General features: G+C 65.0%; 48 protein-coding genes and 2 tRNA genes (1 of these 50 only partly in view). 35 read left to right on the top strand and 15 right to left on the bottom strand.

Annotation, left to right across the window (positions count from 1 at the left end; all coding sequences use genetic code 11):
* Window positions 1-21: 21 nt before the first annotated feature.
* Window positions 22-1314 carry an aminotransferase class III-fold pyridoxal phosphate-dependent enzyme gene (locus tag RDV64_RS20185; RefSeq protein ID WP_309196754.1) on the top strand — a complete coding sequence of 431 codons (1293 nt, stop codon included), beginning with the start codon at window positions 22-24 and terminating at the stop codon, window positions 1312-1314.
* Between the two features lie 8 nt (window positions 1315-1322).
* On the top strand, window positions 1323-1709 hold the full coding sequence (locus RDV64_RS20180; protein ID WP_309196753.1) for a VOC family protein: 387 nt from the start codon (window positions 1323-1325) through the stop codon (window positions 1707-1709).
* Window positions 1710-1725: 16 nt separating this feature from the next.
* Here the strand turns inward: RDV64_RS20180 and fghA are convergent, their stop codons facing one another.
* Together fghA and RDV64_RS20170 are read right to left on the bottom strand one after the other, a co-directional pair.
* Window positions 1726-2562, bottom strand: coding sequence for an S-formylglutathione hydrolase (gene fghA, locus RDV64_RS20175; RefSeq protein ID WP_309196752.1), 837 nt, complete (start codon window positions 2560-2562; stop codon window positions 1726-1728).
* Window positions 2563-2617: 55 nt separating this feature from the next.
* The gene (locus tag RDV64_RS20170) at window positions 2618-3730 is read right to left on the bottom strand and encodes an S-(hydroxymethyl)glutathione dehydrogenase/class III alcohol dehydrogenase (protein ID WP_309196751.1); all 1113 of its coding nucleotides are present in this window, start codon (window positions 3728-3730) and stop codon (window positions 2618-2620) included.
* Between the two features lie 237 nt (window positions 3731-3967).
* Between RDV64_RS20170 and RDV64_RS20165 the strand changes: the two genes are divergently transcribed.
* A complete protein-coding gene (locus RDV64_RS20165; protein ID WP_309196750.1) occupies window positions 3968-5662 on the top strand; it encodes an NADH-ubiquinone oxidoreductase-F iron-sulfur binding region domain-containing protein in 1695 nt (564 codons plus the stop codon).
* Window positions 5659-8463 carry a formate dehydrogenase subunit alpha gene (gene fdhF / locus RDV64_RS20160; protein ID WP_309196749.1) on the top strand — a complete coding sequence of 935 codons (2805 nt, stop codon included), beginning with the start codon at window positions 5659-5661 and terminating at the stop codon, window positions 8461-8463. Before RDV64_RS20165 ends, fdhF begins: the two co-directional genes overlap by 4 nt.
* 52 nt (window positions 8464-8515) lie before the next feature.
* Here the strand turns inward: fdhF and RDV64_RS20155 are convergent.
* Window positions 8516-8592, bottom strand: a tRNA-Val gene (locus RDV64_RS20155).
* Between the two features lie 234 nt (window positions 8593-8826).
* Between RDV64_RS20155 and RDV64_RS20150 the strand changes: the two genes are divergently transcribed.
* Window positions 8827-8903 (top strand) — tRNA-Asp (locus tag RDV64_RS20150).
* Window positions 8904-9001: 98 nt separating this feature from the next.
* Here RDV64_RS20150 and RDV64_RS20145 read toward each other — a convergent pair.
* Window positions 9002-10513, bottom strand: a complete 1512-nt coding sequence (locus tag RDV64_RS20145; RefSeq protein ID WP_309196748.1) for an oligosaccharide flippase family protein — start codon at window positions 10511-10513, stop codon at window positions 9002-9004.
* A gap of 306 nt (window positions 10514-10819) precedes the next feature.
* On the opposite strand from RDV64_RS20145, the gene RDV64_RS20140 reads away from it, so the two are divergent.
* The 12 genes from RDV64_RS20140 (at window position 10820) to nuoI (ending at window position 23548) form a co-directional block, all read left to right on the top strand.
* On the top strand, window positions 10820-11185 hold the full coding sequence (locus RDV64_RS20140) for an NADH-quinone oxidoreductase subunit A (RefSeq protein WP_309196747.1): 366 nt from the start codon (window positions 10820-10822) through the stop codon (window positions 11183-11185).
* Window positions 11176-11748 (top strand): NADH-quinone oxidoreductase subunit B family protein, encoded by a 573-nt coding sequence (locus RDV64_RS20135; protein WP_309196746.1) that lies wholly within the window; start codon window positions 11176-11178, stop codon window positions 11746-11748. The genes RDV64_RS20140 and RDV64_RS20135 overlap by 10 nt, the downstream gene beginning before the upstream one ends.
* Before the next feature lie 2 nt (window positions 11749-11750).
* Window positions 11751-12377, top strand: a complete 627-nt coding sequence (locus RDV64_RS20130) for an NADH-quinone oxidoreductase subunit C (RefSeq protein ID WP_309196745.1) — start codon at window positions 11751-11753, stop codon at window positions 12375-12377.
* Complete coding sequence (locus RDV64_RS20125) at window positions 12377-12790, top strand: GFA family protein (protein ID WP_309196744.1); 414 nt, start codon at window positions 12377-12379, stop codon at window positions 12788-12790. Before RDV64_RS20130 ends, RDV64_RS20125 begins: the two co-directional genes overlap by 1 nt.
* Window positions 12791-12808: 18 nt before the next feature.
* The gene (locus tag RDV64_RS20120; protein ID WP_309199556.1) at window positions 12809-14008 is read left to right on the top strand and encodes an NADH-quinone oxidoreductase subunit D; all 1200 of its coding nucleotides are present in this window, start codon (window positions 12809-12811) and stop codon (window positions 14006-14008) included.
* Between the two features lie 108 nt (window positions 14009-14116).
* The gene (nuoE, locus tag RDV64_RS20115) at window positions 14117-15454 is read left to right on the top strand and encodes an NADH-quinone oxidoreductase subunit NuoE (protein WP_309196743.1); all 1338 of its coding nucleotides are present in this window, start codon (window positions 14117-14119) and stop codon (window positions 15452-15454) included.
* Window positions 15455-15521: 67 nt separating this feature from the next.
* Window positions 15522-16805 carry an NADH-quinone oxidoreductase subunit NuoF gene (gene nuoF, locus RDV64_RS20110; RefSeq protein WP_309196742.1) on the top strand — a complete coding sequence of 428 codons (1284 nt, stop codon included), beginning with the start codon at window positions 15522-15524 and terminating at the stop codon, window positions 16803-16805.
* Window positions 16806-16979: 174 nt separating this feature from the next.
* The gene (locus tag RDV64_RS20105) at window positions 16980-19070 is read left to right on the top strand and encodes a PAS domain-containing protein (protein WP_309196741.1); all 2091 of its coding nucleotides are present in this window, start codon (window positions 16980-16982) and stop codon (window positions 19068-19070) included.
* Between the two features lie 234 nt (window positions 19071-19304).
* Entirely contained in the window at window positions 19305-21395 is a 2091-nt protein-coding gene (gene nuoG, locus RDV64_RS20100) for an NADH-quinone oxidoreductase subunit NuoG (RefSeq protein ID WP_309196740.1), read from the top strand.
* Window positions 21392-21772, top strand: coding sequence for an SH3 domain-containing protein (locus RDV64_RS20095; RefSeq protein ID WP_309196739.1), 381 nt, complete (start codon window positions 21392-21394; stop codon window positions 21770-21772). Before nuoG ends, RDV64_RS20095 begins: the two co-directional genes overlap by 4 nt.
* A 131-nt stretch (window positions 21773-21903) precedes the next feature.
* The gene (gene nuoH, locus RDV64_RS20090; protein ID WP_309196738.1) at window positions 21904-22980 is read left to right on the top strand and encodes an NADH-quinone oxidoreductase subunit NuoH; all 1077 of its coding nucleotides are present in this window, start codon (window positions 21904-21906) and stop codon (window positions 22978-22980) included.
* Between the two features lie 76 nt (window positions 22981-23056).
* A complete protein-coding gene (gene nuoI, locus RDV64_RS20085; protein ID WP_309196737.1) occupies window positions 23057-23548 on the top strand; it encodes an NADH-quinone oxidoreductase subunit NuoI in 492 nt (163 codons plus the stop codon).
* A 97-nt stretch (window positions 23549-23645) separates the two neighbouring features.
* On the opposite strand, the gene RDV64_RS20080 is transcribed toward nuoI, so the two are convergent.
* From RDV64_RS20080 to RDV64_RS20065, 4 genes are all read right to left on the bottom strand, one after another.
* Window positions 23646-24206, bottom strand: a complete 561-nt coding sequence (locus RDV64_RS20080) for a fasciclin domain-containing protein (RefSeq protein WP_309196736.1) — start codon at window positions 24204-24206, stop codon at window positions 23646-23648.
* A gap of 130 nt (window positions 24207-24336) precedes the next feature.
* Window positions 24337-25962 (bottom strand): AMP-binding protein, encoded by a 1626-nt coding sequence (locus RDV64_RS20075; RefSeq protein WP_309196735.1) that lies wholly within the window; start codon window positions 25960-25962, stop codon window positions 24337-24339.
* Between the two features lie 5 nt (window positions 25963-25967).
* Window positions 25968-26792 carry a phytanoyl-CoA dioxygenase family protein gene (locus RDV64_RS20070; protein WP_309196734.1) on the bottom strand — a complete coding sequence of 275 codons (825 nt, stop codon included), beginning with the start codon at window positions 26790-26792 and terminating at the stop codon, window positions 25968-25970.
* A 145-nt stretch (window positions 26793-26937) separates the two neighbouring features.
* Window positions 26938-27258 (bottom strand): helix-turn-helix domain-containing protein, encoded by a 321-nt coding sequence (locus RDV64_RS20065; RefSeq protein WP_309196733.1) that lies wholly within the window; start codon window positions 27256-27258, stop codon window positions 26938-26940.
* A gap of 513 nt (window positions 27259-27771) precedes the next feature.
* Between RDV64_RS20065 and purB the strand changes: the two genes are divergently transcribed.
* Window positions 27772-29085, top strand: a complete 1314-nt coding sequence (gene purB, locus RDV64_RS20060) for an adenylosuccinate lyase (protein WP_309196732.1) — start codon at window positions 27772-27774, stop codon at window positions 29083-29085.
* A gap of 95 nt (window positions 29086-29180) precedes the next feature.
* Here purB and RDV64_RS20055 read toward each other — a convergent pair whose 3' ends face one another.
* Window positions 29181-30164 (bottom strand): TIM44-like domain-containing protein, encoded by a 984-nt coding sequence (locus tag RDV64_RS20055; protein WP_309196731.1) that lies wholly within the window; start codon window positions 30162-30164, stop codon window positions 29181-29183.
* 175 nt (window positions 30165-30339) lie between these two features.
* Here RDV64_RS20055 and RDV64_RS20050 point away from each other — a divergent pair, with 175 nt between their 5' ends.
* The 10 genes from RDV64_RS20050 to RDV64_RS20005 all read left to right on the top strand — a co-directional run bounded on the left by RDV64_RS20050 (window position 30340) and on the right by RDV64_RS20005 (window position 40869).
* Window positions 30340-31173, top strand: a complete 834-nt coding sequence (locus RDV64_RS20050) for a glycosyltransferase family 2 protein (protein ID WP_309196730.1) — start codon at window positions 30340-30342, stop codon at window positions 31171-31173.
* A gap of 187 nt (window positions 31174-31360) precedes the next feature.
* Entirely contained in the window at window positions 31361-31981 is a 621-nt protein-coding gene (locus RDV64_RS20045; RefSeq protein WP_309196729.1) for an NADH-quinone oxidoreductase subunit J, read from the top strand.
* On the top strand, window positions 31978-32283 hold the full coding sequence (gene nuoK / locus RDV64_RS20040; protein WP_309196728.1) for an NADH-quinone oxidoreductase subunit NuoK: 306 nt from the start codon (window positions 31978-31980) through the stop codon (window positions 32281-32283). The genes RDV64_RS20045 and nuoK overlap by 4 nt, the downstream gene beginning before the upstream one ends.
* A 311-nt stretch (window positions 32284-32594) precedes the next feature.
* Window positions 32595-34532, top strand: coding sequence for an NADH-quinone oxidoreductase subunit L (gene nuoL / locus RDV64_RS20035; RefSeq protein ID WP_309196727.1), 1938 nt, complete (start codon window positions 32595-32597; stop codon window positions 34530-34532).
* A 40-nt stretch (window positions 34533-34572) separates the two neighbouring features.
* A complete protein-coding gene (locus RDV64_RS20030) occupies window positions 34573-36297 on the top strand; it encodes an NADH-quinone oxidoreductase subunit M (protein ID WP_309196726.1) in 1725 nt (574 codons plus the stop codon).
* A 3-nt stretch (window positions 36298-36300) separates the two neighbouring features.
* The gene (gene nuoN, locus RDV64_RS20025) at window positions 36301-37737 is read left to right on the top strand and encodes an NADH-quinone oxidoreductase subunit NuoN (protein WP_309196725.1); all 1437 of its coding nucleotides are present in this window, start codon (window positions 36301-36303) and stop codon (window positions 37735-37737) included.
* A complete protein-coding gene (locus RDV64_RS20020) occupies window positions 37734-38459 on the top strand; it encodes a biotin--[acetyl-CoA-carboxylase] ligase (protein ID WP_309196724.1) in 726 nt (241 codons plus the stop codon). Before nuoN ends, RDV64_RS20020 begins: the two co-directional genes overlap by 4 nt.
* Window positions 38460-38512: 53 nt before the next feature.
* On the top strand, window positions 38513-40129 hold the full coding sequence (locus RDV64_RS20015) for a ribonuclease J (RefSeq protein WP_309196723.1): 1617 nt from the start codon (window positions 38513-38515) through the stop codon (window positions 40127-40129).
* Between the two features lie 9 nt (window positions 40130-40138).
* Window positions 40139-40543, top strand: a complete 405-nt coding sequence (mce, locus tag RDV64_RS20010) for a methylmalonyl-CoA epimerase (protein ID WP_309196722.1) — start codon at window positions 40139-40141, stop codon at window positions 40541-40543.
* Between the two features lie 44 nt (window positions 40544-40587).
* Window positions 40588-40869: a DUF1467 family protein gene (locus RDV64_RS20005; RefSeq protein WP_309196721.1), complete on the top strand. Its 282-nt coding sequence runs from the start codon at window positions 40588-40590 to the stop codon at window positions 40867-40869.
* A 27-nt stretch (window positions 40870-40896) separates the two neighbouring features.
* Here the strand turns inward: RDV64_RS20005 and RDV64_RS20000 are convergent, their stop codons facing one another.
* From RDV64_RS20000 to RDV64_RS19985, 4 genes are all read right to left on the bottom strand, one after another.
* Complete coding sequence (locus RDV64_RS20000; RefSeq protein WP_309196720.1) at window positions 40897-42801, bottom strand: ABC transporter ATP-binding protein/permease; 1905 nt, start codon at window positions 42799-42801, stop codon at window positions 40897-40899.
* A 149-nt stretch (window positions 42802-42950) separates the two neighbouring features.
* Window positions 42951-46499, bottom strand: coding sequence for an efflux RND transporter permease subunit (locus tag RDV64_RS19995; RefSeq protein ID WP_309196719.1), 3549 nt, complete (start codon window positions 46497-46499; stop codon window positions 42951-42953).
* Window positions 46496-47593 (bottom strand): efflux RND transporter periplasmic adaptor subunit, encoded by a 1098-nt coding sequence (locus RDV64_RS19990; protein ID WP_309196718.1) that lies wholly within the window; start codon window positions 47591-47593, stop codon window positions 46496-46498. Before RDV64_RS19990 ends, RDV64_RS19995 begins: the two co-directional genes overlap by 4 nt.
* 8 nt (window positions 47594-47601) lie before the next feature.
* On the bottom strand, window positions 47602-48165 hold the full coding sequence (locus RDV64_RS19985; protein WP_309196717.1) for a PadR family transcriptional regulator: 564 nt from the start codon (window positions 48163-48165) through the stop codon (window positions 47602-47604).
* 207 nt (window positions 48166-48372) lie between these two features.
* Here RDV64_RS19985 and speD point away from each other — a divergent pair, with 207 nt between their 5' ends.
* Window positions 48373-48834 carry an adenosylmethionine decarboxylase gene (speD, locus tag RDV64_RS19980; protein ID WP_309196716.1) on the top strand — a complete coding sequence of 154 codons (462 nt, stop codon included), beginning with the start codon at window positions 48373-48375 and terminating at the stop codon, window positions 48832-48834.
* 36 nt (window positions 48835-48870) lie between these two features.
* Here the strand turns inward: speD and tyrS are convergent, their stop codons facing one another.
* Entirely contained in the window at window positions 48871-50115 is a 1245-nt protein-coding gene (gene tyrS / locus RDV64_RS19975) for a tyrosine--tRNA ligase (RefSeq protein ID WP_309196715.1), read from the bottom strand.
* Here tyrS and RDV64_RS19970 point away from each other — a divergent pair.
* Window positions 50114-51259 (top strand): anhydro-N-acetylmuramic acid kinase, encoded by a 1146-nt coding sequence (locus RDV64_RS19970; protein ID WP_309196714.1) that lies wholly within the window; start codon window positions 50114-50116, stop codon window positions 51257-51259. The two genes, tyrS and RDV64_RS19970, sit on opposite strands and share 2 nt — an antisense overlap.
* A 33-nt stretch (window positions 51260-51292) precedes the next feature.
* Here RDV64_RS19970 and RDV64_RS19965 read toward each other — a convergent pair whose 3' ends face one another.
* On the bottom strand, window positions 51293-51946 hold the full coding sequence (locus tag RDV64_RS19965; RefSeq protein WP_375143775.1) for an alpha/beta hydrolase: 654 nt from the start codon (window positions 51944-51946) through the stop codon (window positions 51293-51295).
* A 198-nt stretch (window positions 51947-52144) separates the two neighbouring features.
* Between RDV64_RS19965 and RDV64_RS19960 the strand changes: the two genes are divergently transcribed.
* The 5 genes from RDV64_RS19960 to RDV64_RS19940 form a co-directional block, all read left to right on the top strand.
* Window positions 52145-53314, top strand: a complete 1170-nt coding sequence (locus tag RDV64_RS19960) for a cysteine desulfurase family protein (RefSeq protein ID WP_309196713.1) — start codon at window positions 52145-52147, stop codon at window positions 53312-53314.
* Between the two features lie 21 nt (window positions 53315-53335).
* Entirely contained in the window at window positions 53336-54859 is a 1524-nt protein-coding gene (gene sufB, locus RDV64_RS19955; protein ID WP_309196712.1) for a Fe-S cluster assembly protein SufB, read from the top strand.
* A gap of 91 nt (window positions 54860-54950) precedes the next feature.
* Window positions 54951-55709, top strand: coding sequence for a Fe-S cluster assembly ATPase SufC (sufC, locus tag RDV64_RS19950; protein WP_309196711.1), 759 nt, complete (start codon window positions 54951-54953; stop codon window positions 55707-55709).
* A complete protein-coding gene (locus RDV64_RS19945) occupies window positions 55709-57019 on the top strand; it encodes a SufD family Fe-S cluster assembly protein (protein WP_309196710.1) in 1311 nt (436 codons plus the stop codon). The genes sufC and RDV64_RS19945 overlap by 1 nt, the downstream gene beginning before the upstream one ends.
* Window positions 57020-57204, top strand: partial view of a cysteine desulfurase gene (locus RDV64_RS19940; RefSeq protein WP_309196709.1) — the beginning only. 1051 nt of this gene lie beyond the right edge of the window; only the first 185 of its 1236 coding nucleotides appear in the window; it begins with the start codon at window positions 57020-57022; the stop codon falls past the right edge of the window.

Genomic DNA, 57204 nt, shown 5'->3' with positions numbered 1-57204 from the left:
AAACCGCGACAGATCCTGGACATGAACGCGTTCGACCGCCGGGAGGCCGGGGCGCACGCGGACGGGCTGCTGGCCCGGCGCCTGGCCAATGTGGGCGCCGCATCGGTGCTGTTCTACCGCCAGCCGATCGAGATGGTGGGCGGCCGCGGTGCCTGGCTGGAAGCTGCCGACGGCACGCAATACCTGGACTTCTACAACAACGTTCCGTCGGTCGGTCACGGCCATCCGCGGGTGGTCAAGGCGCTGCAGAAGCAGATCGCAGCGCTCAACATCAACTCGCGCTATCTCCACCGCACCACCGAAACCTACCTGGAGCGGCTGACCGCAACCCTGCCGGACCACCTCTCCAACGTGGCAATGACCTGCACGGGCAGCGAAGCCAACGACCTTGCGATCCGCGTTGCCACCGCCAACACCGGCGGCACCGGCTTCATCGTCACCGAGACGGCGTATCACGGCAACACGTCGGCGGTGATCGAGATCTCGCCGTCGTCGCTGAAGCGTGGCAAGCCGCCGGCCCATGTGAAAACCGTGCCGGCGCCATCGGCACGCAACTATGGCGACGACATCGAGGGCGGCTTTGCGCGCCATGTGAAGCGGGCCATCAACACGCTGAAGCGCCGCGGCTATCCGCTGGCGGGGTTCGTGGCCGACTCGATCTTTTCCAGCGATGGCGTCTACCCCGGTCCGCCCGGCTTTCTGGCACCGGCGGTGGCGGCAGTGCACGCCGCCGGCGGGCTTTATGTTGCCGACGAGGTGCAGCCGGGCTTTGGCCGCACCGGCAACATGTGGGGCTTTGAGCGGCACGGGGTTTCGCCGGATATCGTGACCATGGGAAAGCCGATGGGCAACGGCTACCCGATGGCCGCGATGGTGACCACGCCCGCGCTGCTGGACCGCTTTTGCGAGGATATCGGCTACTTCAACACCTTCGCCGCAACGCCGCCTGCGGCCGCGGCCGGTCTTGCGGTGCTGGAGGTGATCGAGAAGGAGAAGCGCGTTGCCCATGCCGGTACGGTGGGCGCGTATCTGCTGGAGCGGCTGAAGGCCGTGCAGGCCGGTGATGCGCGGCTGGCCGATGTGCGCGGTGCGGGGCTCTTCCTCGGCGCGGACCTTTGCCGCGATGGCGACCCGGCCTTGCCCGATGGCGACCTTGCCACGAGGGTCACCAACGGCCTGCGCGAACGCCGCGTTCTGATCGGCGCCGCCGGACCCGCCGGGCACACCCTCAAGATCCGCCCGCCGCTCTGCCTCACGACCGACGAGGCCGACTTCTTTGCCGACGCACTGGCCGCGACCCTCGCGGCGGTCTGAGAGCGCCCATGGCCATCAACCGCCTCGACCTCGTTGCCGTGGTGGTGCCGGATTATGATGCCGGCATCGCCTTTTACTGCGGCGTTCTGGGCCTCGCGCTGGTGCGCGACGAGAAGGTAGATGAAATGAAGCGCTGGGTGGTCGTGTCCCCCGGCGGAGGCGGTGGGATCCTCCTGGCCCGCGCGGCGGATCAGCGCCAGCAAGGCCGCATCGGCGACCAGACCGGCGGCCGCTGCTTCCTGTTTTTCCACGCGGACGATTTTGCCGCCGACCACGCGTGGCTTCTCGCCGCCGGCGTCGAATTTCTGGAAACGCCGCGCAGCGAGCCCTACGGCATGGTCGCCAAGTTTCGCGACCCGTTCGGCAACGTGATGGACCTGATCGGCCCGGCCTGACGGGCCGCAGGCGCCATCAGCGGCGCTTCAGCCGCTCGGCATGCCAGTCGATGTGGTCTGCCATGAAGCTGGAGATGAAGTAGTAGGAGTGATCGTAGCCGGGCTGCATCCGCAGCTTGAGCGGGATGCTGGCATCGGCGCAGGCCTTTTTCAAAAGCTCCGGCTTGAGCTGCTCGGCCAGAAAATTGTCCGCGTCGCCCTGGTCGACCAGAATGTCCGCGACGCGGGCGCCGTCCTCGATGAGGGCGACCGCATCGTGCCGCCGCCACTGGGCCTTGTCGTTGCCCAGATAGGCCGGAAATGCCTTCTGTCCCCACGGCACCTGCGAGGGCGCCACAATGGGCGCAAATGCGGACACCGAGCGGAAGCGGCGGGGGTGGCGCAGCGCAATGGTGAGCGCGCCGTGCCCGCCCATGGAATGGCCGAAAATGCCCTGGCGCGCCATGTCCACCGGGAAATTGTCGGCAATCGCCTCGGGCAGCTCGTCCTGCACGTAGGTCTTCATGTTGTAATTCTGCGAGAAGGGCTCCTCGGTCGCATCCACGTAAAAGCCGGCGCCCTTGCCAAGGTCGTAGCCGTCCGCATCGGCGACCCCTTCACCGCGGGGGCTGGTGTCGGGGCAGACCACGATGATGCCATGCCTGGCGGCAGCCTTCCGGTACTCGCCCTTTTCCATCACGTTGGCGTGGGTGCAGGTGAGGCCGGACAGGTACCACAGCACGGGACACGGCGAGCGATCGGCCTGCGGCGGCAGGAAGACGGCGAAGGTCATGTCCGTGTCCGTCGCGCGTGACGCGTGCTTGACGACGAGTTGCCGTCCGCCGTGCGCGGCGACTTTCGAGATGATTTCCATGAGCGCTTTCAGTCTGTCGAAGGGGAGCGCCGGCGGCTGGCGCCGGCGCGGCCGGTCAGTAGAGGACGACCGAACGGATCGATTCGCCGGCGTGCATCAGGTCGAAGCCCTTGTTGATGTCGTCGAGCGGCATGGTGTGGGTGATGAGATCGTCGATGTTGATCTTCCCCTCCATGTACCAGTCGACGATCCTGGGCACATCGGTCCGTCCGCGGGCGCCGCCGAATGCTGAGCCGCGCCAGACGCGGCCGGTGACGAGCTGGAACGGCCGGGTGGCAATTTCGGCGCCTGCCGGGGCAACGCCGATGATGACCGATTCGCCCCACCCCTTGTGGCAGCACTCCAGCGCCTGGCGCATGGTGTGGACGTTGCCGATGCACTCGAACGAGTAGTCCACGCCGCCGTTGGTGAGGTCGGTGATGGCCTGGACCACCTTGTCGCGGCCCACCTTGTCCGGGTTGATGAAGTCGGTCATGCCGAACTTCCGGGCCAGCGCCACCTTGTCCTCGTTGAGGTCGATGCCGATGATCCTGTCGCAGCCGGCCATCTTCGCGCCCTGGATGACGTTGAGGCCGATGCCGCCAAGGCCGAACACGGCCACGTTGGATCCGATCTCGCATTTGGCGGTGTAGATCACCGCGCCAATGCCGGTGGTCACGCCGCAGCCGATGTAGCAGACCTTGTCGAACGGCGCGTCTTCGCGAATCTTCGCGAGGCTGATTTCGGGCAGCACCGAGTAGTTGGAGAAGGTGGAGCAGCCCATGTAGTGGTAAAGCGGCTTGCCGTTGATGGAAAAGCGGCTGGTGCCGTCCGGCATCAGGCCTTGGCCCTGCGTGGAGCGGACCTTCTGGCAAAGGTTGGTCTTGGGGTTGAGGCAGTATTCGCACTCGCGGCATTCGGCCGTATAGAGCGGAATGACGTGGTCGCCCTTTTTCAGATGCTTCACACCGGGGCCGACGTCGACCACAACGCCCGCGCCTTCGTGGCCCAGAATGGCCGGGAAAATGCCTTCAGGGTCGGCGCCGGAGCGGGTGAACTCGTCGGTGTGGCAGATGCCTGTGGCCTTCATCTCGACCAGCACCTCGCCCTCCCTCGGCCCTTCGAGCTGTACGGTTGTCACCTCGAGCGGCTTGTTCGCCTCGAAGGCGACGGCGGCGCGGCAATCCATAGCAATAATCCCTGATCGTGCGGTGTTAAGGCGGTTCCGGGCGGAGGCTTACAACTTCACCGATCTGATGCAAGCGAGCAGCAGAATGGAGGGCGGACGAAGTGTCGGATCGTGCTGCCTCCGCAAGGCTGTTCGGGCCGCATTTGCGCAGAGCGCCGCCTGCTGCGAATGCACTCTCGACGCGGACCGCGCAAATGGGCAGTCTTCGAATTATTCCAGCTGGGGAAAGCGGTTCTGATGTCTGAAGTCATCGTCGAGGGACGTCGCGGAGAGCGGCACGCCCGGCGCAATCCGGCAACGCCGAAGGGGCGGCAGGTGGACGAGACCGCGCTGGCCGACGTGCACGCGCTGCTCGGCCCGTTGCCGATCCGGCGTGACCTTCTGATCGAGGCGCTGCATCTGATCCAGGACGGCACCGGATGCCTTCGCGCCCGCCATCTGGCGGCCCTTGCCGAGATCTTTCGGCTGTCGCAGGCCGACGTTCATGCGGTGGCAAGCTTCTACCACCATTTCGAAATCGTGGCCGACGATGACGTCCCGCCGCCCGTCACCATCCGGATCTGCGACGGGCTGCCCTGTCAGATGGCGGGCGCCGCGGCGCTGACGGAAGCGGTCACGGCGCGCGCCGACCCTGCGCGGCTTCGCGTCGTCACCGTGCCCTGCATCGGCCGCTGCGACACGGCGCCCGCGGCCCATGTGGGCCACCGCGCGGTCGACCGTGCCAGCGCCGAATGGCTGTTCAACGTGGCGTCCGGCCCGCTCGCCGCCCGCGTGCCGGACTACGAAAGCCTGTCCGCCTACCGCGATGCCGGCGGCTATCAGACGCTGGCGCGCGTCCTGTCCGGCGAAATCAGCCGTGAAGACGCCATCGCCGCCATGTCGGACTCAAAGCTGCGGGGCCTTGGCGGCGCGGGGTTCCCGGCTGGCAAGAAGTGGGGTTTCGTGCGCGGCTATCCAGGTCCGCGTCTGATGACCATCAACGGCGACGAGGGCGAGCCCGGCACCTTCAAGGACCGCTACTGGCTGGAGCGGCACCCGCACCGGATGCTGGAGGGCGCGCTCATTGCCGCGCATGTGGTGGAGGCGGAGCGCATCTATCTTTACATGCGCGACGAGTATCAGGCGGTGCTCCAGATCCTGCGCAGCGAAATTGCGGCGTTGCAGTCCGCCGGGCTTTCCCGCCATGCGCCCATCGAGTTGCGGCGGGGCGCGGGCGCCTACATCTGCGGCGAAGAATCCGCGATGATCGAGAGCATCGAGGGCAAGCGCGGTCTGCCCCGCCACCGGCCGCCCTACATTGCCGAAGTCGGCCTGTTCGGCAGGCCGACGCTCAATCACAATATCGAAACGCTGCTTTGGGTGCCGACCATCCTGTCAGACGGGGCGGAGGCCTTTGCCGCCAAGGGATGGGACGAGAACCACGCCGGCCTGCGTTCCTATTCCGTCTCCGGCCGTGTCGCCGAGCCGGGGGTGAAGCTCGCCCCTGCCGGCATTCCGGTGATCCGGCTGATCGAGGATTATTGCGGCGGCATGGCACCGGGGCAAAGGCTGAAGGCCTTCCTGCCGGGCGGTGCATCGGGCGGCATTCTGCCGGCGTCCATGGCCGATCTTCCGCTCGATTTCGGCACGTTTGAAAGGCATGGCGGCTTCGTCGGCAGCCATGCGCTCATCGTGCTGTCCGACCAGGACTCCATCCACGACGCGGCGGTGAACCTGATGCGCTTTTTCCGGCACGAAAGCTGCGGCCAGTGCACCCCGTGCCGCTCCGGCACCGACAAGATGGTGCGCATGCTGGAGGCAGGCGATCTCGACCGCGACCTTGCCGAGGAGCTGATGGTGGTGATGCGCGACAGTTCCATCTGCGGCCTGGGGCAGGCAGCGTCCAACTCCGTTGCCCACCTTCTGCGTCATTTTCCGGAGGACGTGCTTTGAACGCGCCTGTCCCTGCGCTGAAGACCATCGCATTCACGCTCGACGGCGAAGCGGTGGAGGCACTCCCCGGCGAAACGCTGTTTGCGGTCGCCGCGCGCCACGGCAAGGAAATCCCGCACCTTTGCCACCGACCGGAACCCGGCTACGTGCCGGACGGCAACTGCCGCGCCTGCATGGTGGAGGTGGAGGGCGAACGGGTGCTGACCGCCTCCTGCGTCCGAACGCCGACCGAGGGCATGAATGTCCACACCGCCAATGCGCGAGTGGAAAAGAACCGCGCGCTGGTGTTCGAGCTTCTGGCGGCCGACATGCCGGCAAAGGCCGAGGGGCCTGACCCGGAGGCGCCGTTCTGGCAGCAGGCCGCGCTTGCCGGCATGAGCGAGACGGCGCGCTTTCCCTCCGGCCGTCCGGGCGCGGGGCAGGGCATTCCGGTGGAAAGCATCTTTCACGATGCCTCGCACCCGTCCATCGCCGTCAACCTCGATGCCTGCATCGCCTGCAATCTGTGCGAACGGGCCTGCCAGGACGTGCAGTCCAACGATGTGATCGCAATGGCAAGCCGCGGCATGGCGGCGATGCCCGCGTTCGACCTGTCGGACCCGATGGGCGTTTCCACGTGCGTCGCGTGCGGGGAGTGCGTGCAGGCGTGCCCCACCGGCGCCCTGATGGAACGCACCCTGATGGACGAAACCGCCACCAGACGCACCGTCTACCCGGACCAGATTGCCCACTCGGTCTGTCCGTTCTGCGGCGTCGGCTGCCAGACCGAGATTTCGGTGGCGGATGGCCGCATCGCCAAGGTGGACGGGCGCGACGGGCCTGCCAACCGCAACCGCCTGTGCGTCAAGGGGCGGTTCGGCTTCGACTACGTGATGAGCCCGGAACGGCTCACCCGCCCGCTGATCCGGCGCGACGATGCACCCAAGGCCGGCGATATGCGCCTTGCCTACGCCGACCGGCTCAGCGTCTTCCGTGAGGCGAGCTGGGAAGAGGCGATCGAGCGCGCAGCCGCCGGCTTCCGGACCATTCTGGCCGCGCAAGGCGGGCACGCGCTCGCCGGCTTCGGTTCGGCCAAAGGCACCAACGAGGAGGCCTATCTCTTCCAGAAGCTGATCCGGCAGGGGTTCGGCACGAACAATGTCGACCATTGCACGCGGCTTTGCCACGCGTCGTCGGTGGCGGCGCTGATGGAGGGGGTGGGCTCCGGCGCGGTGTCGGCGCCCTTCACCGCAGCCGACGAGTCCGACTGCATTGTGGTGATCGGCGCGCGGCCGGAGCAGAACCACCCCGTGGCCGCAACCTTCCTCAAGGCCGCGGCCAAGCGCGGCGCCAAGCTCATCGTCATCGACCCCCGGCGGCAGGGGCTGATGCGCCATGCCACCCACGCCGTCACCTTCACGCCGGGGCGGGACGTGGCGCTCCTCAACGCGATGCTCCACACCATCATCGCCGAGAACCTGACGGACCGGCAGTACATTCAGGCCAATGTGGACGGCTACGAGGCGCTGGCGGCCAAGGTGCAGGAATTTTCGCCCGAAGCGATGGCGCCCGTGTGCGGCGTGCCGGCCGCCGAGATCCGCGCAATCGCGCGCACCTACGCGCAGGCCGAGCGGGCAATCATCTTCTGGGGCATGGGGATCAGCCAGCATGTCCACGGGACGGACAATTCCCGCGCGCTGATCGCGCTGGCACTGGTCACCGGGCACATCGGCCGGCCGGGCACCGGGCTCCACCCGCTGCGCGGCCAGAACAACGTTCAGGGCGCATCCGACGCCGGGCTCGTTCCGATGCTCTACCCCGACTACAAGTCGGCCAGCGACGCCGATGTGCGCGCCCGCTACGAGGACGCCTGGGGCCGCGCCCTCGATCCGCGCTCCGGGCTGACCGTGGTGGAGATCATGGACGCGATCCACGAGGGCGACATCCGCGGCATGTACGTCATGGGCGAAAACCCCGCGATGTCGGATCCGGACCAGACGCGGGCGCGCGCCGCGCTCGCCATGCTCGACCATCTGGTGGTGCAGGACATCTTCCTCACCGAAACGGCCTTTCATGCCGACGTGATCTTCCCTGCTTCGGCGCAGGCGGAGAAGTGGGGCACCACCACCAACACCAACCGCCAGGTGCAGATGAACCGCGCGGCGCTGGAGCCGCCCGGCGAGGCGCGCCAGGACCTCGACCTCATCATTGCGCTCGCCAACGCGCTGGGCCTTGGCTGGCAATACGGCCATGTGTCCGACGTCTACACCGAGATGGCGAGCCACATGCCATCGCTGAACCACATTTCGTGGGCGCGGGTGGAGGCGGAGGGGTCGGTGACCTATCCCGCCGCAGCGGACGATGCGCCGGGCGCCGAAATCATCTTCCGCGATGGTTTCCCGACGGCGGACGGGCGGGGCCGGCTCGTCCCCACCGATCTCGTGCCGCCCGACGAGCTGCCTGACGATGCCTATCCCATGATCCTCACCACGGGGCGCCTTCTGGAGCACTGGCACACCGGGGCGATGACCCGGCGCGCCACCGCGCTGGAGGCGCAGGAGCCGGTGGCGACGGTGTCGATGCATCCGCGCGATATCGGCATCCAGCATCTTTCGGCCGGTGCGCGGGTGCGGGTGGAAACCCGGCGGGGCGCTGTCTCGCTGGTTCTGCGCGCGGACCGGGACGTGACGCCGGGAATGCTGTTCATCCCGTTCTGCTTCGGCGAGGCGCCGGCGAACGTGCTGACCAACCCGCAGCTGGACCCCGTGGGAAAGATTCCGGAGTTCAAGTTCTGCGCGGCGCGGGTGTCTTCTGCACCGTGAGACGGGGCGGGCGGCGCCTTCGCCATGGTGCGAAGCTGGCGTTGCCGGCGCGTGGTGGGCGGTGAGAGATTCGAACTCCCGACCTACTGGGTGTAAACCAGCCGCTCTAACCAGCTGAGCTAACCGCCCGGCGCCCGCCGTGCAGCGCGCGGCCGATCCCTATGCCGTTTGCGGCCCCGGCTGCAAGCCTTCTTCTCGTTTCGCCGCCGATCAGCGTTTCAATTTCTGTCAGGCGGCTTGCTGCGCCGCGTCTGTGGATAAGTTTGCCGGCTGAAAAGAATGGCGTTATCCGCGCCAAACCCGCTTGACAGAAAAGGGGGCTGGGCTTAGTCAGCGGCCATCGGAGCGGCGACGCTCCGTTGCGGGGGTGTAGCTCAGTTGGTTAGAGTGCCGGCCTGTCACGCCGGAGGTCGCGGGTTCGAGCCCCGTCACTCCCGCCACCGCAAACAAGACTGCTCAGCCCGAAAAAAACTGATCGTCCTGTCGGTGCCCGAGGCACAAGCCTTCCTTCAATCAAATCGTTCAGCGGCCCGTCCGCTCATTTGCGCAAGCGGCCGGCAAGCGCCTGCCGCGCCCAGCCTCGGGCCCGCGACGAGAGTGCCGCCACCAGCGCGCCATAGATGATCGCCCCCACGCCGACGCCGACGCCAAGCACCACAATTTTGGGCGCGCTTCCCAGCATCGCTGCGACCAGCACATTCACGGCCACTGCCATCACCACGGCGGCAAGGAGTTGCGGTGCCATGGCCCGCAGCGGCGCCAGCGGGCGAACGCCGAGGCTGCGTGACAGCGCCCGCATCGCGTAGCTTGCCTCCGCAACGTCGCCCACGGCCCGCGCCAGCCCGGCGCCGAGGCCGGAAAGGCCAGCAGCGACGGTTGCCGCCAGCGTGACCAGCATGGCACCAAGTCCCATCAGGCGCTGCGTGAAAAGGTGCGCGGGGCTGCCTCTGGCATTGAGCGCGGTCGCCACCAGATCGAGCGGGATGATGAGCGCCGAACCTATGGCGAGCACCCGCACGATGGGGACCGATTCGTCCCACCCGGTGCCCACCACCACCTCGATGAAGAGACCGGCCACCGCCGCAATTCCCAGGAAGGCCGGAAAGGCGAGCATCGACACGACGGCAAGGGTGTTGAGAAAGACCCTGGCAAAGTCTGCCTGCTCCACACGGGCGCGAAAGAAGCTGAAGGCGATGTTGTGGGAGACCGAGCGGGCCACGCCGCGCATCGGGTCGGTCAGGCGCAGCGCCATCGAAAAATAGCCCACCGCCGCGACGCTGAAAAACGTCGCCACCGCGTAGTTGAGCACCATGTAGGAGCCGTCGGTCGCAAGGCGCTGCCCGAGCGAGAACGACGAGAAGTGCGCCAGTTCCCGGATTGGCGCCAGCCGCAGCCGCGGGAGAAGCAGCACGCCGCTGGCGAGCGCAAGGTTGACCGCAACCGCGCTCACCATGATCACCCGCAGCGCCACCACCGCCCAGGGCCCGGCACCAAGCGCTGCAAGGCCGATGGCACCCGCCGCCCCCAGTGCCGCCCCGATCAGCTCGCCGCGCGCGATCACCTGGAATCGCTTGCGCCGGCGCACCAGTGCCGTGGCCGTGGTGGTGATGCTGTTGGCGTAGATGGAGACGCAGCCGAAGGCAAAGAGGGGCCAGAAGGCCGGTTCGTCGAACAGCGGTCCGGCAACGACGGCCAGAATGGCCGCAACCGCAATGATTGCGGTGGTGAAGAGCCACGACGCGCCGATCACGGCCTCAAGGTGGATCTTGCGCAAGACCTTGCGCTGCGCGAGCGCTTCCTCGAACGCATCGCCGCCGGCAAATACGGTGAGCAGGACCACAATGCTGGTGATCAGGCTGGCAAGGCCGAATTCGGCTGGCGTCAGGAAACGCGCCAGGACGATTGTGGCACCAAGGAGAATGACGATTCGCGCCATGGCCCCGGCCAGAAGCGCACCGACCCAGCCGGCGACGCGGCGCATCGGCCCGCCGGCATCTGCGGTCGGCGGGGCAGGGGCGTCGCCGCCGGGGCTTTTTTCGGAATCGTACACGGCTTTGCCTTCGTCGGGGGCAGGTGGCGCCCAGCATTCCCCCTCCGGCGCCGGTCGCACAACATGGGGCGCGGCGAATCGCTGCCCTTTTGGCGCGCGTGTGTCCTGCCTGCCCGGTGCCCGCAAGGCCGCCAGCATGACCGAAAAGAGCGTTTCAGGCTGTCCCCGCCGTTGCATCCGGCGTGGCACAGAGGCATCGTTTGGGTGCAGCGCACTGAACGTGCCTTGCGACGCCGCGCCCTTTGAGTCATTCCAACTCCAGCGCTACATGCGATACAGGTCGCGCCAACAGACTTTGGGGACGTCATGGAACAGCTTCTGGCGAGCTATCTGCCGGTCATCATTTTTATCGGGGTGGCGACCGTGCTGTGCGCGGTGCTGCTGGCGGTGCCCTTCGTGGTCGCCTACAAGAGCCCGGATGCGGAGAAGCTGTCGGCCTACGAGTGCGGCTTCAACGCATTTGACGACGCGCGCATGAAGTTCGATGTCCGGTTCTATCTGGTCGCGATCCTGTTCATCATCTTCGACCTTGAGGTTGCGTTCCTGTTCCCGTGGATCCTGTCGTTCGACGCGATCGGCTGGTTCGGGTTCGGCTCGGTGATGATGTTCCTGTCGATCCTGACGATCGGTTTTGTGTACGAGTGGAAGAAAGGGGCGCTTGAATGGAATTGACGTCTGACAAGCCGCTGCTGGACGAGCGCGGCGCCAAACGCCCTCTGGACACCGTCGGCAACAAGCCGGACGACGCGTTCTTCGCCTCCGTCAACGACGAACTTCAGGACAAGGGCTTCCTCGTCACCTCGTCCGAGGCGCTGATCCAGTGGGCGCGCACCGGCTCGCTCATGTGGATGACGTTCGGCCTTGCATGCTGCGCGGTCGAGATGATGCAGATGTCGATGCCGCGCTATGATGCGGAGCGGTTCGGCTTTGCGCCGCGCGCATCCCCGCGCCAGTCCGACGTGATGATCGTCGCCGGCACGCTCACCAACAAGATGGCCCCCGCGCTGCGCAAGGTCTACGACCAGATGCCCGAGCCGCGCTACGTCATCTCCATGGGGTCGTGCGCCAACGGCGGCGGCTACTACCATTATTCCTATTCGGTGGTGCGCGGCTGTGACCGTGTCGTCCCCGTCGACATTTATGTGCCCGGGTGCCCGCCCACGGCAGAGGCGCTGCTTTACGGCGTGCTTCTGTTGCAGCGGAAGATCCGCCGCACCGGCACGATCGAGCGCTGATCATGAGCAGCTACGTTGAAGACAGGGACACGCTGACCGAGCTGGCCGACATGGTGAAGACGGCAAAGGACGAGGTTGTCCTTGGCCACGAGATCAAGTTCGATCAGCTGACCCTGCACATCACGCGCGACGGCCTTGCCGACGTTGTGCGCTTTTTGCGCGACGATCCGCGGGCCGGCTTCGTCAACCTGGTCGACATCTGCGCGGTGGACTGGCCGGCGCGGCCCGAGCGGTTCGACGTGGTGTACCACTTCCTGTCGCCGGTCCAGAATTTGCGGATCCGCCTCAAGCTCACCACCGACGAGCGCACGCCCGTCCCGTCGCTGACGCGCCTGTTCCCGGCGGCCGACTGGTACGAACGCGAGGCCTACGATCTCTACGGCGTGATATTCTCCGAGCACCCGGACCTTCGCCGCATCCTCACCGACTACGGCTTCGACGGGCACCCCTTGCGCAAGGACTTCCCGCTGACCGGCTTTGTGGAAGTGCGCTACGACGACGAAGCCAAGCGCGTGGTCTACGAGCCGGTGAAGCTCGCCCAGCAGTTCCGCGACTTCGACTTCCTGTCCCCCTGGGAAGGCACCGACTATGTGCTGCCGGGCGACGAGAAAGCGGAGAATAAAAGCTGATGGCGGACGCAAAAACCGGCCGCTGCCAGTGCGGCGCCGTCACCTTCACCACAACGCTGAAGAAAGACGACATCGGCGCGTGCCATTGCTCGATGTGCCGCCGCATCTCCGCCGGGCCGTTCATCGCAGTCGACGCGGCGAGCCTCGATTTTGCGGACGGCGCGCCTGTGACTGTCTATGATTCCTCCGAGTGGGCGACACGCTCCTTCTGCGCCCGATGCGGCACGACTCTCGCATGGCGCTCCAGGGACGGCGCGATGATCGAACTCAACGTCTTCACGCTGGACGAGCCGCCGGCCGTTCCGCTTTCGACCGAGATCTTCATCGACCAGAAGCCGGACACCTATGCCTTCGCCGGCGACACCCACAAGATGACCGGTGCCGAAGTGATGGCGCTGGCTGGGGGACAATAGACCATGCAGCAGCGCACCATGCCGGAGACCGCGCCGACCGAGCGCGAGGTCCGCAACTTCAACATCAATTTCGGTCCCCAGCACCCTGCCGCCCACGGCGTGCTGCGCCTGGTGCTGGAGCTGGACGGCGAGATCGTCACCCGGGTAGATCCGCACATCGGCCTTCTTCACCGCGGCACCGAAAAGCTGATCGAGCACAAGACCTACACCCAGGCCGTGCCCTATTTTGACCGGCTCGACTACGTGGCGCCGATGAACCAGGAGCACGCCTTTGCGCTGGCGGTCGAAAAGCTCCTCGGCATTGATATTCCGCGCCGCGCCCAGCTGATCCGCGTCCTTTACTCCGAGATCGGCCGGCTGTTGTCGCACCTTCTCAACGTCACCACGCAGGCGCTCGACGTTGGCGCGCTCACCCCGCCGCTGTGGGGCTTTGAAGAGCGCGAGAAGCTGATGATGTTCTACGAGCGCGCCTGCGGTGCGCGGCTTCACGCCAATTATTTCCGCCCCGGCGGCGTTCATCAGGACCTGCCGGACGACCTCGTCGACGACATCGAGGCTTTCTGCGATCCGTTCCTGAAAGTGGTCGACGACCTCGACGACCTGATCACCGAAAACCGCATCTTCAAGCAGCGCAACGTCGACATCGGCGTCGTGACGCTGGACGAATGCTGGGCTTGGGGCTTTTCGGGCGTGATGGTGCGCGGCTCGGGCGCCGCCTGGGACCTTCGCCGTTCGCAGCCCTACGAGTGCTACGACGAGTTCAAGTTCCAGATCCCCATCGGCAAGAACGGTGATTGTTACGACCGCTATCTCATCCGTATGGAAGAGATGCGCCAGTCGGTCTCCATCATGCGCCAGGCGATTGCCAAGTTGCGCACGACCGGCGGGCCCGTCCACACGCTGGATGGCAAGATTGCACCGCCCAAGCGCGCCGAGATGAAGCGCTCCATGGAAGCGCTGATCCACCACTTCAAGCTCTACACCGAAGGCTATCATGTGCCCGAGGGTGAGGTGTATGTTGCGGTGGAGGCGCCCAAGGGCGAGTTCGGCGTCTATCTGGTCTCAGATGGCACGAACAAGCCGTACCGCTGCAAGATCAAGGCGCCCGGCTTTGCCCACCTGCAGGCCATGGACACCATGTGCGAAGGCCACATGCTGGCCGATGTCGCTGCGATCCTCGGTTCGCTCGACATCGTGTTCGGTGAAGTTGACCGCTGATTTGCGAGCCGCCCCGATGCACCGCGGCGGCCGCATTGTTAGCGGCTGTCATTTCGTCCCGAGAGTGCTAATGAAAAGCGCGATCAAAGAGAATTCCGGAGCCGACCCATGGCCGTAAGGCGCCTCGCCGACGATCAACCCAAATCGTTTGAGTTCACGCCCGACAACCTGACCTGGGCGCACGGGAAAGTCGCCGACTATCCCGAAGGACGACAGGCGAGCGCGGTGATCCCGATCCTGTGGCGTGCCCAGGAGCAGAACAATGGCTGGCTGCCCGAGCCTGCCATCCGCCTCGTGGCGGACATGCTGGACATGCCCTACATTCGCGTCTTCGAGATCGCGACGTTCTACACCATGTTCCAGCTGAAGCCGGTGGGCACGGTCGCCCACATCGGCGTTTGCGGCACCACGCCGTGCATGCTGCGCGGCTCCGAAGACATCATCTCCATCTGCAAGAACCGCATTGCCGCCCACGCATTCGACGTGTCGGAAGATGGCAAGTTCTCGTGGGAGGAGGTGGAGTGTGCGGGCGCCTGCGTGAACGCGCCCATGGTGCAGATTGGTGCAGAGACCTACGAGGACCTCAGCCCCGAGACCTTCAACGCCCTGCTGGACACGCTGGATTCCGGCGGAACGCCGACGCCGGGGCCGCAATCGGCCCGCAAATCTTCCGAACCGCTGTCCGGTGCCACCACGCTGAAAGAGCCGGTGGACCGCGCGCCGGCACAAGGCAGCGAGGTCGATGATCCGGACAGCTTGCCCGAAGCCAATGTCGATCCCACCGTGCCGGAAGCGCGCGGCGAGGCGGCAGGCCGGCCGAGCGGCGAAGGCCGGGCCGAAACGGAGGTCGCCCGCTCGGGTGCCCCGTCCGGAGACGACACGGCGGCCACCGAGACCAAGACGGGCACCCCGGCCGAAGACATGACCGACCGCCCGCCCGAGCATGCGGGCCTCAAGACCTCCGACGCCGTGGATGTGACGGCGGCAACCGGTGACGAAGGCCGCGCCTCCGCAGCGGTCGACGCGCAGGCGCCCGCCAGCCCGTCCGTTGCCGAATCCGAAGGCGCCTCCAGCGAGACGCCGGAGCTGGCCGAGAAGGTCGATGCGGACGTTGCGGACGAAACGGCCGACGCCGCAGAAGACCCGATGGCACCGCCCAACACCGACGCCGCGGCCCGCGCCGACGGGGAGGGCACGCGCCCGCCCGCCATGTCGCGCACCGAAGCCGAGCCGGTGGACGACCTGATGCGCATTTCCGGCGTGGGCAAGGTCATCCGCAAGACGCTGCACGATCTTGGCATCTTCAAGTTCGAGCAGATTGCCGCGTGGGACCAGTCCAACAAGGACTGGGTGAACGCCTATCTTGCATTCAAGGGTCGGATCGACCGCGAGAACTGGGTCGAGCAGGCCAAACTGATCATCGAGGAAAACCGGGACAAGTCGTGACGCGCGACGCGCGCCTCCTGGCGCCGACCGACCGTGACACCAATGGCTGCCGCTGGGGAATGAGACAATGCTGAGCGACAAGGACCGTATCTTCACCAACATCTACGGCTTTGAGGACTGGCGTCTCGAAGGCGCCAGGAAGCGCGGGCAGTGGTCTCAGACCAAGACGTTCATCGACAACGGGCGTGACTGGATCATCGAGCAGCTCAAGGGCTCGGGTCTGCGCGGGCGCGGCGGTGCGGGCTTCCCCACCGGCCTCAAGATGAGCTTCATGCCGAAGGGTGACGGAGAGCGGCCGCACTACCTCGTCGTCAATGCCGACGAGTCCGAGCCCGGCACCTGCAAGGACCGCGAGATCCTGCGCCACGATCCGCAGCACCTCATCGAGGGTTGCCTGATTGCCGGCAAGGCGATGGGCGCGCACTATTGCTACATCTACGTGCGCGGCGAGTATATCACCGAGCGTCTGCACCTCGAAGAGGCGGTGAAGGAGGCTTACAACGCCGGCCTCATCGGCAAGAACAACGTCCACGGCTGGGATTACGACATCTACGTGCACCACGGTGCGGGTGCGTACATCTGCGGCGAGGAAACCGCGCTCCTGGAAAGCCTGGAAGGCAAGAAGGGAATGCCGCGGCTGAAGCCGCCGTTCCCGGCCAATGTCGGCCTCTACGGTGCGCCGACCACCGTCAACAACGTCGAGACCATTGCCGTCATTCCGGAAATTCTGCGCCGCGGCGCCACGTGGTTTGCCGACCTTGGCCGCCCCAACAATGCGGGCACCAAGCTGTTCTGCATCTCCGGCCATGTGGAAGAGCCCTGCACGGTCGAGGAAGAGATGGGCATCCCTTTCCGCGAGCTGGTGGAAAAGCACTGCGGCGGTGTGCGCGGCGGGTGGGACAACCTCCTTGCCGTCATTCCCGGCGGGTCGTCCGTACCGCTGATCCCGCACTGGGAATGCGACGACCTGTTCATGGATTTCGATACGCTGAAGGACAGGAAGTCCGGCCTCGGCACCGCCGCCGTGATCGTGATGGACAAGTCCACCGACGTCGTGAAGGCCATTGCGCGGCTCGCTCACTTCTACAAGCACGAGAGCTGCGGCCAGTGCACCCCGTGCCGCGAGGGCACCGGCTGGATGTGGCGGGTGATGGAGCGCATGGTCGAGGGCCGAGCCGAGCTGCGCGAAATCGACGCGCTCTATCAGGTCACAAAGCAGATCGAGGGCCATACGATCTGCGCACTGGGCGATGCTGCCGCCTGGCCGATCCAGGGCCTGCTGCGCCATTTCCGCCCCGAGCTGGAGCGCCGGATCAACGAACGCGCCGCCGTTCCCATGGCGGCCGAATAACGGGCGCAGCCGACCCCCGCATTGCGTGATGAAAACGCCGCGTCCGAACCTCGGATGCGGCGTTTTTGCATCCGAGAAATGAGGTGGGCGCAGTCTCGCGAACCCCTCACACCAGCCAGACGCCAGCGTGATCCGATAGGCCAGAGATCCCTTCGCGACCATGACCGAGGCTTTATGCGGATACGTCCTGGGCTGCGCAATCACAACAACCGTGCGCTGATCGAGGTTCTGACCCGCACGCACGCGCTGGCGGAATTCTCGCCGGACGGAACGGTGCTGAGCGCCAACGAAAATTACCTGAAACCGCTCGGCTACGCGGAAGCGGACGTGATCGGCCAGCACCACCGCCTCGTGGTGCTGCCGGCAATCCGCGCATCAGCGGCATACGCAAAATTCTGGCAGGATCTTTCGCGCGGCACCGGGCTGACCGACGAGATGCCCCGCCTCGCCAGGGACGGCACCATCGTGTGGTTCAAGGCAAGCTATGCTCCGATCATCGGGCGGGACGGCGCCACCGAAAGCATCGCCTTCATCGGCACCGACATCACGCGCGAGAAGCGGCGCGCGCTGTGCAACGCCGCCAAGGTTCATGCGCTGGAAGATTCGCAGGCCGTGGTGGAGTATCTGGCGGACGGCACCATCGTGTCCGCCAACGAGCGCTTCCTGTCGATCATGGGCTACGCCAGGGAGAGCGTCGCCGGCCGGCACGACAGCATGTTCCTGCAAAAAGGCGACGCGCAGCTGCCGGCCTATCAGGCGCTGTGGGAGGCGCTGGGGGCCGGGGAGACCCAGTCCGGCCTATATAGCCGGAAGGCGCGCGATGGGCGCACCATCTATCTGGATGCAACCTTTCACCCGGTCACCAACGAGGCCGGGAAGGTTTACGCCGTGGTCGCCTACGCTGCGGACGCCAGCGCCCGTGTGCGCCAGAGCGGGTCCGACCGCGCCAGGATCGAGGCGCTCGAAGCCACCTGCGCCCTTGCGGAATTCTCCCCCAGCGGGACGCTCACGGCTGCCAACGAAGCCTTCGCAGCCCTCCTTGGCAGTGACGACAAGCGCCTGCGCGGAACGCCCCACCGGCAGCTGGTTCCGCGGGAAATACGGGCGGAAGAGGCAGCCTTCTGGCGCGAGATCGTTGGCGGTGCGCCGTCCTGCGGCAGGGTCACCCGCCTCACAAAAGACGGACAGACGCGCACGTTCCACGCTGCCTACCTGCCGGTGAGGGCGCCGGACGGGAGCGTTGACAGAGTGCTTGTCCTCGCCATTCCCGCGGGGTCTGGCGCGGTTGCCACCCGCACCGGCGTTCCCGGCGAAACGGAGCCCCACGAAGGCCTCGCCAATATCGTGACTGACGCCGAAGGCCGCATTCAGCACGTCAGCCAGCCCTATCTGGACCGCAGCGGTCACGACCTTGCCCACCTGCGCGGCCGCAAGCTCGGCGATGTCGCCGCTGACCACAAGCACCGCTGCACGAATGGCGACCGGATTGCCTCGCGAATCGCGGCCGGAGAGCCTTTTACCGAAGAAATTCTCGCACGCACCAAAGGCGGGGTGCCCTACTGGGCGTTGCTCATCGGCAATCCGGTGCGCGATGCCGACGGCAAGGTCACGCGTTTCGTCGCCACCGAAATCGACATCACCGAAACCAAGCACCGTGCACTCGCCTACGAGACGAGGGTGAATGCCATCCAGGGCGCCGCGGTGGTGCTGGAGTGGGACCATCAGGGCGCGCTGACGGGGGCCAGTGCCAAGGCGCTTAGCCTCTTTCGCGCCCAGTCCGAGGATGCACTCCGCGCCGATTCGCGAATCGCGCTGGGCAAGATCGCGGACAAGGCGGAACGCAAGCGCCTCTCGGCCGGAGAGACCATCGAAAAATCCGTCGGCTTTGAATTGTCCGCAACCGAAAGAGTGAACCTTTCGGCCAGCATCCAGCCGGTGCGCGATGCCGATGGCGCGGTGACCGGTACGATCCTGTTCGGCGTCAACACGTCGGCCCGGTCCAACGCTGTCTCCGAGCTGATCGCGAGGGTCCTCGACGACATCGACAAGACCGCGAGCGACATTTCGGCCGTTTCCCACCAGACCAACATGCTGGCGCTCAACGCCACAATCGAATCGGCACGGGCCGGGCCGGCAGGGAAGGGTTTTTCGGTCGTGGCGTCCGAGATCAAATCACTGGCCGATCGTTCCTCGCAGCTGACCACGGAGATCGGCGCCATGGTGGTCGCAACGCAGGACAAGATCCGCGAACTGCGCGACGCGTAAGCCCATGAATGTGGCCGGATCGCGAAAAAGGCGTGTGTGCGGTGCAACCAAGCGACGCGTTCGGCGCGACGGCGTTGCCGAACGCGCCAATTTCGTATTGAAAGACCGGAGTGTTTAGAGCACGTCCAACTACAAGGCCGGCGTTGTCGGCGGAACGCGCTCGGGAGTCCGATCTTGGGCCCGCTGCAGCGACGCTCCATTTGCGCTGCAGACGGCCCTAGTGCTGGGGAAACTATGACGAAGCTCATCATCGACGACGCCGAGATCGAGGTGCCCGACCACTACACGCTGTTGCAGGCGTGTGAGGCGGCCGGTGCCGAAATTCCGCGATTCTGTTTTCACGAGCGTCTGTCGATTGCCGGCAACTGCCGCATGTGCCTCGTGCAGGTGGTGGGCGGCCCCCCCAAGCCCGTCGCCAGCTGTGCGATGAGCGTGAAGGACATGCGCCCCGGTCGCGACGGAACGCCGCCGACCATTCACACCAAGACCGACTTTGTGAAGAAGGCGCGCGAGGGGGTGATGGAGTTCCTCCTCATCAACCACCCGCTGGATTGCCCGATCTGCGACCAGGGCGGCGAGTGCGACCTGCAGGACCAGGCGATGGCCTACGGCGTCTCCGGCTCGCGCTTTGCGGAAAACAAGCGCGCTGTCGAGGACAAGCACATCGGCCCGCTGGTCAAGACGATCATGAACCGGTGCATCCAGTGCACCCGCTGCGTGCGCTTTGTCACCGAAGTTGCCGGTGTGCCGGACCTTGGCGCCATCGGCCGCGGCGAGGACATGGAGATCACCACCTACCTCGAGACCGCGATGCAGTCCGAGCTGCAGGGCAACGTGATCGACCTTTGCCCCGTGGGCGCGCTCACCTCCAAGCCCTACGCCTTCCAGGCCCGCCCGTGGGAACTGACAAAGACCGAATCGGTCGACGTGATGGACGCGGTCGGCTCTGCAATTCGCGTGGATGCCCGCGGGCGTGACGTGATGCGCATCATGCCCCGCCTCAACGAGGCGGTGAACGAGGAGTGGATCTCCGACAAGACCCGCTTCATCTGGGACGGCCTGAAGACCCAGCGCCTCGACCAGCCTTATGTGCGCGTGGATGGCAAGCTGCGCCCCGCAAGCTGGCGCGAGGCCTTCGGCGCCATCAAGGATCGGATCGCAAACACCCAGCCGGAGCGCATCGGCGCCATCGGCGGCGACCTTGCCACGGCAGAAGAGCTGTTCGCCTTCAAGGCGCTGATGACCCGCCTCTCGGTCAAGTCCGTGGATTGCCGCCAGGATGGCTGGCCGCTCGACCCCGAAAACGGACGCGCCTCCTACCTCTTCAACCCCACCATTGCCGGGATCGAACAGGCCGACGCCATCCTCATCGTCGGTGCCAACCCGCGCTGGGATGCCGCTGTGCTGAACGCCCGCATCCGCAAGGCGTGGGTGCAGAACGGCACCAAGGTCGGCCTCATCGGCGAGCGGGTCGACCTTACATACCCCTACGCCTATGTCGGCGCCGGAACCCAGTCCCTGTCTGACCTCGGTGCCTTCGGTGAGATTCTGGCGAATGCCGAGCGGCCGATGGTGATTGTCGGCGCTGCGGCCCTCGGTGCGCCCGATGGGGCCGACGTCATGGCCACGGCCGCAAAGATCGCCGTCGATTGCGGCGCGATTGCAGGCGATTGGAACGGCTTCGGCGTCCTCCACACCGCAGCGTCCCGCGTTGGTGGCCTCGATGTGGGCTGCCTGCCGGAAGCGGGCGGCAAGAACACCGGCGAAATTCTCGAGGGCGCGCGCAGCGGTGGCATCGACACGCTGTTCCTGCTCGGGGCCGACGAACTGCCCTACGAAGCGCTCGAAAAGCCCTTCGTCATCTATATCGGCACCCATGGCGATGCTGGTGCCCATGCAGCGGACGTGATCCTGCCGGGTGCCACCTACGCCGAAAAATCGGGCACGATGGTCAACCTCGAAGGGCGGCCGCAGCACCTGTCCCGCGCCGCCTTTGCCCCTGGCGAAGCGCGTGAGGACTGGGCGATCCTGCGTGCCCTTTCGGCGGAGCTGAACCGCAAGCTTCCGTTCGACAGCCTGGCCGCCCTCAATGCCGCGATGGTTGCGGTGGCGCCCTGGCTTGCGCAGACCGACCACGTGGTTCCGGCCGACCCCGAAGCTGTTCGGGCGCTTGCGGGACGCGCGGGCTCGCTGGAAGACCGCGCATTCGTCAACCCCATCAAGAGCTTCCACCTCACCAACCCGATTGCCCGCGCCTCTGCCGTCATGGCCGAATGTGCGCGCACGTTCGCGGAAGGTGACAAGGTCGCGGAAGCGGCTGAATGAAGCGCACCGCCATCATCGCAATCGGCCTCATGGGCGCGATCGGTGCTGCCACGGCACAGCCGCTGGACGTGCCGGTGATGATTGGCGCTGAAGCGGATCTGGACGCGTGCACCGGCGTTGGCCGAATTGCGCGCCTCGACCCCAATGGCGACGGCTTTCTGGCCGTGCGGCGTGGCCCGGAGGCGGGCTACGCCAAGATTGACGAACTCTACAACAACGATGTTGTCACCATCTGCGACGAGAATGGTGGCTGGTACGGCATCGTCTACGGCCAGAATTGCGGCACCAGCTCGCCGGTTCCGCGGCCCATGGCCTATAGCGGCCCGTGCCGCAACGGCTGGGTCTACGGCCGCTATGTGGACTATATCGCCGGCTAGGCCGGATGTGCCGGCGTCAGAGCCGGCAGACCAAGGGGCCGCTTCGGGGACCCCGCGTGACTGGAACGGCCGGCATTGCCGGCGGGAAGATCAAGGCTCGGCCGATGGCCGGAGCCGGTTGAGGATGACGAATGGCTGAATTCTGGAGCGACTACGCCGCGCCCGGCATCATTATCGTGCTGCAGAGCGTGCTGCTGCTCGTGGTGCTGCTCGTCATCATCGCCTACGTGCTCTTGGCGGACCGCAAGATCTGGGCGGCGGTGCAGCTGCGCAAGGGTCCCAACGTGGTGGGCGCCTTCGGCCTCCTGCAATCCTTTGCCGACCTTCTGAAGTTTGCCCTCAAGGAGCCGGTCATCCCGGCCGGCGCCGACAAGACGGTGTTCCTGCTGGCGCCGCTGGTCATGGCCGTTCTGTCCATGACCGCATGGGTGGTGATGCCGGTTGCCCCCGGCTGGGTGATTGCAGACGTCAACCTTGGCGTCCTCTTCATCCTCGCGATCTCGTCGCTTGGCGTCTACGGCGTGATCATGGGCGGCTGGGCTTCCAACTCCAAATACCCGTTCCTGGGCGCGCTCCGCTCCTCGGCGCAGATGATTTCCTACGAGGTCTCAATCGGCCTCGTGATGATCACCGTTCTTCTCTGCGTCGGCTCGCTCAACGTGTCGGACGTGGTGATCTCGCAGTCCACCGGGCTTGCGACCATGCTGGGCGTGCCGTGGCTGACCATTCTCAACTGGTACTGGCTGCCGCTCTTCCCGATCTTCATCATCTTCTTCATCTCGGCGCTGGCTGAAACCAACCGCCCGCCATTCGACCTTCCCGAGGCAGAGTCGGAGCTGGTCGCGGGCTTCATGGTCGAATATGCGTCGATCCCGTACATGATGTTCATGCTGGGCGAGTATGTCGCCATCGGCATGATGTGCGCGCTGACCACCGTGCTGTTCCTGGGCGGTTGGCTCCCGCCGCTGGCCGTCGTGCCCTTCATCTGGGTGCCGGGTGTGATCTGGTTCCTGCTGAAATGCCTCATGGTGTTCTTCATGTTCGCCATGGTGAAATCCATCGTGCCCCGCTACCGCTACGACCAGCTGATGCGCCTTGGCTGGAAGGTGTTCCTGCCGGCCTCGCTGGTTGCGATTGTTGTGGTCGCCGTGGTGCTGAAACTGACTGACTGGCGCTGGGACCCGACCGTGCTCGTCGTCGTCAACTGACGGCGGCGTCAAACGCCAGAGACCAAGACCAACTGCGGACCGGCAAACGGCCGATCCAGAAGAACTGGGGAATTTTATGGCGACGCTTCAGGGCACAGCCAAATCGCTTTTCCTGGCCGAGTTCGTCTCGGCCTTCGGGCTTGGCATGCGCTATTTCTTCAAGCCGAAGGCGACGGTGAACTATCCCTTCGAGAAGAACCCGATCTCGCCCCGGTTCCGCGGCGAGCACGCGCTGCGCCGTTATCCGAACGGCGAAGAGCGCTGCATCGCCTGCAAGCTGTGCGAGGCGATCTGTCCCGCCCAGGCGATCACCATCGAGGCGGGCCCCCGCCGCAATGACGGCACCCGCCGCACCACGCGGTACGACATCGACATGGTGAAGTGCATCTACTGCGGCCTGTGCCAGGAAGCCTGCCCGGTTGATGCCATCGTCGAAGGCCCGAACTTCGAGTTCGCTACCGAAACCCGCGAGGAACTCCTCTACGACAAGGACAAGCTCCTCTCCAACGGCGACCGCTGGGAAGAAGTGATCGCGGCCAACATCGCGGCCGATTCGCCCTACCGTTAAGCCAACAAGGCACGGCCGTCTGGTCATCCTTGTTGGACGCAGCACGAAAAAAGGCCGGCGTTTGAACGCCGCCCTTTCGTGTTTGCGGAGGGTGCAATTATTTCGGCAGGAGCACGCCGTCGATCACGTGAACCACACCGTTCTTCTGGTTCACATCGGTCTGGCTGATCCGGTAGCGGTTGCCGCTCTCGTCATAAATCACCGCGCCACCATTCATGAAGCGAACGCTGAGCGGCCCGCCCTCGACCGTTTTCAGGTTGGCAAGCTTGTCGGGGCTGCTTTGCGCCATCGCCATCAGGTCCGCGGCGCTGAGGTCGCCCGCCACCACATGGTAGGTGAGAACGCCGGCGAGCTGGGCCTTGTTCTGCGGCATCAGCAGCGTGTCGACGGTGCCGGCCGGCAGCGCCTCAAACGCGGCGTTGGTCGGCGCGAACACGGTGAACGGCCCGGGGCTCGCAAGCGTATCGACCAGGTCGGCGGCCTTCACCGCGGCGACCAGCGTGGTGAGGTTGTTCGCCTTGGATGCGTTCACGGGGATCGGCTGGGCCGGATCCATCGGCGCGCCGCCCACCATGGGCATGGTCTGGGCACTGGCGACCGACGAGATGGCGGCAAATGCTGCCGCGGTCAGCAGCATCGTGAATTTTGAAGTCGGCATGAGTCTTCCTCCGTTGTCCGGTTCTCTTTGCGAGAGGCCGGTTCAACAGGAGGTACGGAGCCGGGCCGCCGATGGATTACGGCAAGGGAAATCGACCCTGCGGCAAAATGGTCCGGCGTGAAGCCACGGCCTAGCCTCCGGCGCCGATGAGCTCGTTCGCCATGCGCGTCACGGAGACATAATCCACCTTGCCCGAGCCCAGCAGCGGCAGCGAAGGGACGGTGAACACCTGGCGGGGCAGATAACGCTCCGGCAGGCCCTGTTCGCGCAGCTTTTCGCGCAACCGGTCGGTGTCCGGCGCGGTTTCCTCGGTGATGAGCACGATTGCTTCGCCGCGTGTTGTCCCCGGGACGATGGCCGCGGCATGGAGCGCGTCCGGCCAGGCCGCGCCGGCAAGGTTTTCCACCGCGGCCAGCGAGGTCATTTCGCCGCCGATCTTGGCAAATCGCTTCAGCCGGCCGCGGATGGTCATGTACCCGTCTTCGAAGGATACAATGTCGCCGGTGTCGTGCCAGCCATCCTGCGGCGGGCGCACTGCGCCGGTCTCGGCGTCGATGTAGCCGGCCATGATGTTGGGGCCGCGCACCAGAAGACGCCGCCCTTCGTTCAGACCCGGAACCGCCACAAGGCGCGCCTCTATTCCTGGCATCAGCCGTCCCACCGTGCCATCGCGGATGTCGTCCGGATGGTTGGCGGCCAGCACGGGGCTTGTTTCGGTAACGCCGTAGCCTTCCACCACCACGAACCCGAACTTGGCGCGCACCAGTTCCCGCGTTTCAGGCCGCACGCGCTCGGCGCCGCACACGGCGAAGTGCAGTGAGGAGAGGCTGCCGTCGCCGGCGGCCTTGGCGTACTGGCGCAGGAACGTGTCGGTGGCGAGGAGGATGTTCGCTTTGGTTTCTGCAATGCGCTGCGCCACCTCCTTGGCACGCAGCGGCGAGGGGTGGAGGACCAGCTTGCGTCCCAGGACCAGCGGCAGGATCATCCCCGGCCCCAGCCCGTAACTGTGGAAGACGGGCAGGGGGTTGAAGAAGATCTTCGCCCGCTCCAGCGGCAAAGAGGCCACCACCTGTGCCGTGTTGGCCATGAAGTTGCGGTGGCTGAGGACGACCCCTTTGGGATTTCCCTCCGCGCCGGACGTGAAGACGATGGCCGCCGGCGCATCCGCCGCATGGCGCGGGAGAAGCCCCAAAGGCGCAGCCACTGCGGCAAAAGCCTTGTCGGTGCCGGTGACGCGCGTGCGCAGGTCCTCCAGCGCCAGAACCGGTGCCGCAGCCGACAGCGCATCGGCAAGGGGCTCAAGGTTGGCGACCGACAAGAAACGGCTCGATGTGAGGATGGCGCCGATCCGCGCTGAACGGCACGCGGCCAGAAGCGGCCCGCGTCCGGCCGTGAAGTTCAGCATGGCGGGAATCTTGCCGGCAGCCAGCACGGCAAAATAGGCGATCACGGCGCCTGCGCTGGACGGCAGCATGATGCCCACCACATCGCCTTCGGTATCGCGGCGGATCACCCGTGAGAAGGCAGCGACCGCGCGGACCAGCTCGGTGTAGGTGAGGGTGCGCTTGTCGCCGTCCTCCACCGCAATCGTTGCGCCGCCGTGTTCCTTGCGCGCGCGGAGGAGTGCGGTCAGCACGCTGATGTCGGCGCCACTGTCCAGCGTCTTGCGCGAGGGGCCGTCGGCACGGGCCGCGATGTCGATCGGTCCCGGTTCGGTGTCATCGGCGGTGGTGGTGGGGGGGGCGGTCTGTTCCATGGCGATCAGGCGCGGAACGCGGTTTTCGTCGTGCCCTCGTAAAGGGCGGCCACTTGCGCTTCCATGGAAGCCTTGTGGGCCGCGACGGCAGCAATGTCCAAGTCGGCAGCCGGGCGCGGTTCGTGGACGAAATTGTGGTGGGTGTCTTCCCCGCGCACGAGTGTCGCGTAATCGCGCGTCTTCGTCTGGGCCAGGTGTGTGGGGATGTAGCGCAGCGCAAAGCCGATCCGCCGGTCGTTGCTGCGGTTGGGTTTGGAGCCGTGGACCAGAAGCACATGATGCAGGCTCATTTCGCCTGCTTTCAGCGGCACGTCGATCCCTTCGTCCTCCGGGACGTCCACCGCAATTTCCTGCCCGCGCGATAAAAGGTTCTCTTCGCTGAACGTGTCGGTGTGGGGGATCTGGGCCTTGTGGTGGCTGCCGGGCCAGAAGCGCATGGCGCCTGATTCCACAGGGGCATCGGCCAGTGCCACCCAGGCGGTCACGATGTCCGGCCCGTCGAGGCCCCAATAGGTGGCGTCCTGGTGCCACGAAACAAACGAACTGGAGCCGGGCTCCTTGATGAAGAACGACGAGCCCCACAGCATGATGTCGGGGCCCAGAAGGCTCTCCACCGCGTCGAGAATGGCCGGTGTGTGCGCAATCTCGCTCGCCCACGTGAAGAGAAGATGCGTCTTGTGGCGCAGGTTGCCGGAGATTGGACCGCCGCTGTCCGCTTCGTACCGTTCGAGTGCGGCCCGGAAACCGGCGGCATCATCTGCTGACATCGCCCTGATCGGGAAAATATGGCCGTCGCGCCTGAACTGGTCGCATTCCGCCTCGGTCAGCATTGTGGCTGTTTCCCCTGTCTGTTTTCGCCACCGTCGCGCAGCAGACGGACGTTGTGCAAGTCATGGAAAGGGACGGCAACGCGATACTGAGGAAGGCGGAAAGGGTCTGGGGAAATTATCCTGCCGTATTTAGGAAAATTAATACCTATTCGTTTGTGTGTGACGCAGCAGCCATGTCTCGCAAAACTGCGAGGGCGGCATCTCGACGATCAGGAGTCAATGTTCCAAAAAACGAGACAACCTGCACCGACACAGGGTCCAATTCCACGCCTTCCACAAGGTAGCTTACGGAAGTATCAAGCACTGCAGCCAACTTGCTGAGATTGTCGATGCGCGGCGTTGCCCCTTTCTGTTCGAGAATTTGCGTCAAATAGGCGGGATTCAATCCGGCTTCGCTACAGACTTGCGAGCGGGTTTTGCCGCTGATTTGTAGCTGGGATCTCAGTCTTGCTCTCCAATCGTTCATTGCTCGACAAAGCTTTCTCTTTCGATGGCCACGGTCTTCCTTACGACATCTATGAATAGCGAGCACGGCAAAGGTTGCAACCCCTCCTGCGAACTGCACCCTCTAATTGTGCAAATTGCAATTTTCTGTTCAGCGCGGGCGCCGATCATAGGTTTGAAATGCCCATAACGGCAACAATATTGAACGCGCACACACAATAATCGGACTTAACTACACGTATTTCGCAATGGGGGCCGGCTGTTTAACGGTCGTTTTCACGTCTTTTTTAGTTTCTGAAGAAGTGTAGTTATACAGATGCCGGCTTGGTGAAGCATTGCATTTCGCCAATTTGCAAAAAGGGTCGTGATTGCCGAATGAGGCGCAAAGGGGTTATTGCGTGGCGCTTGCCAGCCAAGCCCCGCAACGGCGAGGGGCAGGCTTCCGGGCGTTTTTGCCGACATTGTTGACAGTCTGCGCCGAAAGCCTGCGCCCCGAGAAGACCGCCCGTCCGGGCACCTGAGGAGAAGCAAAAAAATGATCCCGCGCTATTCGCGTCCCGAAATGAGTGCGATCTGGTCGCCGGAAACACGGTTCCGCATCTGGTTCGAAATTGAATCGCATGCGGCCGATGCGATGGCCGATCTCGGCGCCATTCCGGCCGAAGCCGCAGAGGTGATTCGCGAAAAGGGAAGCGCCGCCGTGTTCGACGTGGCGCGGATCGACGAGATCGAGCGCGAGACCCGGCATGATGTCATCGCGTTCCTCACCCATCTTGCCGAGATTGTCGGGCCCGAAGCCCGCTTCGTGCATCAGGGGATGACGTCGTCGGACGTGCTCGACACCACGCTTGCCGTTCAGCTCACCCGCGCCGCCGACCTGCTGATTGCCGACGTGGAGAAGCTGCTGTCGGCACTGCGCACCCGCGCCATGGAACACAAGCTGACGCCGACCATCGGCCGCAGCCACGGCATCCATGCCGAGCCGACCACATTCGGCCTCAAGCTCGCGTTCGCCTACGCCGAGTTCGAGCGGGCGCGGACCCGGCTTCTGGCGGCGCGCGAAGAGGTCGCCACCTGCGCAATCTCCGGCGCGGTCGGGACGTTTGCGCACATCGACCCGCGGGTTGAGGCGCACGTTGCCGAAAAGATGGGGCTGTTTGTGGAGCCGATTTCCACACAGGTGATCCCGCGGGACCGTCACGCGGCATTTTTCGCGACACTGGGTGTGGTTGCCTCGTCCGTCGAGCGGCTTTCCACCGAAATCCGGCACCTGCAGCGCACCGAGGTGGGCGAGGTGCAGGAGGCGTTCGGCAAGGGGCAGAAGGGGTCTTCCGCAATGCCCCACAAGAAGAACCCGATTCTCACCGAAAACCTGACCGGCCTTGCCCGCATGGTGCGTGCCTACGCGCTCCCGGCGATGGAAAACGTTGCGCTGTGGCATGAGCGGGACATCTCGCACTCGTCGGTGGAGCGGATGATCGGGCCGGATGCGACGGTAACGCTGGATTTTGCCCTGTCGCGGCTCACCGGCGTGATCGAGGGGCTTGTGGTAAGGCCGGAGCGGATGGCCGCCAACCTCGATCTTCTGGGTGGTCTCATCCACTCCCAGCAGCTCCTGCTGGCGCTCACCAAGGCCGGCGTTTCGCGGGAGGACGCCTACCACCTCGTCCAGCGCAACGCGATGGCCGCACACAATGGCGAGGGCCGCTTTCGCGATCTGGTCGAGGCGGACGAGGACATCTGCGCTGCCGTCGACCTGCAGGAGCGGGCGGCTGCCTTCGATGAGGCGTCCCACCTGCGCAATGTGGACGTGATCTTTTCCCGCGTGTTCGGACCCGAATTGCACTGAAGCCGGCACGCAGGGCGTCACAGGGCGCCTGAGCAAGACACAAAAAAGCCCGCGGCGGGTGATCCCGCCGCGGGCTTTTGCCTGAGTTGGTGCGCTCAGACGTCCTGAATGGCGGAAAGCTTCCAGTCGCCGCCGACAGGGCGCACGAAGGTCCAGACCTCGATTGTTTCGCTGGGCTGTGCATCGCCATCCGCAATGGCGCCGGTGTTGCGATCGCGCATGACGTCGACGCTTTCGTAGCGCATGGCCACCGTGGCGTACTCGTCGTTGTTCTCGCGCCAGGCTTCGGCAAGGTCGCCCTGCAGAAGCTTCACGTCCGTCACGTCGTTCCGCACGCCGTTGACGGCATTCTCGCTCAGCTCTTCGGACAGGAATGACACGATTTCCGGGGTCGAGCGGGCGCGAAGGCCGGCATAGTCTTCGCGGGTGAATGATGCCTGGATCTCGACGAGAAGCTGCTCGAAGGCTTCGAGGTCGTCATTAGTTATGCCGATCTCGTCGGTGCCGTCGCCAACGATGGCGGCAGCATCCGCCCCGGCGGACGAGGCGGGCGCAGCACCCATGCCGCTGCCGGCGGACTCGAAGTCAAACCGCTGCGGGCGTGCGCCGGATGCACCGGCAAGCGCCGGCTCCTTCTTGGAGCGGAAATAGCGCATCAGCAGGGAGACCACCAGAATCACGATGCCGACCTGCAGGATTAGGCCGAGAAAGCCTGCCATGCCGCCAAGACCGCCGCCGAACATCATGCCGATCAGACCGCCCAGCATGAGGCCGCCGAGAAGGCCGCCCATCATCCCGCCGAACATGCCGCCGCGCTGGCCGGCTGCGGCTGCGCCATTGCGTGTGGCACCGGCAGCGCCCGGCTGGCCGGACTGCTGCTGCGGGGTCATCGAGCGGTTCACTGGCTGGGCCTGTTTCGGCGCGGTGCGGGTGGGGGCGGGGGTGCTGAAAGTGCGTGCGCCCCTGCTGCCGAAGCCGCCGCCGCGGCGGGCTTCTGCAAAGTCAGTCGCGACGAGGGTCAACCCGACGCTGAGTATGGCGAGGAGGACAAGACCACGAAGGCGGCTCAAAGCGCGCATGAAACACTCCAAAAAGACGGTTCGGGCGAATATGGGGACGGCGCGCCGGCATTTAAACAGAGCGCGTGCAGATTGCCTTTTGAGGTGGCGCTTTGTGCAATGCGGTTTCGCGGTGCATTGGCATTTGGAGCCGCTTTTGCGATGATGCGGCATCCACGTCAGCAGGACCGAGACCATGACCGCCGAGGCAGACACCATGGCGCCAGCCCCGCGTGCCGAGATGCACGAGGGCGATGGCGACCCCCGTCCTCTTCTGAGTGCGTACATTCGCACCCTCAACGAAGAGCGGATGGTGGATGCGGTAGTTCGTGGCGCCCTGAAGGTGGCGCGCGAGGTGATTGTTGTCGACAGCGGTTCTACCGACGGCACGTGCGAAATTGCCGAGGCGGCCGGTGCGCGAGTGGTGGATCAGCCCTGGATCGGTACCGGACGGCAAAAACGGATTGGCGAGACCGCGGCGCAGCACGACTGGCTGCTGGACCTTGATGCCGACGAGGTGGTGACCGACGATCTGGCCGCGGAGATTGCGGCGGTTCTGAACGCCAATCCGCCGGCGAACACGGTCCTCCGGCTGAAGCTCGTCACCGTGCCGCCGTTCGGCAAGCCATTTTACGGCGTGAAGATTGCCTACCGGAACCGAGTCTATAACCGGACCGCGATTCGCGTTCCGGACAGTCAGGCCTGGGATCAGCTGGATCTGCCGGGTGGCACGCCGCTCAGGACGATGGATGCACCGCTTATGCACCACGCATTTTCAAGCATCGGGCACGTGGTGGCAAAACAGAACCGCAATACCGATGCGCGGGCCGAGGCGGCGCTGAAGCCGCTGCCGGTCATCGTCCTGCGCGTCTTTTTCGCGATGCCGGTCTACTTCTTCAAGGAATATGTCTTCAAAAAGCTGGCGCTGCGCGGGGTTTACGGCTTCTCCTACGCGCTCACGGTGGCGTTCGGGCGCTGGCTGCGGGACGTGAAAATGTTCGAGATTCACATGCGGCAGCGCGGTGGCTGAGGCAATTTTTTGCAATGGTCCCCTTCGCGCAAGCCATGAAAGTCACATTGGCCCGGCCCGGCGAATTATCGAGGCGTTCATTCGTGCCTCCTGCGGTGGACGTTCGATTGTGCGTCCGCTAAGAGGGCGGGAGCTGCTCGGGCGGCCACCTTTCGCATTCCCCAGCGCCGCTTAGACGGATTTCCGGATGACGCTAGCTTCCTTGTTCTTCTATCTCTTCGCCGCCGTGATGCTTGCATCCGCGCTGATGGTCATTTCGTCGAAGAACCCGGTTCATTCGGTGCTCTTCCTCATCATGGCCTTCGTCAACGGTGCCGGCATCTTCATGCTCGCAGGGGCGGAGTTCCTGTCGCTGGTGCTGATCGTCGTCTACGTCGGCGCGGTGATGGTGCTGTTCCTGTTCGTGGTCATGATGCTGGACGTGGACTTTGCCGAGCTGCGGCAGGGCTTCATGCAATATCTGCCGGTGGGCGCGCTGGTGGGCATCGTGCTTCTGGTCGAGCTCGTCTTCGTGCTCGGCGCCTACACGCTGGCCCCGTCGCTGGCTGAACTCCAGTCCGTGCCGATCCCGCCGCCCGGCGAGATCACCAACACCGAGGCACTGGGCCTGGTGCTCTACACGCGCTACGCCTTCTACTTCCAGGTCTGCGGCCTCATCCTGCTGGTCGCCATGATCGGCGCCATCGTGCTGACGCTGCGGCACAATAATTTCGCCAAGCGGCAGAACATCGTCGAGCAGGTGAACCGCCGCCGCGAGGACACGATGGAAGTCAAGGACGTCGCATCCGGCCGGGGGCTACAGCTATGATCGGCCTGTCGCATTATCTCACGGTTGCGGCGATCCTGTTCGTCATCGGGATCTTCGGCATCTTCGTGAACCGCAAGAACGTGATCGTCATCCTGATGTCGATCGAGCTGATCCTGCTGGCTGTGAACATCAACTTCGTCGCCTTTTCCGCGGCGCTCAACGATCTTGTCGGCCAGGTGTTCGCCCTGTTCGTTCTGACCGTGGCGGCTGCCGAGGCGGCCATCGGTCTTGCGATCCTGGTCGCATTCTTCCGCAACCGCGGCACTATCGCGGTGGAGGAAATCGACACGCTGAGAGGTTGACCGGCGTGCCGGCCAGCCTGTCCAGCAGTGGCCCCGGCGGGCCGCTGGCGTCGACAGACGCGACAATTTTTCATGGCGTCGTGCGCCAAAGTCGCACTGGCGCGCACGATGCAAGCGTGGGGCAGGGGCGCGGTGGACGCGCCCTGACCCGTCCGGTAAGAGAGGCACGCGCCGCTGCGGCCCGTTTCCCCTGTCCGACCCGGTCTCGTTCGAGGAAAGACTGAATGATTCCTGCCGCATCGCCCCAGATGCCTCACGCCACCAGTGGGACACCGCACCACGCCGTCCGACCGGGGCAGGGGAGCTAGTTCGTGGTTCAACTCATCGTCTTCCTGCCGCTTGTCGGCTTCCTGTTCGCCTTCCTGTTCGGCCGCCAGGTCGGGCATACGGCGGCGCAGGTGTTCACCACCGGGCTCCTCTTCGTGTGCGCGGTCCTTTCCTGGGTCGTTTTCGCAGCCTGGGGCTTCGGCGATGCGCCCACCGAGCGCATTCTCGTCGCGCAATGGATCATCTCCGGCGACCTTGAGATCGCGTGGCGCATGCGCGTCGACACGCTGACCGCGGTGATGCTGGTTGTGGTGACCACCGTCTCCTCGCTGGTCCACCTCTACTCGTTCGGCTACATGAGCCACGACCCGGCCAAGGCGAAGTTCTTCGCCTACCTGTCGCTGTTCACCTTTGCCATGCTGATGCTGGTGACCGCCGACAACCTCCTTCAGATGTTCTTTGGCTGGGAAGGCGTCGGCCTCGCGTCCTACCTTCTCATCGGCTTCTGGTCCGACCGGCCGTCGGCCAACGCTGCGTCCATCAAGGCGTTCGTGGTCAACCGCGTGGGCGACTTCGGCTTCCTTCTGGGCATCTTCACCCTCTTCGCGCTGACCGGCGCGGTGAGCCTCGATGCCGTGTTCGCGTCCGGTCCGGTGCTCGCCGACCTCACGTTCAACTTCCTCGGCATCAACATTGCGGCGCTGGAGCTTGTCTGCGTGCTCCTCTTCATCGGCGCGATGGGCAAGTCGGCCCAGCTTGGCCTCCACACCTGGCTGCCGGACGCGATGGAAGGCCCGACCCCCGTGTCGGCCCTCATCCACGCCGCAACCATGGTCACGGCCGGCGTCTTCATGGTCGCCCGCATGTCGCCGCTGTTCGAATTTGCGCCGGATGCGCTGGCACTCGTCGCCTTCATCGGCGCCACGACCGCGATGTTCGCCGCCACCATCGGCTGCGCCCAGAACGACATCAAGCGCGTGATCGCCTATTCCACCTGCTCGCAGCTCGGCTACATGTTTGCGGCACTCGGCATGGGCGCCTACGGCTTCGCGGTGTTCCACCTGTTCACCCACGCCTTCTTCAAGGCGCTGCTGTTCCTCGGCGCCGGCTCCGTCATCCACGCGATGCACGACGAGCAGGACATGCGCCGCATGGGCGGCCTCTGGAAGAAGATCCCGTTCACCTACGCGGGCATGGTCATCGGCTCTCTGGCGCTGACGGGCTTCCCGCTCACGGCCGGCTACTTCTCCAAGGATCTCATCATCGAGAGCACGTACGCGAGCGGCGGCTGGCTCGGCATGTACGCCTTCATCATGACCGTCGGCGCAGCGCTCCTGACCTCGTTCTACTCCTGGCGCCTCCTGTTCATGACGTTCCACGGCAAGACCCGTGCGCCGGCGGATACCTTCAAGCACGCCCACGAATCGCCGTGGACGATGCTGGTGCCCATGGCAGTGCTCAGCCTTGGCGCGCTGTTTGCGGGCTACGTGTTCGTCCACTCCTTCGAGAGCGAGACCGCCGGATCCTTCTGGGGCGGGTCGATCTACACCGCGGCCAGCAACCACATCCTGCACACCGTGCATGACGTGCCCGGCTGGGTGGTGCTGTCACCCGCCATCGTCATGGTCGTCGGCTTCGTGATCGCATTGATCTTCTACATGATGTCGCCGGGGCTGCCGAAGAAGTTCGTCGAGACGTTCCCGCGGTTCCATGCGTTCTTCTACAACAAGTGGTACTTTGACGAGCTTTACGACTTCATCTTCGTTCGCCCGGCCCGTGCGCTTGGCCGCCTGTTCTGGCGCGGCGACGGCAAGATCATCGACGGTCTCGGCCCCGATGGCATCGCCGCCCGCGTGAAGGACATTGCGGGTTTCGCAAGCCGCCTCCAGACCGGCTATCTCTACCACTACGCGTTCGTGATGCTGACGGGGATCGCCATCTTCGTCACCGTGATGATCGCCTTCGACCGGGGCATCCTATGACCGCCGCGATCCGGCCTTCCTCCCGCAAGGCGCCGAGCCGATGAGCAACTGGCCGCTCCTCTCCATCATCATCTTCCTGCCGCTGGTCGGCGTTGCGTTCATCCTTGCGGTGCGCGGCAACGACGAGAACGCGCTGGAGAATATCCGCCGCGTCGCGCTGATCACGACGCTGTTCAACTTCGTCATCTCGCTGGCGCTGTGGATCGGCTTCGACACCGCGGACGCAGGATTCCAGTTCGTCGAGAAGCGCGACTGGATCCCCGGCCTCATCAGCTACCACCTCGGCGTTGACGGCATCTCCATGCCGCTGATCGTCCTGACCACTTTCCTGATGCCGTTCTGCATCCTGGCGTCCTGGCGCTCGATCACGGACCGGGTGCGCGAATACATGGTCGCGTTCCTGATCCTCGAGATGCTTATGATCGGCGTGTTCGCCGCGCTCGACATCGTGGTCTTCTACATCTTCTTCGAGGGCGGCCTCATCCCGATGTTCCTCATCATCGGCGTGTGGGGCGGACCGCGGCGGATCTACGCCACGTTCAAATTCTTCCTCTATACGCTGACCGGCTCGCTGCTCATGCTCATCGCCATCATCGCGATGTACTGGGAGAGCGGGACGACGCAGATCCCCGAGCTTCTGGCCTACCAATTCCCGGCCGACATGCAGGTCTGGCTCTGGTTTGCCTTCTTCGCGTCGTTTGCCGTGAAGATGCCGATGTGGCCAGTCCACACCTGGCTGCCGGACGCACACGTCGAAGCGCCGACGGCGGGCTCCGTCATCCTTGCCGGCATCTTGCTGAAGATGGGCGGCTACGGTTTCCTGCGCTTTTCCTTGCCAATGTTCCCCAACGCCTCGGCCGATTTTGCGTGGCTCGTCTTCACGCTGTCGGTGATCGCGATCATCGTCACATCGCTGACGGCGCTGGCGCAGAAGGACATGAAGAAGCTGATCGCCTATTCGTCCGTCGCGCACATGGGCTTCGTCACCATGGGCATCTTTGCGATGAACGAGCAGGGCGTGCAGGGCGCCGTCTTCCTGATGCTGTCCCATGGCATTGTCTCGGCTGCGCTCTTCCTGTGCGTCGGCGTCGTCTACGACCGGGCGCACACCCGCGAAATTTCGGCCTATGGCGGGCTCATCAACCGGATGCCCTGGTACGCCACCGTTTTCCTGGTGTTCACGCTCGCCAATGTCGGCCTGCCGGGCACGTCGGGCTTCGTCGGTGAATTCCTGTCGCTGGTCGGCACGTACAAGACGTCCACCTGGACTGCGGTTCTCGCCACAACCGGCGTGATCCTGTCGGCAGCCTATGCACTCTACCTTTACCGCCGGGTTGTGCTCGGGCCGCTTGAGAAAGAGTCGATGCGCCGGATGCTGGATCTCTCCACCCGCGAGAAATTCATTCTGGTCCCGCTGGTCGTCCTCACCATCGCCTTCGGCGTCTATCCGAACCCGGTGCTCAAGGTGACCGACGCTTCGGTCAACGCGCTGATTGCAGACATTGCGGAAGCTGAAATGCCGCAGACCCGCCCCGTGGTGGACACCAATTCCTTCACGCAGACCACCGGCTCTTCCTCCGATGCCGTGCGCGCCGGCCTGATTGCCGCTGGCAAGGATGTGCCCGAAGAGGCGACCAGCCACGGCGGTGATGACCATAGCGATGGCGGTCACGCCAGCCCGGAGGGCGCACCGCATGCGTCCGAGGATGCCGCCGCAGACCACGCCGAAACTGGTGGCGCGGCCGCCGAAACCACCGGGCACTAGGCCATGGAACACACTTTTCCCGACATTCTGCCGATCCTGCCGGAGATCTTCCTCGCAGTGGCGGCCATTGGCCTCCTGATCGGCGGCGCGTTTTCCGACGAAGAAGCGGTGCCGACCATCAGCCTTCTGGCGATCTTCTCGATCGTCGGCGCCATCGCGATCATGCTGGTGTTCACGCCGCTGCGCACCACGTTCGACGGGGCGTTCATTCAGGACGGGTTCTCCCGCTATCTCAAGATCCTGACATTGCTGGCGGCGGGCTTCTGCGTTGCCATGTCGACGGCTTATGCGCGGCACCAGTCCTTCCCGCGGTTCGAGTATCCCGTCCTCATCATGCTGGCGACGGTCGGCATGATGCTGATGATCTCCGCCAACGACATGATCGGCGTCTATCTCGGCCTCGAACTCCAGTCGCTATCGATCTATGTGGTGGTTTCCATTAACCGCGATTCCACGCGCTCCACCGAGGCGGGCCTCAAATATTTCGTCCTCGGCGCGCTGTCCTCCGGCATGCTCCTTTACGGTATCAGCCTGATCTACGGCTTCACCGGCTCCACCCAGTTCAACGGCATTGCGGCCGGCATGGCGGCGGATGGCGTGGGCCTTGGCGTGGTCTTCGGCATCGTGTTCGTGATCGCGGGCCTTGCCTTCAAGGTGTCCGCCGTCCCGTTCCACATGTGGACGCCGGACGTTTACGAGGGGGCGCCGAGCCCGGTCACAGCCTTCCTTGCGGCAGCGCCCAAGGTGGCGGCCATGGCGCTCTTCACCCGCGTGATGATCGACGCCTTCCAGCCCGCGGCCGACCAGTGGCAGCAGATCGTCGTGTTCCTCTCCATCATGTCGATGGTGCTGGGGGCGTTCGCGGCCATCACGCAGACCAACATCAAGCGGCTGATGGCCTATTCCTCTATCGGCCACATCGGCTACGCGCTGATCGGCCTTGCCGCCGGCACCGAGGGCGGCATCGTCAGCGTCGTCATCTACATGACGGTGTATCTGGCGACCACGCTGGGCGCGTTCGCGTGCATCCTCGCCATGCGCCGCGCCGATGAGGGCATGGTTGAAGACATCAACGATCTCGCCGGTCTGGTGCGCACCAAGCCCTGGATGGCCGCGGCGTTCACGATGCTGCTGTTCTCGCTGGCAGGCATCCCGCCGATGGTCGGCTTCTTCGGCAAGTTCTACGTCTTCCTCGCAGCTGTCGAGGCAGACATGATCCCGCTTGCCGTCATCGGCGTGCTCTCCTCTGCCGTTGCCGCCTACTACTACCTGCGCATCATCAAGATCATGATGATCGACGAGCCGCGCGACCGGTTCGAGCCGATGGCGGGTGAATTGCGGGTCATCCTTGCCCTGTCCGGTGCTTTCTCGATCCTGTTCTTCCTGGTTTGGACGCCGATCCTCTCCGCCGCGACGACGGCTGCGCAGAGCCTCTTTTGACGCCGGACGCGGCGCCCGTCGCCGCGCTTGCGGAGGCGGGCTCCACCAATGACGAAGCCATGGCGCGGCTGCGCGCCAGTGGCACGCCGCTCTGGCTGACCGCAGCGCGGCAGACTGCCGGACGGGGGCGGCGAGGGCGGCCGTGGTCGTCTGAACCCGGTAATCTGTACGCCTCCTACGCCTTTTCGCCGGACTGGGCGCCGCGCGTGTTTGCGCTGCTGCCGCTGGCCTGCGCGGTCGCGCTGGGCGATGCGCTGGCCACCTTCGGCATCGCGCCGCAGCTCAAATGGCCCAACGATGTTCTGGTGGATGGCGCCAAGTGCGCCGGCATCCTCATCGAAGCCGAGACCAGCATGACGGCCCGGCGGGCGGTGATCGGCTTTGGCGTAAATGTCAGTCACGCCCCGGCGGACGTTGCGGCCACGAAGGTTGGAGCGTATGCAGCTGATGCCACAGCTGACACGGTGTTTGCCGCACTGCGCCCGGCACTCGGCGAAATATTTGCCGCGCTGACGGCGCCGGACGGGATAGAAACAATCCGTGCGCGCTGGCTGCAACGCGCAGTTGGCATTGGACTGCCCGTGGTCGTACGGTACGATTCAAATTCCATCGAGGGCCGGTTTCTCGGCCTAGACGAAGACGGCCGCCTTATCCTGGAACAGGAAGGCGGCACCCGCACAATTTCAGCGGGAGATGTTTTCGTCCGCACGGAGCGTTTATGAGTGATTCGAATGAACTCGTCTTTCTTCCCTTAGGGGGAGTTGGCGAGATCGGAATGAATTTAGGCCTTTACGGGTTCGGTCCGCCACACGCCAAGAAGTGGATCATCGTCGACGTGGGGGTCACCTTCGGTGATCTGCGCACCACGCCCGGCGTCGACCTCATCATGCCCGATACCGCGTTTATTGAAGAGGAGAAGGACAATCTCCTCGGCATCATCATCACCCATGCGCACGAAGACCATTATGGCGCGCTGCTGGATCTCTGGCCGCGGCTTGAAGTGCCGGTCTATGCCACCCGCTTCACCGCCGGCCTGCTGAAGGCCAAGGCGAGCGAAAACGGCCGCCACAATTACCCGGACGTGCGGGTCGTGGAGCAGGGCGCCACCATCGATCTCGACCCGTTCAAGGTCGAGCTGGTGGCGGTCTCGCACTCGATCCCGGAGCCCAATGCGCTGGCGATCACCACGCCGCTCGGCACGATCGTCCACACCGGCGACTGGAAGATCGACAAGCGCCCCGGCGTCGGCAAGGCCATCGACATCGAGCGCCTGCGCGAAATCGGCGATGCTGGCGTGGTCGCGATGATGTGCGATTCCACCAACGCCAACCGCGAGGGCCATTCGCCGTCCGAGCACGAAGTGTGCGAGGGGCTGAAGACCTGGGTGGCTTCGGCGAAGAACCGTGTTGCGGTGACGGCCTTCTCGTCCAACGTGTCCCGCCTCAAATCCATCATGGAGGCGGCGGCTGCGGCCGACCGGCACGTTGTGGTGATGGGCCGGGCCATGCGGCGGGTCATCAGCGTCGCGGCTGAGTGCGGCTTTCTGGATGGCGTGCCCGCGCCGCTGTCGGAAGATGATTTCGGCCACCTGCCGCGCGAAAAGGTGCTGCTTCTCCTCACGGGCAGCCAGGGCGAGGAGCGGGCGGCACTCGCCCGGATCGCCAGCGACGAGCATCCGCGGGTCGCGATGTCTTCCGGAGACCGGGTGATCTTCTCGTCGCGCACCATTCCGGGCAACGAAAAGTCAGTCAACAACGTCATCAACGGCCTCGCGCTGCAGGGTGTCGAGGTGGTCACCGACCGGGACGGGCTCGTCCACACCTCCGGCCACCCGCGGCGCGATGAGCTGAAGGAAATGTACAAGCTGGTCCGGCCGAAGGTGCTGGTGCCGGTACACGGTGAGCCGGCGCACCTTGTCGCCCAGGCAAAGCTTGCCAAGGCAGAGGGCATTTCAGAGGTCGTCCTGACGCAAAACGGCAAGATGGTGCGTCTTGCGCCGGGACCCGCCCGCGTGATCGACGAGGTGCTGAGCGACGTCCTGCTGCTCGACGGGCGCCTCCTGCGCACGCCGGAGGAATCCAATGTGCGCGAGCGGCGCACGCTGGCGGTCGCCGGCATCATTTCGGCGATGGTGACACTGGACGAACGGTTCGAGCTGGATTCGGACCCGGAGGTTGTTCTGGTCGGGATCCCGGAAAAGGACGACGAGGGCGAACTTTTCTCCGAAGCGCTGGCCGATGCAGTGGAAAATGCAGTCGAGAGCATTCCGCGCAACCGCCGGCGGGATCGCGATGTTGTGGGACAGGCTGCGCGCCGGGCCATTCGCTCCCACATGGGCCAGCGCTGGGGCAAGAAGCCCATGTGCCATGTGTTCGTATCCATCATCACCTGACGGGCTGGCATGATCGAACGGCTCAACCACGTCGCCATCGCCACGCCGGATGTGGCGGCTGCTGCCGCGCTGTACCGCGGTGCGCTGGGCGCGACGGTGTCCGAGCCGCAGGATCTGCCGGCGCATGGGGTTCGGGTCGTGTTCGTCACCCTCGCCAACACCAAGGTCGAGCTTCTGGAGCCGCTGGGCGACAAATCGCCCATCGCCGCGTTTCTGGAGAAAAATCCGGCCGGTGGTTTGCACCATGTCTGCTACGAAGTGTCCGACATCGGCGCCGCCACCGCGCGTCTGGTGGCTGAGGGGGCGCGCGTTCTTGGGGACGGGACGCCCCGGATCGGCGCGCACGGCAAGCCCGTTGTGTTCATTCACCCCAAGGACATTGGCGGCGTTCTGACCGAGCTTGAAGAAATCTAGTCGGAGCCGGATAGCCCGGTTCGCCGCGGCAGAGAGACAACGCCATGGATATCGGCATCGGCATCGCAAGTGCCATCGCGGTCTACTTCATCATCTGGTGGATGATGTTCTTTCCCGTCCTCGCCATGTTCAACCGCGACCCGGTGGACGATAGCGAGCTTGTGGAAGGCAATGAGCGGGGCGCGCCCGCCCGTCCGCGCATGGGGCTTAAAATCCTCATCACCACAGTGGCCGCCGCCGCCGGCTTCGGCCTCCTGCTCCTTCTCCTGAACAGCGGGATCACGCTGGACGATATCCCGCTGCCGAGCCCGCCCGACATCGACTGATCGCCGGACGGCCTTGGCCGGAATGCGCTAACTCCGCTCCTCGCGTTCGCGCACGGACAAGATGCGCTCCGGCTCGTCCTGCGGGCCGGGCAGGGCCTCTGCATCACGCCGCTGCCGCTCCCACATCTCGTGGTAGAGACCGCCCTTGTCCACCAGCGCCTGATGGGTGCCGCGCTCCACAATCCGCCCAGCTTCGACCACAATGATCTGGTCCGCGTTGACCACCGTGGAGAGCCGGTGCGCGATGAGAAGCGTGGTGCGACCCTGCGCCACTTCGTCGAGCGCGGTCTGGATCTCTTCTTCGGTCCTGGTGTCGAGCGCGGAGGTGGCCTCGTCGAGGATCAGGATCGGCGGTGCTTTCAGGATGGTGCGGGCGATCGCCACGCGCTGCTTCTCGCCGCCGGACAGTTTCAGCCCGCGCTCGCCCACCTCTGTGGCAAAGCCGTTCGGCAGGGCGCGGATGAAGTCTCCGATCTGCGCCATCTCGGCGGCCCGCTGCACCTGCGCATCCGTAGCGCCGGGCCGGCCGTAGGCGATGTTATAGGCGATGGAGTCGTTGAACAGCACCGTGTCCTGCGGAACGATGCCGATCATCCGGCGCAGCGAGTCCTGCGAAACATCGCGAATATCCTGCCCGTCGATCCGGATGGCGCCGCCTGCCACATCATAAAAGCGGTAAAGGAGACGCGAAATGGTGGACTTGCCGGCGCCCGACGGGCCGACGATGGCAAGCGTCGTCCCCGCCGGAACCTCGAAGTCGATGCCATGCAGGATCGGCCGCTCCGGATCGTAGTGGAAGACCACATTGTCGAAGCGCACATTGCCTTGCGGCACGTCGAGCGGCGGGGCGCCGGGCTTGTCGACCACTTCGGCCGGCAGCTGGAGAATGCCGAACATGGTCTCGATATCGGCCAGCGCCTGCTTGATCTCGCGGTAGACGAACCCGATGAAATTAAGCGGAATGGACAGCTGCATCAGAAGGGCATTGACCATCACGAAATCGCCCAGCGTCTGCTCGCCGGCCATGACGGCCTTGGCCGACATCACCATCAGCGTGGTGAGGCCCACGGTGAAGATGACCGTCTGGCCGATGTTGAGCCACGACAGCGACGTCCATGTGCGGATGGCGGCATCCTCGTAGCGCGCCATCGAACGGTCGAAGCGGTCGGTCTCCATCTGCTCGTTGTTGAAATATTTGACCGTCTCGTAGTTGATCAGGCTGTCGACCGCCTTCGAGTTTGCGTCCGTATCGGACTCGTTCATCTCGCGGCGGATGGCGATGCGCCACTGCGAGGCGCGCACGGTGAACCAGACGTAGACCACCACAATGGCCGCAATCACGCCGACATACGAGAAGGAGAACTGATAGGCGACCACCGCCGCAACCAGAATGAACTCCAGCACCGTGGGGATGGAGTTGAGGATGGTGAAGCGCACCAGCGTCTCGATCCCCTTCACCCCGCGTTCGATCACGCGCGACAGCCCGCCGGTGCGCCGTTGCAGGTGGTAGCGCAGCGAGAGGGCATGGAGGTGCACGAACGTGCGCCGCGCCAGCTGCCGCACTGCATGCTGGCCAACCTTGGCAAACAGCCCGTCGCGCAGCTGGTTGAATGCCATCATGGTGATGCGTCCGACACCGTAGGCAATGACCAGCATCACCGGACCCACGACATAGGCGGGGAGCTCCAGGCCATTGCCGCTGGCAGGTCCGGCGGTGCCGAACTCGCCGACGGTGAGCGCATCTGTCGCCCATTTGTAGGTGTAGGGGATGAGAACGGTGATGATCTTCGCCACCACCATGGCCAGAAGCGCAAGGCCGACGCGGAGCTTCAGGTCCGGCCGCCCCGTCGGCCACATGTAGGGCCACAGGTTGCGCAGGGCCGACAGCATCTTTCCGCGCTCGGCGGAGATCTGTTTGGGTTCGTCCGCCATCAGGTCTGCCTCCTCACGGCCATCGCACCGGGCGGACAGCTCGGGCTGGATCGGGGGGCAGGGCGGCGGGGGGCGATCAGATTGGAATTCACCCAGTTACAGATAGCCCAATGGGCCGTGTCCGCCAGTGTCAGGCGGACACGGTTTGCCTATTCCGCAGCTTCGTTGAGCGGTCCGCGGTCGATTTTTGCCGGATCGGCAGGGCGGCGGCGCCGCGATGCGGCCAGAACCGGGGCGTACACGTCGGTTTTGAGTGGAGGCGCCGTGTCCGCAGGCGTCTCCGTGTCGCGGGGCGGCCACTCCATTTCGCGTGTCGGCTGGTCGGCCTGGCTGGCGGGGGCCTCCACAGCGGCAAGCATTGGCGCGGGCGCTGCAGCTGGTGCCATCGCCGGCTCCGGAACGCCGCGGAGGCGGCGGGCGGTGCGCGAAAAGGTTTCGGGCAGCGCGAGCATCACCGGGACCACCACCAGCGTGAGGACGGTGGAAAAGGCCAGCCCGGCGATGATGGCCGTGGAGAGCTGGACCCACCAGATCGACGTGATGCCGCCGACGGCCACGGTGCGGCTGAAAAAGTCGAGGTTGACCTGCGTTGCCATGGGGATGAGGCCGGCGATGGTGGTGCCGGTGGTCAGAAGGATCGGCCGCACGCGCTGGCCTGCGGTCGCCAGCACCGCGGTCAGCCGGTCCGGCTGAACCTGAAGCTCGCGGTTGTAGGTGTCGATCAGCACGATGGCGTTGTTCACCACAATGCCCGCAAGCGCGATGATGCCGGTGCCGGTCATGATGACCGAGAATTTCTGCCCGGTGAGCATCATCCCCAGAAGCACGCCGAACACCGACAGGACGATGGTGAGAAGCGTCAGCGCGGTCTGGTAGAAATTGTTGAACTGGGTGACCAGCACCAGGAACATGATGACCAGCGAGGCAGCCATCGCCTTCATCAGGAAGGACATGGACTCCGCCTGATCCTCGTTGGCGCCGCGGAAGGCATAGGTGAGGCCCGGGGGCCACGCCTGCGCCTCCATCCAGCTGTCCAGCTCCGCAATCTTGGTGTTCTGGTCGATGCCGGGGGCCTCCCGCACATCGGCCTTCACCGTCATGGCGTAGCGCCCGTCGATGCGGGTGATGGAGGACACCCGCTGCTGCGGCGTGACAGTGATGAAGTTGGCGATGGGAACCTGCCCCTTCACCGTTTCAACCCGCAGGTTGGCGAACTCGTCGAGGTTGCGGTCGCTTTCGGGGAAGCGGACGCGAATGTCGATCTGGTCGGCCGAATCGTCCGGCTGGTAGCGGTTGAGGAGGACGCCGTTGGTAAGAAGCTGGATCGTCCGCCCCACGGTCTGGATGCTGGCGCCGAAGCGGCCGGCTTCCTCGCGGTCCACGTCAATCTGCCACTCGATGCCGGGGAGCGGACGGTCGTCCTCCACATCGCGCAGGTTTGCCGTTGTGCCGAACTTGTCGCGCACGGTGCCGATCGAGGCCAGCAACGTGTCGTAATTGTCGGATGTCAGCTGGAGCTGGATGTCCTTGCCGGTGGGCGGGCCACCCTCGATCTTGCGAACCTCGGTCTTGATGCCCGCAAAATTGGTCTGTGCGCGGATGTCGGCGAAGATCTCCACGGCCTTGCGGCGGCAGCAGTAGGGCACGAGCTCCACCTGGATCTCGCCGATGATGTCGGCAGGCTTGTCGCCGCCGCCGCCAATTCCGCCGCTGCCTGAATCGCCGCCGGACGGGAAGGCGCTGGTGACCACGTTGTCAACGCCGTCGATGGCGAGCACCTTGCCCTCGACCTGCTGGACAAGGGTGAGCGCTTCGCGCGCGCTCATGTTGCCGCGGCCCGAGATCATGATGATGGCGACGTCTGGCTCTTCGTCGACGAAGAACTCCACGCCGTTGTTGTTGGTGGTGAACGCGCTCATCACCGCAAACGCCACACCGACCACCAGAGCCAGCGTCAGGACGATGCCGAGCGAGTTGCCGGCAAGGTGCCGGAGCGTGCGCACGTAAACCCCCGTGATGCCGGTCACGGAGCGCGGGTCGAACACGGCAGGCTCGGGCGCGACGGTTGACGCTGGCGCGCGCGCCCCCCACCGACCGGCAAGCCTGGTCGCGATGATCGTTGCCAGCACGAACGCCAGTGCAGCGGCGGCGAATTTCATGAGCCCGGCTTCGCCAAGCAGCAAGAGGGCGCCGCCCGCGGCCGCTGCCCCGGCAAGGAGCCCCACAATGAGCGCATTGGACAGGACGGTGCCCACCACCGGCAGGAAGATCATTGCCGTGACCAGGGCGACGATCAGGACGATCATCACCATGATCGGCAGGTAGCTCATGAATTCGCCTGCCGTGCCCGGCCACAGGAGCATCGGCATGAAGGCAATCAACGTGGTGGCGGTGGACGAGATCAGCGGCCATGCCATCAGCTTGGCGGCCTCGCGGAAGGCTTCGGCCCGCGAGGCGCCCTCGGCAATGCGCCGGTCGGCATATTCCACCACCACGATCGCACCATCGACCAGCAGGCCGACGGTGAGGACGAGGCCGAACATCACCATCATGTTCACGGTCATTCCGAGGCCCGAAAGCACCAGGAAGCCAAGGAGGATGGAGGTGGGAATGGCAATGCCGACCAGAAGCGCGGAGCGGAAGCCGAGAGCCGCAATGACGACGATCATCACCAGCACGATGGCGGTGGAGATGGAGGCTTCGAGCCCGCCCAGAACCTCGTAGATGAAGCTCGACTGGTCGAGCAGGTAGTCGACCTGGATGGTGTCCGGCCAGTCGGCGGTGGCGGCATCCACAACGTCGCGAACCGCCTGGTTGTTCTCGATGATGTTCTCACCGATGCGCTTGACCACGTTGATGGTGATGGCGGGGTGGCCGTTGACGCGGGTGAACTTGTTCGGATCTTCGAAGGACCGGCGCACCTCGGCAATGTCGCCGACTGTCACGACGTTGCCGGCTTCTTCCTTGATGACCATCGAATAGACGTCGGTTGCGTCCTCGATGAGGCCGGGCACCTTGACCGAGAAGCGGCCTTCGCCCTTGTCGAGAAAGCCGGCGGGCACAAGCTGGTTATTGGCCGACAGGGTCTGCAACAGCTCCACCGGGTCGATCCGGTAGCTCTCCATCGCGGTCTGGTCGAGAATGACTTCCAGCTGTTCCTCGCGTTCGCCCACAAGGTCGGCGGAGAGGACCGTGGGCAGCGCCTCGATCTCGTCCTTCAGGCTGCGCGCGTGCTTGAACAGCGAGCGCTCGGGCACCTCGCCGGACAGGGCAACGCTGATGGTCGGAACGAGGCTGAAGTTGGTTTCGGTGATGGTCGGCTCGTCGGCGTCGGCCGGGAGGTCGGCCTGCGCGCGGTCCACCTTGTCGCGCACATCGGTCAGCGCGTCGTCCTTGTCGAAGTCGGCGTTGAATTCCAGGACGATGCCGGCGTGGCCCTCGGAGGCGGTTGCGGTGATTTCCTTCAGCCCTTCGAGGCCGCGCAGCTGCCGCTCCATGGGCTTTACCAGCAGCGTCTCGGCATCTTCGGGCGAAATGCCCTGCTGCGTCACCGAAACGTAGAAGACCGGAACGTCAATGTCCGGGTTCGCCTCCTTGGGGATCGTCACGTAGACGAAGCCGCCGGCGACAAGGAGGAAGATGAGAAGCGTGAGGATCGTGCGCGGACGCGACAGGATCCCGTCGAGCAATCCGTTCATGCGCCGTCTCCCAGCCGTTGTTCGGCGTAGACCGGGTCGACCTTCTGGCCGTTGATCACATAGTCCTGCCCCACGGTGATGACATCGATCTTGTCCGGCAGCCCCGTCACCCAGAAGCCGTCATTGTCCTGTCCGGCAATCTTCACCGGCATGAAGGAGACGATGCCGTCGCCATCCACCGTGCGCACGCCAAGGGCGCCACTGTCCGACAGGGTGAGGACGCCGGGCGACAGGCGGTGGGCGCGCACGCCGGGCAGCGGGATCTCGGCTTCGGCGGTGACGCCGGCGCGCAGCGACAGGTCGGCGTTGGGAATGCGGATCTCGACGGTGAAGGTGCGCGTGTTCTCGTCGGCGGTGCGGGAGATGAACGAGATCTCGCCGGTGACACTCTCGCCCGTGACCAGCGCGACGGCGGCGGTTGCGCCGCGTTCGATCCTGGCAATGTCGCGTTCGGTGACCTGTCCGGTCACCACGATGGGATCGGCATCGACGACGGTTGCGCACAGCTGGCCGACCCCCAGAACGCTGCCTTCGTCGGTCAACGGGTCTTCGACCACGCCGTCGAAGGGCGCACGGATGTTGGCGCGCTCCTTCTCCTGCTCTGCTGCGGCAACGGAGGCATTGGCCGAATCCAGCGATGCGCGGGTCGCCGCAACGCGGGTCTGCGATTCAAAGCCGCGGCCCTGCAGCTTCGTTGCTGCATCGAAATCGAGCTTGGCCTTTGCAGCTTCGGCCTCTGCCTTGGCAAGCTCGGTGTCGCGCACGCCGGGGTCCAGCCGGCACAATATATCGCCCTTGGCAACAACCGAACCGCGTTCCACCGGGCGCTCTTCCACGCGGCCGGTGGTCTCTGCGGCCACCTCGACCGTCGCGTTGGCGCGGGTCCGCCCGCGCATCACCAGGGTTTGCTTGCGCTCCTCGGCATCGAGCTTGAGAACGCGCACCTGAAACAGCGTGGTGTCTGCCTCGGAGCGTTCTGCTGGCGGGCGGATCTCGGATTCTTCGGCACTGCCGGACACGACAAAAGTGCCGCTCCACATCCAGGCGGCAATGGCACCTGCGATCACGATGGCGAGGGTCAGTCGTACAAACATGGCGGCCTCTATTCGGCGGCGTCAGCAATCGGCGGGCGGCCGATCGCGATGAGTTCGTCCGCGCGTTCGTCCAGAACTTTGAGAGACGTGCCCATGCAGACACGGCCGTAGTCGATCACCCATTCCACGCACGGGTTGCCGCTACATTCCGCGGCAATCCGGTCCAGATGGGCGATTTCCTCAGTCAGGTGCCGCTTCCGCTCCGCAACGGCGTCGGCAACGACGTTTGCAGGCAATTCCCGTGCAAACTTGGCAACGAGAAGAAAGCGGGAGCGGAAGACGTCCGGTCCCGGCGGTTCGGACAGGGCGCGCAGAAGTGCGTCGCGCCCGGTGTCGGTGATGGAGTAGACCTTGCGGGAAGGGCGGCCGGACTGGGTTTCCTCGCGCAGGGTGACGAGACCCTCCGCAGCCAGGCGGGCAAGGGCCGGGTAGATGGACCCGTAGCTGGCATCGATGAAGTAGCTGTCGTCCCCGTCGACGGATTCTTTCTTGATCTCGTACCCCGTCGCGTCGCCGCGATGCAGGATGGCGAGGCAAAGCGTGCTCACGGGGCTCAGCACATCAGCCGGCATTCAGACCCACCTCTATCAATTCGATCTATACTGATCCGATATATGTTGGACCGGCATATAATTATTGCTGGATGAGATGCAAGCGAAGATAGAGCCGCGGGTGGGCCTCAAAATAAAGGCGCGCTGAGTGCGCTGGTGCTGCTTGAAAATCCGCAGGTGCGCGACTATCGTCCGAAGATGAAAATCCACCCTACAATTGAGGACCGAATGGCGCGAGGCGACGCATCGGCACGGCTGAACGAACCTGCATCGAAGTGGGCACAAGACGCCCCGGCCGAAACGGTAGCGCCAGACGATGGCGATCACATGATGCTGCGCAACGGCGTGCGCTGCGCTGGCGCGCATCTGATCATCGACCTTTATGGCGGCAGCCGGCTGGACGATCTGCCGCATATCGAGGAAACGCTGAAGCGCTGCGTCGAGGTCTCAGGCGCCACGCTGCTCCACGTCCACCTCCACCATTTCGATGGAAATTCCGGTATTTCCGGTGTGGCGGTGCTGGCCGAGAGCCACATCTCGATCCACTCCTGGCCCGAGCACAATTATGCTGCGCTCGATATCTTCATGTGCGGCGACACCACACCGGAAGCCAGTATCGCCGTCCTGCGCAAAGCCTTTCAGCCCGAGCGCATCGAGGTTCAGGAATTTCTGCGCGGCGAAGGGATCTGACGGGCGGCCGCGACGCGCTCAGCGCCGCGGCTTCGGTCAGACCGGGCGCAGGAGCGTGTGCTTCTTGCGGCCCACCGACAGCTTGACCACACCATCGCGAACATCGTCCTGGCCGATGGCCCTGGCCGGATCGTCGACCTTGTCATCGTTAAGCCGAACCGCACCGCCCTGAACGCTGCGCCGTGCCTCGCTGTTGGACGCGGCAAGGCCCGCCGTCACAAGCGCATTGAGGACGCCGAGCCCCTCCACCAGTGCATCGCGCGGGATTTCCACCGTGGGCAGACCGGCATCGGTGGTGCCGGACACGAATGTCGCCTCCGACGTGGCGGCGGCTGCCTCGGCAGCGGCGCGGCCGTGGATGAATGTGGTCGCCTCGGTGGCAAGGGTCTTCTTCGCGTCGTTGATCTTTGCGCCTTCGAGGGCGCCAAGCCGCTCGATCTCGTCCATCGGCAGCGTGGTGAACAGCTTCAGGAAGCGGCTCACGTCGGCATCGGCGGTGTTGCGCCAGAACTGCCAGTAGTCGTACGCGCTGGTGCGGTCGGCGTTGAGCCAGACAGCGCCGTCGGCGGTCTTGCCCATCTTGGCGCCGCTCGCCAGCGTGATCAGCGGTGAGGTGAGGGCAAACAGCTCCGCGCCCGTCATGCGGCGGCCAAGGTCGATGCCGGAGACGATGTTGCCCCACTGGTCCGAGCCGCCCATCTGCAGCCGGCACCCGTAGCGCTTGTTGATCTCCACATAGTCGTAGGCCTGGAGGACCATGTAGTTGAATTCCAGGAAGGACAGCGGCTGCTCGCGGTCGAGCCGCATCTTGACCGAGTCCATCGACAGCATCCGGTTGACCGAGAAGTGTCGGCCGACATCGCGCAGGAAGGGCACGTATTCCAGCGTGTCCAGCCAGTCGGCATTGTCGATCTGCACCGCGTCGGTCGGGCGGTCGCCGAAGGTGAGGAAGTTCTCGAAGACCTTGAAGATGCCGGCCTTGTTCTCCTCGATCGCGGCGGCATCCAGAAGCTGGCGGCTGGTGTCGCGGCCGGACGGATCGCCGATGCGCGTCGTCCCGCCACCCATCAAGACGAGCGGACGGTGCCCGGTCTTCTGAAACCAGTGCAGCATCATGATCTGGACGAGGCTTCCCACATGCAGGCTGTTGGCCGTGCAGTCGAAGCCGATATAGGCTGTCAGCGGCCCTTGGGCGCAGGCGGCATCGAGCCCTTCGGGGTCACTCATCTGGTGGATGAAGCCGCGGGCGGTGAGGGTCTTGATGAAATCGGAGATGGCCATGGATCTTCCGTTTGCACCTCGCGGTGAAAATCGCAAGAGCTTGTCGATCTCCCTGCCATGCGCGGCGGTGGGCGTGATCTCGGGCACCTCGATGGATGCCGTGGACGTGGCGCTGCTCACCACCGACGGGGACAGCCACATCGTGCGCGGACCGGGCCTTGCGCGGCCCTATACGCCGGCCGAGCGGCAAACCGTTGCCGCCGCCTTGCCCGATGCGATGGCGGCGCCCGATTCCCGCCACCGCACGGCGCTGATCACGGCTGCCGAACAGGTGGTGACCGAAGCCCATGGCGACGCCATCGCGGCCTTTCTCGCCGCCGAGGGCCTGACGGCAGACCTCATCGGCTGGCACGGGCAGACCATTGCCCATGCTCCGGAGCGGCGGATGACCTTCCAGATCGGCGATGCGGATGCGCTGGCCCGCCGCTTCGGCGTGCCGGTGGTGAGCGCAATGCGGCAGGCCGATGTGGCGGCCGGTGGCCAGGGCGCGCCGCTGGTGCCGGCCTACCACCGTGCGCTGGCCGCCAGCGCGGGCCTTGCCGGTCCGGTTCTGGTCATCAACCTTGGCGGGGTCGCCAACGTCACCTTCATCGACGGGGATACGCTGATTGCCTTCGACACCGGCCCCGCCAGCGCGCTGATCGACGATGCCATGGCCGAAGTCGGCAAGGCCTATGACGAGGGCGGCAGCCTCGCCGCATCCGGCACGGTGGACGAGGCTGCGCTGGCACGGCTGATGGACAACGATTATTTCGCGCTGGCGCCGCCCAAATCGCTGGACCGCGACGCTTTCTCGCCGGCACCCGTCGCGCAGCTTGGTTTCGCGGACCGGATTGCGACACTCACCCGCTTTTCCGCCGAAGCTCTGTCGGCCGGCGTGCGCCAGCTTCCGGCCCGTCCGGTCACGGTCATTGCAGCGGGCGGGGGGACTATGAACCGGACCATGATCGGCTTCATCGAGGATGCGCTGGGCGTTCCGGTCCGGTCGGCCGATGCGGCGGGTTTTTCCGCCGAATTCATGGAAGCCGAGGCGTTTGCCTATCTCGCCGTGCGCAGCCTGCGTGGCTTGCCACTGACCTTTCCGGGCACCACCGGGGTAAGCGCGCCGCTGACCGGCGGCGCGACGTCCTTTCCGGCGGATTAGGGCGCGGCCCCCGGATGCAGGGGCCGCAGCCGATCAGGCGGCGTTGTCCGTGGCGAGCCGGCCGTCCAGGTAGGTAGAACAGATCTTCAACAGCTGGTCGCCCTGGCCATCGAAGAAGTGGTTGGCGCCCGGCATGATGGTGTGGTCGATCACGATGCCCTTCTGCGCCTTCAGCTTGTCGACGAGGGTCTGCGTATCCTTGGGGATGGCCACACGGTCGCGGTCGCCGTGGACGATGAGGCCGGAGGACGGGCAGGGCGCAAGGAACGAGAAGTCGTGCAGGTTGGCGGGCGGCGCGATGGACATGAAGCCTTGCACCTCGGGCCGGCGCATCAGAAGCTGCATCCCGATCCAGGCGCCGAACGAGAAGCCTGCAATCCAGCAGCCGCGCGCGTCGGGGTGGACCGACTGCATCCAGTCCAGCGCGGAGGCAGCGTCCGCCAGCTCGCCCGCCCCGTGATCGAACTCGCCCTGGCTGCGGCCGACGCCGCGAAAATTGAAGCGCAGAACCGTGAAGTTCCGCTCCTTGAACATGTAGAACAGATTGTAGATGATCTGGTGGTTCATGTTCCCGCCGAAGTGCGGGTGCGGGTGCAGAACGATCGCGAGAGGCGCGCGCCGGTCCGTAGACGGCTGCAGGCGGCCCTCCAGGCGACCGGCTGGCCCGGTGAAGATGACTTCAGGCATGTGCGACCCATTGCTCTCATGCGCGGTTCGGGCGAGACCGTTGCGGGACGCCCGGATGATCCGCTCAAGATCCGATTAAAGCTGAACCCCTGTCCGAACGGCATTGCCGCAACTTGGCCGGACATGGCGTGAGGCGGGGTTATCCATCATGTCAAAGCCTACAATCAAGCATTTCGAACATGAGGTGGACACGAATTGATGCCGCAGCACCCTGACCGGCTCTATCTGGACTGGAATGCAACGGCGCCCCTCAATGCCGCCGCGCGCTCCGCTGCCATCGACGCGATGACCGCAGGCGGCAACGCGTCCTCCGTCCATGCAGAGGGGCGGGCGGCCCGCGCATTGGTGGAAACGGTGCGGCGCCAGCTCGGGCAGCGCTTCGGGGTGTCGGCGGAGGCGGTCACGTTTACCAGCGGCGGCACGGAAGCCAACGCCATGGCCCTCTCACCGGGCGCGGTGTGCGGCGCGGGCGGCCCGGCCGAGCGCCTGATCGTTTCGGCCGTCGAGCACCCTGCCGTGAGCGCCGGCGGCCGCTTTGCGCCGGACGCCATCACCGTCGTGCCGGTGGATGCGGAGGGCGTTGTCGACCTCGATGCGCTGTTGCAGGCGCTGGACGGGACACCGGCGCTGGTTTCCATCATGGCGGCCAACAACGAGACGGGGGTGCTCCAGCCCCTCGGCGAGATCGCGCGGCTTGTGCGGGCGGCGGGCGGTGTCTTCCACACCGACGCCGTGCAGGCCTTCGGCCGGGTGGCGGACGCCGACCTTGTGGCCGACCTCGTGACCGTGTCCGGCCACAAGATCGGTGCGCCGACCGGCGTGGGCGCGCTGGTCCGCCGGGGCATGGCGACGGTTCCTGCGCTAATTTCCGGCGGCGGGCAGGAGCGGGGCGCCCGCGGCGGCACGGAGAATGTGGCGGCCATCGCGGGCCTGGGCGCTGCGCTGAAATCGGCCGCGGCAAACGCCGACGGCTGGGCCGACACACGGTTTGCCCGCGACCAATTCGAAGCAGCCCTTGCCGAAACGTTCCCGAAGGCCAACATCTTCGCCAAGGGAGCACCGCGTCTGCCCAACACGAGCCTTTTTTCACCGGGTGAAATTCCGGCCGAAATCAGTCTCATCGGCCTCGATATGGCCGGGGTTGCCGTCTCGTCCGGGGCGGCCTGCTCGTCAGGCAGCGTGAAACCGAGCCATGTGCTGGCCGCAATGGGGGTACCCGAAGCGGTGGCCCGCACGGCGCTGAGGGTCAGCGCCGGGCCAGCGGGGGCGGAGGCGGCGTTCCAGCGTTTTTTGTTGGCATTGCGCGACGTGATTGTGCCAATGGAAGGGCGCTCTATAGCTAGAAGAGGTCCAACCTACGGGCTTTGAACCCGTCTGGAGGGAGAAAGAATGCCAGCAGTTCAGGAGACGATCGACCGCGTTGCCGCGATCGACGTCGACAAGTACAAGTACGGTTTCGTCACCGATATCGAGTCCGACAAGGCGCCAAAGGGCCTTTCGCCAGAGGTGATCGCCTTCATCTCCGCCAAAAAGGGCGAGCCCGAGTGGATGCTCGAATGGCGGCTCGAGGCCTATAAACGCTGGCTGACGATGGACGAGCCGGAATGGTCGACCGTCCACTATCCCAAGATCCAGTACAACGATCTCTATTATTACTCCGCCCCCAAGCTCAGCGAGGGGCCGAAGTCGCTCGACGAGGTGGACCCCGAACTTTTGCGGACCTACGAAAAGCTGGGTATCCCGCTGAAGGAGCAGGAGATTCTGGCCGGCGTCCGCAAGCAGGGCGAACCTTCCGACCTTGATGCCGACGATGACGGCAACCAGAACGGCTATGGCCGCGTCGCGGTGGATGCCGTGTTCGATTCGGTTTCCGTGGTGACGACGTTCAAGAAGGAACTCGCCAAGGCCGGTGTGATCTTCTGCTCGATCTCCGAGGCGATCCGCGAGCATCCGGAGCTGGTGAAGAAGTATCTGGGCTCCGTCGTCCCGGTGTCGGACAATTATTTCGCGACGCTCAACTGCGCCGTGTTCACCGACGGCTCGTTCGTCTACGTGCCGCCGGGCGTGCGCTGCCCGATGGAGCTTTCCACTTACTTCCGCATCAATGAGCAGAACACCGGCCAGTTCGAGCGCACGCTCATCATCGCCGACAAGGGCTCGTACGTCTCGTACCTCGAAGGCTGCACTGCACCGCAGCGCGACGAGAACCAGCTTCACGCCGCCGTGGTGGAGCTGATTGCGCTGGACGACGCCGAGATCAAATATTCCACCGTGCAGAACTGGTACCCCGGCGATGCCGAGGGCAAGGGCGGGATCTACAATTTCGTCACCAAGCGCGGCGACTGCCGGGGCGACCGGGCGAAGATCTCGTGGACGCAGGTGGAGACCGGCTCGGCCATCACCTGGAAATACCCGTCGTGCATCCTGCGCGGCAAGGAAAGCCGGGGCGAGTTCTACTCCATCGCCATCTCAAACGGCCGCCAGCAGATCGATTCGGGAACCAAGATGATCCATCTGGGCGAGGGGTCGTCGAGCCGGATCATCTCCAAGGGCATCTCGGCCGGCAAGTCGGTGAACACTTATCGGGGCCTCGTCCAGGCGAACCGCAAGGCGAAGAACGCACGCAACTACACCCAGTGCGACTCGCTGCTGATCGGTGAAACCTGCGCCGCAATCACGATCCCCTACGTGGAATCGAAAACCGGCACGGCGCAGTTCGAGCATGAGGCGACCACGTCGAAGATCTCCGACGACCAGCTCTTTTACTGCCGTGCCCGCGGCATCGACGAGGAAGAGGCCGTCGCGCTGATCGTCAACGGCTTCGTGCGCGACGTGATCCAGCAGCTCCCGATGGAGTTTGCGGTCGAGGCGCAGAAGCTGATCGGCGTGAGCCTCGAAGGCTCCGTCGGCTAGGCAGCGCCGGCCCGATCAAGATGAGACAGGCGCGGCATTCGCCGCGCCATACCACATTGGCGCGGCTCCGGCCGCTGACTTGGAAATCGCAATGCTTGCAATCGAGAACCTTCACGCCAGCGTCGAGGACGGCGACACCACCCGTGAGATCCTGAAGGGTCTCGACCTGGAGATCTGGCCGGGTGAAGTGCACGCCATCATGGGCCCGAACGGGGCAGGCAAGTCCACGCTCGGCAACATCATCGCCGGCAAGGACGGCTACGATGTCACCGAAGGCTCCGTGAAGTTCATGGACAGCGATCTTCTGGAGCTGAGCCCGGAAGAGCGCGCGGCCGCCGGCATCTTCCTCGCCTTCCAGTACCCGGTCGAGGTCCCCGGCGTCGCCACGATGACGTTCCTCAAGACCGCCATGAACGCCCAGCGCAAGGCGCGCGGCGAGGGCGCGATGACCACGCCCGAGTTCATGAAGGTGGTGAAGTCCGCCGCCGAAAAGCTCGGCGTGAAGCAGGAAATGCTGCGCCGGCCGATCAATGTCGGCTTCTCCGGCGGCGAGAAGAAGCGCAACGAGATCATGCAGATGGCGCTGCTTCAGCCCAAGCTCGCCGTGCTCGACGAAACGGACTCGGGCCTCGACATCGACGCTCTGCGCATTGTCGCGGATGGCGTGAACGCGCTGCGCAGCCCCGAGCGGTCGTTCCTCATCATCACCCACTACCAGCGTCTGCTCGACTATATCGAGCCGGACCATGTGCACGTTCTGGCGCACGGCAAGATCGTCCGCTCGGGCGGGCCCGAGCTGGCCAAAGAGCTGGAATCCACGGGCTACGCCGAGTTCATGGAGGCCGCGTGATGGCCACTCCGGTTCCCGTTCAGCCCACGGCCGCTGAGCGCACCCTCAGCGACCTGTTCGAGACCCGCGCCGACGGCTTCACCGAAGCGCCGCTCGATGCAACGCGCCGCGTCGCCTTTGCGCGCTTTGCCGAGACCGGCCTGCCGCACCGGCGCGTGGAAGCCTACCGCTACACCGACCTCAAGGCCCGGCTGCGCACGCTGCCGCCAGCGGCCGGCGTCATGTCGGAAGCCGATATCGAGACCGCGCTTGCCGCGAACCCGCCGCTGACGGCTGGCGCTGCACGCATCGTTCTGGCCAATGGCCGCCTTGTGGCCGAACACTCGACGGCACCGGGCGGGGTGGCGCTCACCTCGATCCTCGAGCCGGACGACGACAGCGCTGATATCGGCGCGCTGGTCGCGGCGCACGACGATGCCCTGACGCTCGCCAACATCAGCCTCTTTGAAGGCGGTGCGGTCCTGCGGATCGACGGCATTGCCGGTGCGCCGGTCGAGATCGTCCACATCATGTCCCCCGCTACGCTGACCATGGGCCGCCTTGCAGTGTTCCTGGCTGATGGGGCACAGGCCAATGTGGTCGAGCGGTTCATCGGCGGCGAGGACGGCGTGGGCAACCATCTGGCGGAAATCACGCTGGGTGCGGGCGCATCGCTGGAGTGGGCGCGGATTGTGGAAGGCGCCAGCGACGGCACGACGCTCTTTTCCACCCATCACCTGCGCATTGCCGAGAACACCAGGCTCGACCACACGACCCTCTCTACGGGCAAGGGCCTCAACCGCAACCAGATCTTCGCCCATGTGCATGGCGACGAGGCGGACACCAACTTCCGCGCCGCCACCGTTGCCGTTGGCAAACGCCATGCGGACAACACGCTGGTGATGCGCCACAACTCGCTGGACTGCCAATCGTCGGAAGTGTTCCGCACCGCGGTTGGCAGCGGCGGCACGGCCATCATCCAGGGCCGGATCATCGTCGATCCCGGCGCGCAGAAGACCGATGCGAAGATGATGTCCAACGCGCTCTATCTCGACGATGACGGCGAGGTGGTGAACAAGCCGGAGCTGGAGATCTTTGCCGACGACGTCCAGTGCGGTCACGGTGCAACGTCCGGCGATCTGGACGAGGAGCCGGTCTTCTACCTGCGCGCCCGCGGCATTCCGCTGGCAGCGGCCCGGCGGATGCTGGTGGAGGCATTTCTGGTCGAGGGGCTCGACAAGGTGAGCGACGAGGCGCTGGCCGAAAAGCTGGCCGACGTTCTGCGCGCAGCGCTGGGCGAAGCGCTTGGCGTGACCGCGGAGGCCGCCTAGATGGATGCCGCGTTGCGCAGCTTCGACATTGAGAAGGTCCGTGCCGACTTCCCGATCTTCAAGCAGGAGATTCACGGCAAGCCGCTGACCTACCTCGACAGTGCAGCGTCGTCGCAGAAGCCGCAGGCGGTGCTGGACCGCATCGTGAAGGCCTACGGCGAGGATTATTCCAACGTCCACCGGGG

Origin of the sequence: Acuticoccus sp. MNP-M23, from assembly GCF_031195445.1 — a bacterium.
Lineage (GTDB): Bacteria > Pseudomonadota > Alphaproteobacteria > Rhizobiales > Amorphaceae > Acuticoccus.
This window is presented reverse-complemented; position numbering and strand designations above follow the sequence as displayed.

What these genes read in the sequence shown, in the direction of transcription:
- RDV64_RS20170 (WP_309196751.1), bottom strand. Translation starts at nt 3,730, where the DNA reads ATGGATTGCCGCGCCGCCGTCGCCTTCGAGGCGAACAAGCCGCTCGAG.
- RDV64_RS20015 (WP_309196723.1), top strand. Translation starts at nt 38,513, where the DNA reads ATGAATTTAGGCCTTTACGGGTTCGGTCCGCCACACGCCAAGAAGTGG.
- RDV64_RS20125 (WP_309196744.1), top strand. Translation starts at nt 12,377, where the DNA reads ATGGCGGACGCAAAAACCGGCCGCTGCCAGTGCGGCGCCGTCACCTTC.
- RDV64_RS20080 (WP_309196736.1), bottom strand. Translation starts at nt 24,206, where the DNA reads ATGCCGACTTCAAAATTCACGATGCTGCTGACCGCGGCAGCATTTGCC.
- nuoE (WP_309196743.1), top strand. Translation starts at nt 14,117, where the DNA reads ATGGCCGTAAGGCGCCTCGCCGACGATCAACCCAAATCGTTTGAGTTC.
- RDV64_RS20105 (WP_309196741.1), top strand. Translation starts at nt 16,980, where the DNA reads ATGCGGATACGTCCTGGGCTGCGCAATCACAACAACCGTGCGCTGATC.
- RDV64_RS20005 (WP_309196721.1), top strand. Translation starts at nt 40,588, where the DNA reads ATGGATATCGGCATCGGCATCGCAAGTGCCATCGCGGTCTACTTCATC.
- RDV64_RS20065 (WP_309196733.1), bottom strand. Translation starts at nt 27,258, where the DNA reads ATGAACGATTGGAGAGCAAGACTGAGATCCCAGCTACAAATCAGCGGC.
- RDV64_RS20045 (WP_309196729.1), top strand. Translation starts at nt 31,361, where the DNA reads ATGACGCTAGCTTCCTTGTTCTTCTATCTCTTCGCCGCCGTGATGCTT.
- nuoH (WP_309196738.1), top strand. Translation starts at nt 21,904, where the DNA reads ATGGCTGAATTCTGGAGCGACTACGCCGCGCCCGGCATCATTATCGTG.
- RDV64_RS20130 (WP_309196745.1), top strand. Translation starts at nt 11,751, where the DNA reads ATGAGCAGCTACGTTGAAGACAGGGACACGCTGACCGAGCTGGCCGAC.
- RDV64_RS20140 (WP_309196747.1), top strand. Translation starts at nt 10,820, where the DNA reads ATGGAACAGCTTCTGGCGAGCTATCTGCCGGTCATCATTTTTATCGGG.
- RDV64_RS20120 (WP_309199556.1), top strand. Translation starts at nt 12,809, where the DNA reads ATGCCGGAGACCGCGCCGACCGAGCGCGAGGTCCGCAACTTCAACATC.
- sufB (WP_309196712.1), top strand. Translation starts at nt 53,336, where the DNA reads ATGCCAGCAGTTCAGGAGACGATCGACCGCGTTGCCGCGATCGACGTC.
- sufC (WP_309196711.1), top strand. Translation starts at nt 54,951, where the DNA reads ATGCTTGCAATCGAGAACCTTCACGCCAGCGTCGAGGACGGCGACACC.
- RDV64_RS20135 (WP_309196746.1), top strand. Translation starts at nt 11,176, where the DNA reads ATGGAATTGACGTCTGACAAGCCGCTGCTGGACGAGCGCGGCGCCAAA.
- RDV64_RS19945 (WP_309196710.1), top strand. Translation starts at nt 55,709, where the DNA reads ATGGCCACTCCGGTTCCCGTTCAGCCCACGGCCGCTGAGCGCACCCTC.
- tyrS (WP_309196715.1), bottom strand. Translation starts at nt 50,115, where the DNA reads ATGGCCATCTCCGATTTCATCAAGACCCTCACCGCCCGCGGCTTCATC.
- nuoI (WP_309196737.1), top strand. Translation starts at nt 23,057, where the DNA reads ATGGCGACGCTTCAGGGCACAGCCAAATCGCTTTTCCTGGCCGAGTTC.
- RDV64_RS20180 (WP_309196753.1), top strand. Translation starts at nt 1,323, where the DNA reads ATGGCCATCAACCGCCTCGACCTCGTTGCCGTGGTGGTGCCGGATTAT.
- RDV64_RS20000 (WP_309196720.1), bottom strand. Translation starts at nt 42,801, where the DNA reads ATGGCGGACGAACCCAAACAGATCTCCGCCGAGCGCGGAAAGATGCTG.
- RDV64_RS20030 (WP_309196726.1), top strand. Translation starts at nt 34,573, where the DNA reads ATGAGCAACTGGCCGCTCCTCTCCATCATCATCTTCCTGCCGCTGGTC.
- RDV64_RS19995 (WP_309196719.1), bottom strand. Translation starts at nt 46,499, where the DNA reads ATGAACGGATTGCTCGACGGGATCCTGTCGCGTCCGCGCACGATCCTC.
- nuoF (WP_309196742.1), top strand. Translation starts at nt 15,522, where the DNA reads ATGCTGAGCGACAAGGACCGTATCTTCACCAACATCTACGGCTTTGAG.
- nuoG (WP_309196740.1), top strand. Translation starts at nt 19,305, where the DNA reads ATGACGAAGCTCATCATCGACGACGCCGAGATCGAGGTGCCCGACCAC.
- RDV64_RS20055 (WP_309196731.1), bottom strand. Translation starts at nt 30,164, where the DNA reads ATGCGCGCTTTGAGCCGCCTTCGTGGTCTTGTCCTCCTCGCCATACTC.
- RDV64_RS19985 (WP_309196717.1), bottom strand. Translation starts at nt 48,165, where the DNA reads ATGCCGGCTGATGTGCTGAGCCCCGTGAGCACGCTTTGCCTCGCCATC.
- mce (WP_309196722.1), top strand. Translation starts at nt 40,139, where the DNA reads ATGATCGAACGGCTCAACCACGTCGCCATCGCCACGCCGGATGTGGCG.
- RDV64_RS20095 (WP_309196739.1), top strand. Translation starts at nt 21,392, where the DNA reads ATGAAGCGCACCGCCATCATCGCAATCGGCCTCATGGGCGCGATCGGT.
- purB (WP_309196732.1), top strand. Translation starts at nt 27,772, where the DNA reads ATGATCCCGCGCTATTCGCGTCCCGAAATGAGTGCGATCTGGTCGCCG.
- fghA (WP_309196752.1), bottom strand. Translation starts at nt 2,562, where the DNA reads ATGGAAATCATCTCGAAAGTCGCCGCGCACGGCGGACGGCAACTCGTC.
- RDV64_RS19960 (WP_309196713.1), top strand. Translation starts at nt 52,145, where the DNA reads ATGCCGCAGCACCCTGACCGGCTCTATCTGGACTGGAATGCAACGGCG.
- RDV64_RS20050 (WP_309196730.1), top strand. Translation starts at nt 30,340, where the DNA reads ATGACCGCCGAGGCAGACACCATGGCGCCAGCCCCGCGTGCCGAGATG.
- speD (WP_309196716.1), top strand. Translation starts at nt 48,373, where the DNA reads ATGGCGCGAGGCGACGCATCGGCACGGCTGAACGAACCTGCATCGAAG.
- RDV64_RS19990 (WP_309196718.1), bottom strand. Translation starts at nt 47,593, where the DNA reads ATGTTTGTACGACTGACCCTCGCCATCGTGATCGCAGGTGCCATTGCC.
- RDV64_RS20070 (WP_309196734.1), bottom strand. Translation starts at nt 26,792, where the DNA reads ATGCTGACCGAGGCGGAATGCGACCAGTTCAGGCGCGACGGCCATATT.
- RDV64_RS19965 (WP_375143775.1), bottom strand. Translation starts at nt 51,946, where the DNA reads ATGCCTGAAGTCATCTTCACCGGGCCAGCCGGTCGCCTGGAGGGCCGC.
- nuoK (WP_309196728.1), top strand. Translation starts at nt 31,978, where the DNA reads ATGATCGGCCTGTCGCATTATCTCACGGTTGCGGCGATCCTGTTCGTC.
- nuoN (WP_309196725.1), top strand. Translation starts at nt 36,301, where the DNA reads ATGGAACACACTTTTCCCGACATTCTGCCGATCCTGCCGGAGATCTTC.
- RDV64_RS20185 (WP_309196754.1), top strand. Translation starts at nt 22, where the DNA reads ATGAACGCGTTCGACCGCCGGGAGGCCGGGGCGCACGCGGACGGGCTG.
- RDV64_RS20075 (WP_309196735.1), bottom strand. Translation starts at nt 25,962, where the DNA reads ATGGAACAGACCGCCCCCCCCACCACCACCGCCGATGACACCGAACCG.
- RDV64_RS20165 (WP_309196750.1), top strand. Translation starts at nt 3,968, where the DNA reads ATGTCTGAAGTCATCGTCGAGGGACGTCGCGGAGAGCGGCACGCCCGG.
- RDV64_RS19970 (WP_309196714.1), top strand. Translation starts at nt 50,114, where the DNA reads ATGGATCTTCCGTTTGCACCTCGCGGTGAAAATCGCAAGAGCTTGTCG.